This is a genomic window from Actinoplanes sp. HUAS TT8, assembly GCF_051380535.1.
Taxonomy (GTDB): domain Bacteria; phylum Actinomycetota; class Actinomycetes; order Mycobacteriales; family Micromonosporaceae; genus Actinoplanes.
On record NZ_CP195646.1, the window covers coordinates 11135172 to 11192544 of the forward strand.

46 protein-coding genes and 2 pseudogenes (2 of these 48 only partly in view) are annotated in these 57373 nt (G+C 71.0%); 26 read left to right on the forward strand and 22 right to left on the reverse strand.

From position 1 onward, the window contains the following. Both ACSHV8_RS49720 and ACSHV8_RS49725 read left to right on the forward strand, forming a co-directional pair. A protein-coding gene (locus ACSHV8_RS49720) for a fibronectin type III domain-containing protein (RefSeq protein WP_436527476.1) crosses the window boundary here: on the forward strand, positions 1 to 1702 show its 3' portion. 260 nt of this gene lie to the left of the window's left edge; only the last 1702 of its 1962 coding nucleotides appear in the window; the start codon falls outside the window, past its left edge; it ends in the stop codon at positions 1700 to 1702. A 78-nt stretch (positions 1703 to 1780) separates the two neighbouring features. Then, positions 1781 to 2914, forward strand: a complete 1134-nt coding sequence (locus ACSHV8_RS49725; RefSeq protein WP_436527477.1) for a WxL protein peptidoglycan domain-containing protein — start codon at positions 1781 to 1783, stop codon at positions 2912 to 2914. Positions 2915 to 3039: 125 nt separating this feature from the next. Here the strand turns inward: ACSHV8_RS49725 and ACSHV8_RS49730 are convergent, their stop codons facing one another. Together ACSHV8_RS49730 and ACSHV8_RS49735 are read right to left on the reverse strand one after the other, a co-directional pair. Further along, positions 3040 to 3981 (reverse strand): ABC transporter permease subunit, encoded by a 942-nt coding sequence (locus ACSHV8_RS49730; RefSeq protein ID WP_436527478.1) that lies wholly within the window; start codon positions 3979 to 3981, stop codon positions 3040 to 3042. A gap of 38 nt (positions 3982 to 4019) precedes the next feature. After that, positions 4020 to 4691, reverse strand: a pseudogene (locus tag ACSHV8_RS49735) (ABC transporter ATP-binding protein); the annotation flags it as partial. 113 nt (positions 4692 to 4804) lie between these two features. On the opposite strand from ACSHV8_RS49735, the gene ACSHV8_RS49740 reads away from it, so the two are divergent. Next, on the forward strand, positions 4805 to 5914 hold the full coding sequence (locus ACSHV8_RS49740) for a sensor histidine kinase (protein WP_436527479.1): 1110 nt from the start codon (positions 4805 to 4807) through the stop codon (positions 5912 to 5914). A gap of 253 nt (positions 5915 to 6167) precedes the next feature. After that, positions 6168 to 6836: a response regulator gene (locus tag ACSHV8_RS49745; RefSeq protein ID WP_436527480.1), complete on the forward strand. Its 669-nt coding sequence runs from the start codon at positions 6168 to 6170 to the stop codon at positions 6834 to 6836. Between the two features lie 234 nt (positions 6837 to 7070). Here the strand turns inward: ACSHV8_RS49745 and ACSHV8_RS49750 are convergent, their stop codons facing one another. From ACSHV8_RS49750 to ACSHV8_RS49760, 3 genes are all read right to left on the reverse strand, one after another. Further along, the gene (locus tag ACSHV8_RS49750; protein WP_436527481.1) at positions 7071 to 8279 is read right to left on the reverse strand and encodes a pyridoxal phosphate-dependent aminotransferase; all 1209 of its coding nucleotides are present in this window, start codon (positions 8277 to 8279) and stop codon (positions 7071 to 7073) included. A gap of 181 nt (positions 8280 to 8460) precedes the next feature. Continuing rightward, positions 8461 to 9990: a substrate-binding domain-containing protein gene (locus ACSHV8_RS49755; RefSeq protein WP_436527482.1), complete on the reverse strand. Its 1530-nt coding sequence runs from the start codon at positions 9988 to 9990 to the stop codon at positions 8461 to 8463. Between the two features lie 98 nt (positions 9991 to 10088). Further along, complete coding sequence (locus ACSHV8_RS49760; RefSeq protein ID WP_436527483.1) at positions 10089 to 10751, reverse strand: TetR/AcrR family transcriptional regulator; 663 nt, start codon at positions 10749 to 10751, stop codon at positions 10089 to 10091. A gap of 79 nt (positions 10752 to 10830) precedes the next feature. On the opposite strand from ACSHV8_RS49760, the gene ACSHV8_RS49765 reads away from it, so the two are divergent. Both ACSHV8_RS49765 and ACSHV8_RS49770 read left to right on the forward strand, forming a co-directional pair. Then, entirely contained in the window at positions 10831 to 12258 is a 1428-nt protein-coding gene (locus ACSHV8_RS49765) for an MFS transporter (RefSeq protein WP_436527484.1), read from the forward strand. Positions 12259 to 12335: 77 nt separating this feature from the next. Then, positions 12336 to 13409: pseudogene (locus ACSHV8_RS49770) on the forward strand (benzoate/H(+) symporter BenE family transporter); the annotation flags it as partial. 27 nt (positions 13410 to 13436) lie between these two features. On the opposite strand, the gene ACSHV8_RS49775 reads toward ACSHV8_RS49770, so the two are convergent. After that, positions 13437 to 14153, reverse strand: coding sequence for a nicotinamide mononucleotide transporter family protein (locus ACSHV8_RS49775; protein WP_436527485.1), 717 nt, complete (start codon positions 14151 to 14153; stop codon positions 13437 to 13439). A gap of 58 nt (positions 14154 to 14211) precedes the next feature. On the opposite strand from ACSHV8_RS49775, the gene ACSHV8_RS49780 reads away from it, so the two are divergent. The 5 genes from ACSHV8_RS49780 (at position 14212) to ACSHV8_RS49800 (ending at position 22829) form a co-directional block, all read left to right on the forward strand. Beyond that, positions 14212 to 15207, forward strand: a complete 996-nt coding sequence (locus ACSHV8_RS49780; protein ID WP_436527486.1) for a magnesium transporter CorA family protein — start codon at positions 14212 to 14214, stop codon at positions 15205 to 15207. Between the two features lie 33 nt (positions 15208 to 15240). Continuing rightward, entirely contained in the window at positions 15241 to 15885 is a 645-nt protein-coding gene (locus tag ACSHV8_RS49785; RefSeq protein WP_436527487.1) for an ABC transporter ATP-binding protein, read from the forward strand. 93 nt (positions 15886 to 15978) lie between these two features. Further along, on the forward strand, positions 15979 to 18972 hold the full coding sequence (locus tag ACSHV8_RS49790) for an FtsX-like permease family protein (protein WP_436527488.1): 2994 nt from the start codon (positions 15979 to 15981) through the stop codon (positions 18970 to 18972). After that, positions 18969 to 21899 (forward strand): FtsX-like permease family protein, encoded by a 2931-nt coding sequence (locus tag ACSHV8_RS49795; protein ID WP_436527489.1) that lies wholly within the window; start codon positions 18969 to 18971, stop codon positions 21897 to 21899. Before ACSHV8_RS49790 ends, ACSHV8_RS49795 begins: the two co-directional genes overlap by 4 nt. Before the next feature lie 111 nt (positions 21900 to 22010). Further along, the gene (locus ACSHV8_RS49800) at positions 22011 to 22829 is read left to right on the forward strand and encodes a DUF4142 domain-containing protein (RefSeq protein WP_436527490.1); all 819 of its coding nucleotides are present in this window, start codon (positions 22011 to 22013) and stop codon (positions 22827 to 22829) included. 329 nt (positions 22830 to 23158) lie between these two features. Here the strand turns inward: ACSHV8_RS49800 and ACSHV8_RS49805 are convergent, their stop codons facing one another. Beyond that, positions 23159 to 24001, reverse strand: coding sequence for an ABC transporter ATP-binding protein (locus tag ACSHV8_RS49805; RefSeq protein ID WP_436527491.1), 843 nt, complete (start codon positions 23999 to 24001; stop codon positions 23159 to 23161). Positions 24002 to 24067: 66 nt separating this feature from the next. On the opposite strand from ACSHV8_RS49805, the gene ACSHV8_RS49810 reads away from it, so the two are divergent. The 4 genes from ACSHV8_RS49810 (at position 24068) to ACSHV8_RS49825 (ending at position 29655) form a co-directional block, all read left to right on the forward strand. Next, entirely contained in the window at positions 24068 to 25006 is a 939-nt protein-coding gene (locus tag ACSHV8_RS49810; RefSeq protein ID WP_436527492.1) for a ribose-phosphate diphosphokinase, read from the forward strand. A 101-nt stretch (positions 25007 to 25107) separates the two neighbouring features. Then, complete coding sequence (locus tag ACSHV8_RS49815; protein ID WP_436527493.1) at positions 25108 to 27135, forward strand: hybrid sensor histidine kinase/response regulator; 2028 nt, start codon at positions 25108 to 25110, stop codon at positions 27133 to 27135. A gap of 203 nt (positions 27136 to 27338) precedes the next feature. After that, complete coding sequence (locus ACSHV8_RS49820; protein WP_436527494.1) at positions 27339 to 28946, forward strand: serine/threonine-protein kinase; 1608 nt, start codon at positions 27339 to 27341, stop codon at positions 28944 to 28946. Positions 28947 to 28992: 46 nt separating this feature from the next. Then, entirely contained in the window at positions 28993 to 29655 is a 663-nt protein-coding gene (locus tag ACSHV8_RS49825; protein WP_436527495.1) for a hypothetical protein, read from the forward strand. 53 nt (positions 29656 to 29708) lie between these two features. Here the strand turns inward: ACSHV8_RS49825 and ACSHV8_RS49830 are convergent, their stop codons facing one another. Together ACSHV8_RS49830 and ACSHV8_RS49835 are read right to left on the reverse strand one after the other, a co-directional pair. Next, complete coding sequence (locus ACSHV8_RS49830; protein ID WP_436527496.1) at positions 29709 to 30008, reverse strand: PLDc N-terminal domain-containing protein; 300 nt, start codon at positions 30006 to 30008, stop codon at positions 29709 to 29711. Positions 30009 to 30187: 179 nt separating this feature from the next. Further along, positions 30188 to 30973, reverse strand: a complete 786-nt coding sequence (locus tag ACSHV8_RS49835; RefSeq protein WP_436527497.1) for an SGNH/GDSL hydrolase family protein — start codon at positions 30971 to 30973, stop codon at positions 30188 to 30190. A gap of 242 nt (positions 30974 to 31215) precedes the next feature. Between ACSHV8_RS49835 and ACSHV8_RS49840 the strand changes: the two genes are divergently transcribed. Continuing rightward, positions 31216 to 31593, forward strand: coding sequence for a hypothetical protein (locus ACSHV8_RS49840; protein ID WP_436527498.1), 378 nt, complete (start codon positions 31216 to 31218; stop codon positions 31591 to 31593). 735 nt (positions 31594 to 32328) lie between these two features. Here the strand turns inward: ACSHV8_RS49840 and ACSHV8_RS49845 are convergent. Beyond that, positions 32329 to 33348, reverse strand: coding sequence for a LacI family DNA-binding transcriptional regulator (locus tag ACSHV8_RS49845; RefSeq protein WP_436527499.1), 1020 nt, complete (start codon positions 33346 to 33348; stop codon positions 32329 to 32331). Between the two features lie 137 nt (positions 33349 to 33485). Between ACSHV8_RS49845 and ACSHV8_RS49850 the strand changes: the two genes are divergently transcribed. The 6 genes from ACSHV8_RS49850 (at position 33486) to ACSHV8_RS49875 (ending at position 43254) form a co-directional block, all read left to right on the forward strand. Next, positions 33486 to 35468 carry a beta-galactosidase gene (locus tag ACSHV8_RS49850; protein ID WP_436527500.1) on the forward strand — a complete coding sequence of 661 codons (1983 nt, stop codon included), beginning with the start codon at positions 33486 to 33488 and terminating at the stop codon, positions 35466 to 35468. Further along, positions 35465 to 36334 carry a carbohydrate ABC transporter permease gene (locus tag ACSHV8_RS49855; protein WP_436527501.1) on the forward strand — a complete coding sequence of 290 codons (870 nt, stop codon included), beginning with the start codon at positions 35465 to 35467 and terminating at the stop codon, positions 36332 to 36334. Before ACSHV8_RS49850 ends, ACSHV8_RS49855 begins: the two co-directional genes overlap by 4 nt. Further along, positions 36331 to 37158 carry a carbohydrate ABC transporter permease gene (locus ACSHV8_RS49860; protein ID WP_436527502.1) on the forward strand — a complete coding sequence of 276 codons (828 nt, stop codon included), beginning with the start codon at positions 36331 to 36333 and terminating at the stop codon, positions 37156 to 37158. Before ACSHV8_RS49855 ends, ACSHV8_RS49860 begins: the two co-directional genes overlap by 4 nt. A gap of 91 nt (positions 37159 to 37249) precedes the next feature. After that, entirely contained in the window at positions 37250 to 38581 is a 1332-nt protein-coding gene (locus ACSHV8_RS49865) for an ABC transporter substrate-binding protein (RefSeq protein WP_436527503.1), read from the forward strand. Continuing rightward, positions 38578 to 40638 (forward strand): alpha-galactosidase, encoded by a 2061-nt coding sequence (locus ACSHV8_RS49870; RefSeq protein ID WP_436527504.1) that lies wholly within the window; start codon positions 38578 to 38580, stop codon positions 40636 to 40638. Before ACSHV8_RS49865 ends, ACSHV8_RS49870 begins: the two co-directional genes overlap by 4 nt. A 51-nt stretch (positions 40639 to 40689) precedes the next feature. Beyond that, positions 40690 to 43254, forward strand: coding sequence for a S8 family serine peptidase (locus ACSHV8_RS49875; RefSeq protein ID WP_436527505.1), 2565 nt, complete (start codon positions 40690 to 40692; stop codon positions 43252 to 43254). Position 43255: 1 nt separating this feature from the next. On the opposite strand, the gene ACSHV8_RS49880 is transcribed toward ACSHV8_RS49875, so the two are convergent. From ACSHV8_RS49880 to ACSHV8_RS49900, 5 genes are all read right to left on the reverse strand, one after another. Next, the gene (locus ACSHV8_RS49880) at positions 43256 to 43870 is read right to left on the reverse strand and encodes a suppressor of fused domain protein (RefSeq protein ID WP_436527506.1); all 615 of its coding nucleotides are present in this window, start codon (positions 43868 to 43870) and stop codon (positions 43256 to 43258) included. A gap of 92 nt (positions 43871 to 43962) precedes the next feature. Then, on the reverse strand, positions 43963 to 44214 hold the full coding sequence (locus tag ACSHV8_RS49885) for a DUF6510 family protein (RefSeq protein WP_436527507.1): 252 nt from the start codon (positions 44212 to 44214) through the stop codon (positions 43963 to 43965). Further along, complete coding sequence (locus ACSHV8_RS49890) at positions 44214 to 44894, reverse strand: ferredoxin reductase (protein WP_436527508.1); 681 nt, start codon at positions 44892 to 44894, stop codon at positions 44214 to 44216. The genes ACSHV8_RS49885 and ACSHV8_RS49890 overlap by 1 nt, the downstream gene beginning before the upstream one ends. 26 nt (positions 44895 to 44920) lie before the next feature. After that, on the reverse strand, positions 44921 to 45520 hold the full coding sequence (locus ACSHV8_RS49895) for a sulfite oxidase-like oxidoreductase (protein WP_436527509.1): 600 nt from the start codon (positions 45518 to 45520) through the stop codon (positions 44921 to 44923). A gap of 26 nt (positions 45521 to 45546) precedes the next feature. After that, positions 45547 to 47403, reverse strand: a complete 1857-nt coding sequence (locus ACSHV8_RS49900) for a S8 family peptidase (protein ID WP_436527510.1) — start codon at positions 47401 to 47403, stop codon at positions 45547 to 45549. A gap of 276 nt (positions 47404 to 47679) precedes the next feature. On the opposite strand from ACSHV8_RS49900, the gene ACSHV8_RS49905 reads away from it, so the two are divergent. From ACSHV8_RS49905 to ACSHV8_RS49920, 4 genes are all read left to right on the forward strand, one after another. Further along, complete coding sequence (locus ACSHV8_RS49905) at positions 47680 to 48114, forward strand: nitroreductase family deazaflavin-dependent oxidoreductase (protein ID WP_436527511.1); 435 nt, start codon at positions 47680 to 47682, stop codon at positions 48112 to 48114. A gap of 155 nt (positions 48115 to 48269) precedes the next feature. Next, positions 48270 to 49427 (forward strand): DUF5925 domain-containing protein, encoded by a 1158-nt coding sequence (locus ACSHV8_RS49910; protein WP_436527512.1) that lies wholly within the window; start codon positions 48270 to 48272, stop codon positions 49425 to 49427. A 69-nt stretch (positions 49428 to 49496) separates the two neighbouring features. After that, entirely contained in the window at positions 49497 to 49994 is a 498-nt protein-coding gene (locus ACSHV8_RS49915) for a SigE family RNA polymerase sigma factor (RefSeq protein WP_436527513.1), read from the forward strand. Between the two features lie 4 nt (positions 49995 to 49998). Further along, a complete protein-coding gene (locus ACSHV8_RS49920; protein WP_436527514.1) occupies positions 49999 to 51084 on the forward strand; it encodes a hypothetical protein in 1086 nt (361 codons plus the stop codon). A 136-nt stretch (positions 51085 to 51220) separates the two neighbouring features. On the opposite strand, the gene ACSHV8_RS49925 is transcribed toward ACSHV8_RS49920, so the two are convergent. The 7 genes from ACSHV8_RS49925 to ACSHV8_RS49955 all read right to left on the reverse strand — a co-directional run. Then, positions 51221 to 52720: a multicopper oxidase family protein gene (locus tag ACSHV8_RS49925; RefSeq protein WP_436527515.1), complete on the reverse strand. Its 1500-nt coding sequence runs from the start codon at positions 52718 to 52720 to the stop codon at positions 51221 to 51223. After that, positions 52720 to 53136: a DUF6220 domain-containing protein gene (locus tag ACSHV8_RS49930; protein WP_436527516.1), complete on the reverse strand. Its 417-nt coding sequence runs from the start codon at positions 53134 to 53136 to the stop codon at positions 52720 to 52722. The genes ACSHV8_RS49925 and ACSHV8_RS49930 overlap by 1 nt, the downstream gene beginning before the upstream one ends. 47 nt (positions 53137 to 53183) lie before the next feature. Beyond that, positions 53184 to 54431 (reverse strand): adenylosuccinate synthetase, encoded by a 1248-nt coding sequence (locus tag ACSHV8_RS49935; RefSeq protein WP_436527517.1) that lies wholly within the window; start codon positions 54429 to 54431, stop codon positions 53184 to 53186. Continuing rightward, positions 54431 to 55351: a hypothetical protein gene (locus ACSHV8_RS49940; RefSeq protein WP_436527518.1), complete on the reverse strand. Its 921-nt coding sequence runs from the start codon at positions 55349 to 55351 to the stop codon at positions 54431 to 54433. The genes ACSHV8_RS49935 and ACSHV8_RS49940 overlap by 1 nt, the downstream gene beginning before the upstream one ends. 13 nt (positions 55352 to 55364) lie before the next feature. Then, the gene (locus ACSHV8_RS49945) at positions 55365 to 56276 is read right to left on the reverse strand and encodes a molecular chaperone DnaJ (protein WP_436527519.1); all 912 of its coding nucleotides are present in this window, start codon (positions 56274 to 56276) and stop codon (positions 55365 to 55367) included. Then, the gene (locus ACSHV8_RS49950; RefSeq protein WP_436527520.1) at positions 56273 to 57022 is read right to left on the reverse strand and encodes an NUDIX hydrolase; all 750 of its coding nucleotides are present in this window, start codon (positions 57020 to 57022) and stop codon (positions 56273 to 56275) included. The genes ACSHV8_RS49945 and ACSHV8_RS49950 overlap by 4 nt, the downstream gene beginning before the upstream one ends. Positions 57023 to 57151: 129 nt before the next feature. After that, positions 57152 to 57373, reverse strand: the 3' portion of a protein-coding gene (locus ACSHV8_RS49955; protein ID WP_436527521.1) for a DUF1540 domain-containing protein. It continues 66 nt past the right edge of the window; 222 of the gene's 288 nt are visible here — the last part of the coding sequence; the start codon falls outside the window, past its right edge — the gene reads right to left on this strand; the stop codon is at positions 57152 to 57154.

The window sequence follows — 57373 nt, forward strand, 5'->3', positions numbered from 1 at the left end:
GTTCCCGGCGACCGCCGTGACCTTCGCCGCGACCGGCGCCGCGAACATCGCCACCAGCGGTGGGTACAACCGGCACGCGACCATCAGCGGTCTGCAGGAGAACACCGCGTACTCGTACCGGGTGGGCGCCGAGGGCGCCTGGTCGAACGCGTACCAGTTCAAGACGCAGGACTTCGAAGGCGACTACGACTTCCTGTTCTACGGCGACCCGCAGATCGGTGCCTCCGGCAACGTGGCGAAGGACCAGGCCGGCTGGGAGGACACGCTGGCCGTGTCGACCGCCGCCAACCCCAACGCCGAACTGCTGGTCTCCGGTGGCGACCAGGTCGAGACCGCGAACACCGAGTCGCAGTGGAACGCCTTCCTGGCCTCCGACAAGCTGCGCCAGTACCCGTGGGCCGCGACCATCGGTAACCACGACGTCGGTGGCAAGGCGTACGAGCAGCACCTGTACACGCCCAACACCGACCGGTCGACCGCCTACTACGCGGACAGCTCCGGCGCCACCACGTCGGGCGGCGACTACTGGTACATCTACAAGGACACGCTGTTCATCGACCTGAACAGCAACTCCTACGACAGCAACAAGGGTGGCGGCGACGCGGCCCACGTCGCCTACGTGACCGACGTGGTCAACAAGCACGGCGGCGACGCGAAGTGGACCGTGCTGGTCTACCACCACTCGATCTACTCGGCCGCGTCGCACGCCAAGGACGCGGACAACAAGGTGCGCCGGGTCGACTTCCCGACCGCCTTCTCCAAGCTCGGCGTCGACCTGGTTCTGCAGGGCCACGACCACGTGTACACCCGCAGCTACCTGATCAAGAACGGCCAGAAGGCGGACGCGGCTGAGCAGCCGGGTCAGTCCGAGGTCTTCGCCGGCCCCGGCGGTGTGCTGTACGTGACCGCGAACTCGGCCTCGGGTTCGAAGTACTACGACATCACCAACCCGGACAACACCGGCGTCGGCGGCGCGGGCAACGGCCCGGACCCGCTGAAGCCGGAGAACTACTGGTACAACTCCGTGCAGAACCAGGAGCACGTGCGGTCGTACATCAAGGTCGAGGTCCGCAACGACAAGCTGGTCGTGGCCGACGTCCGCAGCGGCACCTGCGCCGCCCCGAACGCGTCGGTCGAGCTCGGCACCTCGTGCTCGAACGGCTCGGACAAGGGTGTCGGCACCGTCGTCGACAAGGTCACGGTGCACCCGTACCACGGCGACAGCCAGGACATCCAGGTGAACGTCCCGACCCTCGCGCCGGGTGAGTTCGGCTGGACCATCGACGGCCAGAACGGCCTCGTCGACCTGGGCACCGCCACCGAGGACCAGGCCTACAACCTGTCCGCGACCGGCAAGATCAACCCGATCAAGGTGACGGACAGCCGTCGTACGCTCTCGCCGTGGTCGATCTCGGCCACCGTGGGCGACTTCAAGGACGCCGGCAAGACCATCGCCGCGTCGGCCCTGGGCTGGACCCCGTACCTGGTCGCCTCCGGCGCCGGTGCGAACCCCGGCCCGGCGGTCGCCAACGCCACCGAGCAGGGCAAGGGCCTGTCCGAGTCCAGCGTGCTGGGCTCGGCGGCGCAGGGCCACGGTCGTGGCTCGGCCACCCTCGGCGCCTCCCTGAACTTCAAGGTTCCGGACAGCGTCGACAAGGGCAGCTACCGCACCACCCTGACGATCACCGCGCTGAGCAGCTGATCGTTCGACCGGAAGTTGGAGCGGGCGCTGCTTTGCCAAGCGGTGCCCGCTCCGCCGTACCCCCTCAAGGATTTCGACATGCGTCTCAGTCTCGCCGGCCGGGCCCCCGCACTCCGGAAAGCCGCCACCGCGGTGATCGGCCTCCGCCCCGCCGCCGTGTCCACGGTGGTCGGGCTCAGCTTGGTGGCCGCCGTCGCGGTCGTCGGTTTCAGTGGCGCGCCCGCGCTGGCCGAGGGTGACGACGTCACCTGGGCGGTCCGGACCGCCTCCAACACCTACGGCAACGACCGGTCCAGCTACAGCTACTCGGTGAACCCCGGCGGGTCGGCCGAGGACGGGCTGGTCGTGTCCAACAAGGGGGCCACCCCGCTCAAGCTCGAGGTCTACGCCGCGGACGGCCTGACCACCTCGACCGGGCAACTCGACCTGCTCGCGCGGGACAAGAAGTCCAAGGGCGTCGGCGTCTGGGTCACCGCGGACACGCAGACCGTGACCGTGCCCGCCGGCAAGATCGTCGAAGTGCCGTTCAAGGTCACCGTGCCGGCGAACGCGACCCCCGGCGACTACGTCGGCGGCATCGTCACCTCGCTGACCGCACCCGACTCGAACGCCCAGGTCAACGTCGAGCGCCGCCTCGGCATCAAGATCAAGCTGCGGGTCGGCGGCGCGCTGGTACCGTCCCTCGCCGTCGAGGACCTGAAGGTCGACTGGTCCGGCGCGGCCTTCGCCCGCGGCGACGCTACGGTCACCTACACGATCCACAACACCGGCAACGCGGTCGAATCCGCGAAGCAGGCCGTGTCGCTCTCCGGCCCGTTCGGCTGGTTCCGCACCGACGCCGCCGCGATCGCCGCACCGCCGGAGCTGCTCCCGGGCGAGAGCTGGAAGGTATCGGTCCCCGTACACGGCGTGGCCCCGGCCGTCCTGCTCACCGCCACCGCCGAGCTGACCCCACTCGTCACCGACGACTCGGGCTCGACGACGGCCCTCGCATCGGTCACCGGAACTGCTCATGTCTGGGCCCTCCCCTGGACTCTGACCGTGCTGCTGATCGTCCTGATCGCCGCCCTGATCGCCCTGATCTGGCTGCGCCGCCGCACCCGCACCCGCCGCAAGGCCCGCGAGGAAGCCCGCATCGCGGAAGCCGTCGAATTGGCCCTCCGGGCAAAGGAGAACGCGGTAGACGTCACCGCGGTCCCCGAGGACGCCTAGAGAAAGCCCGCCCACTCGATCCCCGGTTCGCGCACTCGCGAGCCGGGCGTGCGAGCGCGGTCTCCGGCGCGCTCCGGCGGATGCCGGCGTCCTACTCCGGCGCGCCCCGGTGGGATGCCGGCGTCCTAGTCGGCGGAGGTGCGGATCCGCCACAGGCCCAGTGCCGTCAGGAGCAGGGCCAGCCCCAGATAGAGGGCGGACTCCAGCCACTGGAAGGTCCAATAGCGACTTGTCGGCTGGTAGTCGATGTCGACGTGCAGATTCAGCGCGCCCAGGCAGTCCGCGGCCTTGTCGAAGGAGCCCGCGACGCACCTGCCGTACGCGTCGGCCGGGACCGTTGCACCGTCGGCCGTGCGTAGCCGGCTGGTGCTGATCACCCAGGCGCCGGGCAGTTTCAGGCCGGAGATCTCCGGTTGCTGCCCGAGGAAGGTCAGGTTGCGCACCACCTCGGCGGTGACCGGTGCGGACATGTGCTCGGGGGTCATCAGGTGCGGGCGGATCAGGTTCGGCGTCAGCGCCTGAGTCACGACGAGGGCCAGCAGGGTGAGGGCCATGGCCGGGACCGTCCGCCGGATCAGCAGACCGACGACGATGCCCAGGACCAGGGCGAAGATTCCGTACGCGACGGGCGCCAGATTCCTCGTACCGAAGAAGATCGTGGAAAATCTGTCGCCGGTGAACCGATCGAGCGGACTGGCCGCCCAGGTCAGCAACGCGCTGGTGAGCGCGCCGGCGACAGCCGCGGCCAGGCCGGTGAGCAGTAGTTTGACGGTCAGCCAGCGCCGCCGGGTGACGCTTTGGTTCCAGACCAGCCGGTGTGTGCCGGCCTCCAACTCCCGGGCGACCAGCGGCGCACCCCAGAACAGCCCGATCAGCGCCGGCATCAGGAGCAGCACCGCGTCGAGCAGATAGACGCGACCCTGGAAGTGTTCCCGCAGCTCGGCGCCGGAATAGCCGCCGTCACGGATCTGCCGGCCGAGCACCACCAGACCGGCCGCCAGCAGGATAAGCGCGACCGCCGCGACGAGGGCCTGAACCCGGAACTGTCGCCAGCTCAGCCAGATCATCGAGTCGCCTCCTTGAGATGGGTGAGCACGAGCGACTCCAGCGAATGCGCGCCGGTGACCAGTGCGTCCACGTCGCCGGCGACCCGGACCCGGCCGCCGGCCAGCACGATCAGGTGGTCGCAAACTCGTTCGACGTCGCCGAGCAGGTGGGACGAGAGCACCGCGGACGCGCCCAGCTCGGCCACCGACTCCAGCAGGTCACGCAGGAACGCGTCGCGGGCGAGCGGGTCGAGAGCGGCCGCCGGCTCGTCGAAGATCAGCAGGTCGGGGCGCTTGGCGACGGCCAGGGTGAGCGCGAGCTGAGCGCGCTGACCGCCGGAGAGCCGCCCGGCCCGCTGCCCCGGACGCAGACCGGACCGCTCCACCCGGCGACGGGCGAGACCGGCGTCCCACCCGGGGTTGAGCCGGGCGCCGAGGCGCAGATGCTCCTCGACAGTAAGAGAGGTGTAGATCGGGGTGTCCTGGGCGACGAAGCCGACCCGGGCCAGGTGGGCGGCGGTCGCGCCGGGCCGGCCGCCGAGCACCTCCAGCGTGCCCGCGGTGGGCTCGATCAGGCCGCAGGCGAGCTGCAGCAGAGTGGATTTGCCGGCACCGTTCGGCCCGACCAGGCCGGTCACACGGCCGGCCGGCACGTCCAGATCACAGTCGGTCAGGGCAAGATGTTTGCCGTATCGCTTGGTGAGGCCGATGGCCTTGAGCACGGAGGACATGCCGACCATCGTGCTGATCCGGGCGTTCGCGCACACCCTTCCAAAGAAGGGGCGAGCAGTACTTTCGGCCGGTACGGCGGCCTGGCCGCCGACGTACCGTGTCCGCTGTGGAGATGCGGGAACGACTCATCCAGTTCGTGCTCGCCACCGCGCTGGTGTTCGCGGTGGCGCTGACCGCCGCGGCGATCGCGACCAGCTGGGGCGGGTGGTATTGGCTGTTCGGCGCGGCGATGGGGCTGTGCCTGGGCGCGATCGCGCTCGCGCGGCGGCGGGCCCCGATCGCGGCGGCGACTCTCGGTCTGGTGCTGGCGATGGCGTCGGCCCTGATCGCGCGTCTCGCCGGGTTGCCGCGGGAGCCCGGTCCGGCCGGGATCCTCGCGCTCGCGGTGCTGGTGGGGATGGTGGTGCGCCGCAGCTCGTACTCGAAGGCGGTCGCCGTCGTCGCCGGGGCGCTGACGGTCGTTCTGCTCGTCTTCCTGGCCGGTCAACCCGTGGGCGGCCAGGTGAACCTGGTGGCCGCGCTCAACGCCATCGGCTGGGCCGGGGCGATCGCGACCGGCCTCGCGCTGCGGCTGGCCGATCGAACCAAGAAGGAAACCGCTGAGAAGGTACGTCGTGACGTGCGCCTGGAGTTGGCCCGCGAGCTGCACGACGTGGCCGCTCATCACCTGACCGGGCTGATCGTGCAGGCACAGAGCGCGCGCATTCTGGCCAGGAAACGACCCGACGAGCTGGACGGATCGCTGGAAGCGGTGGAGAGCGCCGGGGCGGACGCGCTGGACGCGATGCGCCGGGTGGTCGGGCTTCTCCGCGACAGCGACGACGCGTTGGCCGCGCCGCCGGAGCAGGTGCGTGAGCTGGTCCGGCAGTTCGAGCGGCACGGTCCGACGGTGCGGCTCGACCTGCCGGCGGATCCAATGCCCTGGCCGCCGGAGGTGGCCGGCACGGTGCAGCGGGTCGTGCAGGAGTCACTGACCAACATCGCGCGGCACGCTCCACAAGCGAGCGAGGTCGCGGTCACGGTCCGGCGCGACGAGGAGGATGTGCATGTGCGGATCACGGACGACGGGCCGCAGGCGACACGGCCGGGCCGGCGCGGGGGATACGGTCTGGTGGGCATGCGCGAGCGGGTCGAGGCGTTGGGCGGCACCTTCCGGGCCGGTCCGCACGACGGCGCGGGGTGGGTGGTCGCCGCAACCCTCCCGGCAACGGTCGACGCATGACCAGCGGCTGTCGAGCGTGGCGCCGCTGAGTGAGGGTAGTGGCGGTGGCTGAGCGTGGTGCCGCCGAGTGAGGGTGGCGCCGCCTGGCGAGCGTGGTGGCGGTGGGTGAGCGTGGTGGCGGTGGGTGAGCGTGGAGTCGCCGGCGAGTGGGGTGCCGCTGAGTGAGCGTGATGCTGCCCGGCGAGGGCGGCGCCGGTGGGTGGGCGTGGTGCTGGTGGGTGGGGCGTGACGGTGGCCGTTTAGGGGGACCGACGTGACGATCAGGGTGTTGATCGCTGATGACCAGGAGATGGTTCGGAAAGGCCTTCGGGTGATCCTGGACGACGAGCCGGACATCGAGGTGGTCGCCGAGGCCGGGGACGGGCTGGAGGCGCTGACGCTGGCGCGGCGGCTCCGGCCGGACGTCTGCCTGATCGACATCCGGATGCCCAGGATGGACGGTGTCGAGGTGACTCGGGCGTTGGCCGGGCCCGGGGTGAAGGATCCGCTGCGGATCGTGGTGGTGACCACGTTCGGCGAGGACGAGTATGTCGACGGGGCGCTGCGGGCCGGGGCGACCGGGTTCCTGCTCAAGGGGGCCAGCAGACAGCTGCTGATCGAGGGTGTTCGGGCGGCGCACAACGGGGAGTCGCTGATCTCGCCGGCGGTGGCGGCGCGGCTGGTGCGCCAGTTGAATGCGACGCGGCCGGCGTCCGGGCCGATCCGGCACAGCCTCACCGATCGGGAGCTGGCGGTGGCCCGGGAGATCGCCCGCGCCCGGACCAACCCGGAGATCGCCGCCGTCCTGTTCATCACGCTCAGCACGGTGAAGGGGCACGTGGCGGCGATCCAGAGCAAGCTCGGGCTGCCCAATCGGGTGGCGATCACGAACTGGGTGCGGGACAACGGGCTCGCCGAGGAGGGCCACACCCGAGCGGGGTGAGGCTCGGGCCATCCGCCGGCGCGGCCACCCGGTCGGCGGGTGCGCGGTGAAACGCCGGTGGTGAGACGCCGGTGGCGGCGCGGCTGCCTGATGGGCACGCGGTGGCGGTGCGGTTTACCGGTTGGGGAGTGCAGTGCCCGGAGCGGCGGCGCCCACCCAGCGGGCGGCCGTTGGGCGGGCGCCGCCGGGCGGGCGGCCGCTGGGTGTGGTGCGGCGGCGGTTGGGTGGGTGGGGCTACTGGTGGTAGGTGGATAGGAAGGTGCGGATTCGGGAGACGGCGTCGTCGAGGACGTCGGTGGAGGCGAGGAAGACCAGGCGCAGGTGGTCCGGGGTGTCCAGGTTGAAGCCGCTGCCGTGGGAGATGAGCAGATGCTGCTGTTCCAGCAGGTCGATGACCAGGCGCTCGTCGTCGTGGATCTTGTGGACCTGGGGGTCGAGGCGGGCGAAGAGGTAGAGGGCGCCGGCCGGCTTGACGCAGTCGACGCCGGGGATGTCGACGAGGGACTGCCAGGCGTGGTCGCGCTGTTCCAGCAGGCGGCCGCCGGGGCGGGTCAGCTCCTCGATGCTCTGGTATCCGCCGAGCGCGGTCTGGATCGCGTGCTGGGCCGGCACGTTCGGGCAGACGCGCATGTTGGCCAGCAGTTGCAGCCCGTCCAGGTAATCCGAGTCCCCGCCGCTGCTGAATCCGCTGGTGGCGAGCCAGCCGGAGCGGAAACCGGCGGCGCGGTAGACCTTGGACAGGCCGCCCATGCTGACGACCGGAACGTCCGGGGCGAGGGCGGCGAGCGTGTGGTGCGTCGCTCCGTCGTACACAATCTTGTCGTAGATCTCGTCGGCGAAGATCAGCAAACCGTGTTTGCGGGCAAGCTCGATCATGCCGAGCAGGACCTCTTCGGAGTAGACCGCGCCGGTCGGGTTGTTCGGGTTGATCACGACGAGGGCGCGGGTGCGTTCGGTGATCCGGGACGCGATGTGTTCCAGGTCGGGCGCCCAGCCGGCGCTCTCGTCGCAGCGGTAATGCACCGCGCGTCCGCTGCAGAGGTTCACCGCGCCGGTCCAGAGCGGGTAGTCGGGGCTGGGGACGAGCACCTCGTCGCCGGTGTCGAGCAGCGCCTGCAGCACCATGACGATGAGTTCGGAGACGCCGTTGCCGAGGAGTACGTCGTCCGGCTGCACGCCGGTCACGCCCAGGTTCTGGTAGTGCTGGGCGACCGCGACCCGCGCGGAGTAGATGCCGCGCGCGTCGCTGTAGCCCTGGGCGGCCACGATGTTCTGCACCACGTCGGCCACGATGGGTTCGGGCGTGGCCAGCCCCCACGGCGCCGGGTTGCCCAGGTTCAGCTTGAGGATCCGGTGACCGGCGGCCTCCAGTTCTTGGGCCCGGCGCAGCACCGGGCCGCGGATGTCGTACCGGACACTTTTCAGCCGCTGCGCCTGCCGCATCGGACCTCCTCCAACGTCGGTGCGAAACCGAGGCACCGGCACGACCGACCCTCGGCACGATCCCGAGTCGCCGCCGCCACGGACGCCTCGGCACGATCCCGAGTCGCCGCCGCCACGGACATCTCGGCGTGAGCCTGAGTCGCCGCCGCCACCGACACCTCGGTGTACCCGAGGACCGATGCTAGATGGCCGTGAACGTCAGGACCGCCGAGTAAGTCCCCGGCAGTGTCGATGTCGGCGCGTTCAGGACCAGATGCGCACCGAGCCGAGCGGTCCCCACGTCCCCCGATCCGAGCGTCGCGGCCCGGTCCAGCGTCACCGGCGGCCCGGCCGTGACGTGCTGGGCCGGCCCGGCGTCGAGCACGGCCGGTGTCCAGGTCAGGCGTCCCGCCGGGATGCTGTGGGACGCCCCGTCGGTGAAGTCGGTGATCTGCCCGCTGACGTTCCATCCGGGGCTGCCGGCGCGGGTGTCGGCCACGGTCACGGTCCGGATGTCGCCGGAGGTGACGAGTGTCTCTCCGTCCGGCGAGAGGACCGGCGACGGAAGGACGACGTCCCCGGTCTCGACCGAGACGGTGAGGGTTCCCGGTTCCACGGTCGTCGTGATGATCTCGGTCGGGTCTGGCGCGGTCGGGTAGGGCGCGGTGTCCAGGATCGTGGTTCCGTCGGCCCGGAAGGTCGGGTTGGCGCAGCCCGTTACCTGCAGTACCGACGTGTCGGCCCCGGGCACCCGCCGCAGTTGTTCCATGGCGTCGGTCGTCAGGTTGAGCGGGATCGGCGCGTATCCCAGCAGATCCACCTGCTGTTGACCGGCGCAGATGGCGTACCCGGCGAAGCGGGTCACGCCGAGCCCGGCGTCGGCCGTGAACCGTGCCGTGGTCGCGGTCGGCACCACCAGGTAGTGATAGAACGGCACCGGGTAGGCCCGCGGGTCCGGGTTGGCGAAGGCCGGTGTCAGGTCGGGTGTCCGGCCGGCCCGGGTGAGCCCGATGGTGATGCTGGTCGCGGTCGGCCTGGTCCAGAAGCCGGCCACGTTGCGGATCTCGGCGACGGTGTTGCGGGTGCTCAGGGCGTAGGGGTGGGGGACGTAGGCGATCGACCCTTCGCTGTTCTCCACGAATCCGGCCGTGTTCAGCGCTCCGGCCAACCCGACGAAGTTCCCGCCGTTGACGGGGTAGAGCGCGGTCGCCCCGCACGACCCGCAGTATTCGGCCCACTGTGCGGGCCGGCGCGTGGCCAGCCAGGACGTGAAGGCCAGGGTGGTGCCGTTGGCGTCGGCGCGGACCACCGGGCGGACGGCGGTGCCGGGCAGCGTGACGCCGGGGTTGTCGGCGGCGATCGCCGGGTCGTTCCAGCGGGTGATCGTGCCGGTGAAGATCCCGGCCAGGACCGGTTCGGACAGGCGCAGATCGGTCACGCGCCGGCCGTCGGCGGTCAGCCGGTAGGCGAAGTCGACCGCGTCGCCGACCAGCGGGGCGTACGTGAAAGCCGAGGCCGGCGGTGTGTCGTACGGAAGGTCGGTCACGGCGAAGTCGACCAGGCCGTTCGCGAAGTGGTTCAGGCCGGCCGTCGACCCGACGCCGTCGTAGTTGATCACCATGCCGCCCGGCCGTTGTGCCGACCACCAGTCCACGGCGTTGGCGCTGCCGGTGTCCCCGGCGCCGGTGATTCTGGTGGACGTCCCGGCGAAGGCCGGCGTTCCGGTTGTCATGACTGTCACGGCGCACAGCAGTGCTGTCGCCGTTCTGGGAATCCCCCGCATGACGGTCCAGCCAAGCGGTCGCAGATGGAGGGCCGGGGCGGCCCGGGTTAACGAGAGACTGCCATCGTCTCGACCGCGGACATCAGCAGGTCGAGGCCGAACGCGTAGTACCGCTCCAGGTCGGGTGCCCGCTCGAACGTCTTGGCGAACTCGATCATCATCGGGAAGCGGTCGGCCGGCAGGCATTCCATCTGGACGCGTTTTTGCCGGCGCCACTCCTCGGCCTTTTCCGGCGGCACGGTCGCCGGGCAGCCGGGCTGGCCCGCGACCAGGCCCATCGCGCCGTTGAGCAGGTACATCGCGATCCAGTAGGACTCCTCGACGTCGAAGCCGGCGTCGGCCAGCAGCGCGAGGGTGTCGTTGGTGGCGCGGGTGAAGCTCGGTGTCTGCGTCTTGTCGGTGGAGTGCAGCAGCTCGGGCAGGCTCGGGTGCGCGCGCATGACGCCGACCACAGTTTCGACGATCGTGCGGAGCTGTTTCTGCCACGGATCGCCGGCTGTCCGGTCGGCCCGGACGTCGCTGAGCACGTGGTCGACGACGCCGAGCAGGAGCTCGTCCTTGTTCTTGAAATGCCAGTACAGCGCCATCGGGGTGACGCCCAGCTCCTTGGCCAGGCGACGGATGGTGATCGCGTCCGGGCCTTCCTCGTCGGCGAGGCGCAGGGCCCGCTCGGCGACGGCCGCCTTGGTGAGTCGTTCAGCTGGGGTCACTTGACAACCATACAACGTACAGGTCTCATGTACGAGGTACATGTACGTCGTACAAGTACGCTGTACACGAGGGGGAGCGATGGAGAAGAACCGTCGGTGGTGGGCGCTGGTCGCGGTGGCGCTCGGCACCTTCATGACGTACCTCGACAACAACGTCGTCAATGTGGCGCTGCCGAGCATCCAGCGCGAGCTGGGCCTGACCATTTCCGGACTGGAGTGGATCACCAGCGCGTACATCCTGGTCTTTGCCGGTCTTCTGCTGGCCGGTGGTCGTCTCGGCGACGTGGTCGGCCACCGGATGGTCTTCCTGTCCGGCCTGGGGATCTTCACGGTCGCGTCGGTCGCGGCCGGTCTGGCCGGCAGCCAGGAACTGCTGATCGGCGCCCGGGCCGCCCAGGGGATCGGCGCGGCGCTGCTGTCACCGGCCGCGCTCGCCCTGATCCAGGAGTTCTTCCCGGACCCGAAGGAGCGCGGCACCGCGATCGGCATCTGGGGTGCGGTCGGCGCGCTCGCCCTCGCGGTCGGCCCGCTGACCGGCGGCGTCCTGGCCGAGCACGTCTCCTGGGGCTGGATCTTCCTGATCAACCTGCCGATCGGCGTGGCCACGTTCGCGCTCTCGATGATCACCATGCCGCGCGGTCAGGCCACCCGGCAGGCCAACTTCTTCCGGAGGATGGACCCGATCGGCCTGATCACGTCCTCGGTCGCGCTGTTCGCTCTCACCTACGGCCTGATCGAGGGCGACGCCAAGGGCTGGACCTCCGGGCTGATCCTGGGATCGTTCGCGGTCGCGGCGGTGGCCGCCACCGCGTTCGTGGTCCAGCAGAGCCGTACCGAAGACTCGATGGTGAATCTGGCGTTCTTCCGGCTGCGGATGTTCACCGGCGGTCTGCTGGCCATGGGCCTGTGGGCCTTCGGGGTCTTCGGCATCTACTTCTACATGGCCATCTACCTGCAGAACGTGCTCGGCTTCTCGCCGACCGAGGCCGGTGCCGGCTTCGTCCCGCTCGCGCTGATCACCGCGGTCGGCGCCGTTCTGGCCCCGCGGTTCGAGGCCCGCTTCGGCGTCGCCCGGGTGACCGCTTTCGGTCTGCTGGTGATGGGCGCGTCGATCCTGGGCATCGCCCAGTACGGCGAGGGCACCCACTACCTCGACCTGCTGCCCTGGTTCGCCCTCTACGGCGTCGGCGGCGGCCTGCTCATCCCGCTGAGCAACGTGGTGCTGGGCGCCCTGCCGAGCGAGCGGGCCGGGATCGCCTCGGGCATGCTCAACGTCTCCCGCGAGGTGTTCGGCCTGCTCGGCGTGACCGTGCTGGGCGCCATCCTGAGCAACCGGGCCGGCGCGTCGACCGGCACCGAACTGCACCGCTACCTGGTCGGTTACCAGACCGCCCTGGTCGTCGCCTCGATCCTGATCCTGGTCGGCGTGCCGCTCAGCCTCTGGATGCTCCGCAAGGCGAAGCCGGTCGGGCCGGAGCCGGTGGTCCCTGTGCTTGAGATGGTCTGAGAGCCGCCTGTCGAGGGGTCGGCCGTCCGTGGTCGACTCCTCGGGTGACTACGGTGACGAAGACAAAAGTGACGTCGATGGTGAAACCGAGCGCAATCGTGGCGGGCCTCGTCGCCGTCCTGGTCTCGTTCTCCGGCCCGTTCGCGGTGGTGCTCACCGCCGCGTCGGCCGCGCACCTGACCGAGGCCCAGACCACCTCGTGGGTCTGGGCCATCGCCATCGGCAGCGGCCTCTCCGGTCTGGTGCTGAGCCTGGTCACGAAGCAGCCGGTGATCACCGCCTTCTCGACGCCGGGCGCGGCGCTGCTGGTCGGCTCGCTGAGCGCGTACAAGTACTCGGACGCCGTCGGCGCGTTCCTGTTCGCCGCGGTCGGCATGACGATTCTCGGCTTCTCCGGACTCTTCGGCCGGATCCTGGCCAAGGTCCCGCCGGGCATCATCGCGGCGATGCTGGCGGGCATCCTGCTCCCGTTCGCGCTCGACGCGTTCCGGCAGCTCCCGGGCGCCCCGGCGGTGGTTCTGACCGTGCTGATCGCGTACTTCATCGGTCGTCGATTCATGCCGAACTATGCCGTGCTGCTCGGGCTCGGCTCGGGGTCGCTGGTGGCGGCGCTGCAGCACGAGCTGCATCTCGGCGGGGTCTCGGCCAAGCTCACCCTTCCGCACCTGACCGTGCCCACGCTGAACTGGTCGGCGCTGGTCAGCGTCGGTCTGCCGCTGCTGATCGTGACGATGGCCGGGCAGAACGCGCCCGGTCTGGCCGTACTCCGGGTGAGCGGCTATCAGCCGGATGATCGACTGCTGCTCGGCGGCACCGGCATCGTCTCGGTGCTGCTGGCGCCGTTCGGCAGCCACGGCATCAACCTCGCCGCGATCACCGCGGCGATCTGCACGGGAGAACAAGCCCACCCCAACCCCAGATTTCGGTACGTCGCGGGAGTGGCCTGTGGTTTCTTCTACCTGGTCTGCGGTTTCCTCGGCACCGGCCTGGTCGGTTTCTTCACCGCGCTGCCGAAACCGCTGGTCGCCGCCGTCTGCGGGGTGGCCCTGCTCGGCGCGTTGCTCAACAGCCTGGCCGGCGCGCTCGACGACAAGCCGGCCCGCGAGGGCGCCCTGGTCACGCTGGCCGCGACCGCGTCCGGGATGACCGTGGCGCACGTCGGCTCGGCGTTCTGGGGCCTAATTGCCGGCGTGGGCGTGCACCTTGTCCTGCAGCGGCGGCAGCGGGCGGCGCGAGATGCGCAGCCAGACCACGAAACCCCAGATCACGAAGCCGGCGTAGACCGCGTAGAGCACCGCTGACGGGTAATAGCCGAAGTGCAGCAGCTCCGGGACGCCGACCAGGTCGACGGCGATCCAGCAGAGCCAGAACTCGACCCAGCCGCGGGCCATCGCGTACGTCGCCAGCATGGAACCCACGAAGATCCACGAGTCGGCCAGGTAGTACCACCAGGGCACCGGGAAACCGGCGCCGACCTGGCGGAACACGAAGAAGCAGCCGGCCACGGCGAGCAGCGCGGCCGGGATGAAGACCAGCCGCTGCCGATGGCCGGCCCAGTGCGGCACCACGGCGGCGCCCTGCCCGCGGCGGCGGTTGCGGCGCCACAGCCACCATCCGTACACGCTGGTGATCAGGAAGAACACCTGGCGGGCGGCCTGCCCGTACAGCGGGGTGCCCTGATCGTTGCCGACCGCCTGCCCGACGAAGACCGTGAACAGCAGGATGTTGCCGACGATCCCGACCGGCCAGGCCCAGGCGCTGCGGCGCAGCCCGAACAGCGCCGAGCCCAGACCGAAGGCGTTGCCGACGATCTCCCGCCAGTAGATCGCCTGATCGGCGGTCACCTGCCACTTCGCGGTGTAGAACGCGGTCAGCAGGTCATCGAGCCAAGTCACGACTCATCGTAGGCCGAGCGGAGTTTCCGCCCGGTTTCCGCCCGGGCATAGTGAGACGGTGACAACCGCGATCTCCTGTCCCGTTCAGATCCGCCTGTACTCGGAGGGCCGGGTGATGAACCAGGATTTCGCGTACGGGGATCTGGCCGCCGCTCTGCGTGACCACCCCGACGCCGTGGCCTGGCTGGATCTGCTCGAACCGTCGGCGCCGGACCTGGCCACCGTCGGCGCCGAGTACGGACTGCACCCGCTCGCGATCGAGGACGCCCTGGCCGACCACGAGCGGCCCAAGCTGGATCGCTACCCGGATCACCTGTTCGTCAACGTCTACGCGGTCTCGGTCCCGCACGCCGAGGAGAAACCGCACAAGGTGGAGATCAGCGCCTTCGTCACCAAGCGCGTGCTGATCACCGTGCACAAGGGCGCGGGCGACGTCGACAAGCTCACCCAACGCTGGGATCAAGATCCAGATCTGGCCGCCTCCGGCGGAATCAATTTCCTTCTGTACGGACTTTTCGACGTCGTCGTCGACAGCCAGTACGACGCCGCCCGCCGCATCGACGAGGCGATGGACAAGATCGAGGACGCCATGCTGGGTGAGGGCGGCGCGCCCCGCCCGGTGCGTATGCACGGTTTCGCCCTGCGCCGCACGCTGGCCCAGCTGCGCCGCGCCGTCGCCCCGATGGAGGACGTGGTCGCCGAGATCCTCCGGCCCGACGGTGACCTGGTCGACGACGACCTGCGGCCGTACTACCGCGACGTCGAGGACCACGCCGAACGCGCCCTGGAGTCGATCGAGCACTCGCTCACCCGGATCACCGAACTGCTCGACGCCGACCTGAACGAGCAGAGCAACATCCTCAACGACATCACCCGCAAACTCGCCGCGTGGGCCGCCATCATCGCCGTCCCGACCGCGCTGACCGGCTATTTCGGGCAGAACCTGCCCTATCCCGGCTACGCCCAGCCCTGGGGTTTCGCGATGAGCTCGGTGCTGATCGTCGTCATGGCGACCTCCCTGTACTTCTACCTCAAGAAGCGGGGCTGGCTGTAGTAACGTCCCCCATCGATCGGGGGTAGCGAATACATGGAACTGTCATCGGTTGATCTCGGATACACCAACGGCGACCCGGTGCTGCGCGGGGTGACCGTGACCGCCCGCCCCGGCGAGGTGCTGGCGGTCACCGGAACTTCCGGAGCCGGGAAGACGACACTGCTGAACGCCATGGCCGGGCTGCTCGCCCCACGCGCCGGCACGGTCACCGTGGACGGCTCGGTGCTCGGCGGCCGGGACGACGCGGTCGGCCGCGGCGTGGTGCTGATCCCGCAGGAGAACGGGCTGGCCGCGATCCTCACCGCGGCCGAGAACGTGTCCGTCGCGGTGATCGCCACCGGCGGCTCACCGGCCGACGCCCGCCGCCGGACAGCCGACGCGCTGGCCGCGGTCGGCCTGGCCGGCCAGGCCAACCAGCTGATCGAGGAGCTCTCCGGCGGCCAGCAGCAGCGCGCCGCGATCGCTCGCGGGCTGGCCCTGCGGGGCCGGGTGGTGCTGGCCGACGAGGTCACCAGCGAGCTCGACGCGGCCAACCGGCAGAAGGTCCTGGAGCTGCTGCGGGCCGAGGCCGACCGCGGCGCGACCGTCGTGCTGGCCACCCACGACCCGGAGGCGGCGGCCGCCTGCGACCGCGAGGTGCACCTGGCCGACGGCGTCGCCGGCTGGGCCCGGCCCTGAAATCCACCGGACGTTGTCCACAGGCCGAAACTTCCGGTCACCACGGAGCGCGATGAGGGCGTAACCTCCCCGATGACCCACGGGGGAGGATCGATGTTCGCGCTCGTACTCGGCGCGGTGCGCACCCGGACCGCACAGGTGCTCACCATCCTCGTGCTGGCCACCCTGGCCGCGGCCGTCGCGGTGGCCGGCCCGTGGTTCGCGTTCGCCGCGGCCGGCCGGTCCGCCGGGGCCGACCTGGCCGCCGCCGGCGCCTCGGAACGCTTGGTCACCGCCCAGCAGGCGGTCAGCACCAACGGCGATCCGGGCGCCGCGTCGGAGGAGTTCGCCGGCCGGGTGCGTGAGGCGCTGCGGCTGCCGGCGAGCGAGCCGACCTCCGGGCTGTTCACCTCGATGACCCTGCGACAGAGCACCGCCGGCACCTCGATCCGCCTGGCCTACCGGGAGGGGTTCTGCGACCACGTCCAGCTTGACGGCCCGTGTCCGGCCCAGCCCGGCGAGGGCGCGATCAGCGTGGAGACCGCCCGGCGGCTCGGTCTCACCCGCGGCTCGACCGTGGCGACGTCGTCGTCACTGGTCAGCGGCATCGTTTCGATCAGGGTGGTCGCGCTGTACACGCGGCTGGACCCGGACGGGCCCTACTGGGCGAGCGAGGTCTACCGCTCCGCCGCCGGTCTCGACCCGGTGTTCGTCCCGATCGCCCAGTTCCGGGCCAAACCCCTGTGGAACCCCATCAGCACGTACGAGATCGTTCTGCCGGACGATCTGATCCGCGACGACCGGGACCTGACAGCGAAGCTGACCGCCGCGGACAACCGGCTCGGCGCCGACGAGGTGCAACTGGACGTCAACTCACGGGACCTGCTGTCGACGATCGCCCGGGACCGGTCCACCGTGCTGCGTGGCGTGCTCACCACCGGCGTCCAGATCGTCGTCCTCACCTGGTTCGCGATCGGCCTGGCCGGGCGTTACACGTCCCGTGACCGCCGGGCCGACGCCGCGCTGCTCAAGCTGCGGGGAATCAGCCGGTGGGGCGCTCTGCGCCTGGCCTGGGGGCAGCACCTGGTGCCGCTGGTCGCCGGGTTGCTGCTCGGCGCCCCGGCCGGATACCTGCTGGCCCGGGCCCTGGCCGGCACGTCTTTCGGCGCCGGTGACCAGCGGGCGGCGCTGATCTGGTCGGCCGGTGGGGCCGGCGCCGTGCTGCTCGGCGGCCTGGCCGTCCTCGCCGCGGTGGAGGCGTCCCTGCTCGGTCGCCCGGTGGCGGTCCTGCTGCGCCCGGCGGCCCCGGGCGGCAGCCCGTGGTGGTCCGCGCTGGCTGACGCGCTGCTGCTGACGGTCGCCGCGGCCGCGCTCTTCCAGGCTCGCGCCGGTAGCCCGGTGATCGGCGTCGACGCGGCCGCCCCGGCCCTGGTCACGCTCGCGGTGGGTCTGCTGGCGGCTCGGCTGTTCGGCCGGGTGGCGTCCCGCACCGGCCGGGTGGCGCTGCGCTCCGGCCGGCTGCGCCTCGGTCTGAGCGCCCTGCAGATCTCCCGCTCGGCCGGCGCGGAACGCCTGTTCGCGCTGGTCGTGGTCGGGGTTGCGCTGTTCCTGTCGGCGTTCGGCGGCCAGCAGGCCGAGAGGGCGGAACGGGACGCCCGTAGCACGGCCGACCTCGGCGCGGTGCGGGTTCTCACGGTGCCCGGCACCAACCGCACCGCGCTGCTCGATGCGGTCCGCCGGGCCGATCCGGGCGGCCGTGAGGCGATGGCCGCGGTGATCAGCCTCGACAACCAGGTGCGGGTGCTCGAAGTGGACACCTCCCGGCTCGCCGCCGTGGCCGCCTGGCGCCCGGAATACGGCGCGGTCACCACCCTGCCGGACGCCACCGGCGCGGTGGCCGAGCCCGGCCTGCCGCCGATCACCGGGGACCGGCTCACCGTGAGTTACGAGCGGAGCGGCCCGGCCGCCGTCGCGCTGACCCTGACCCTGCGGCACGAGGCGACCGGGGCGCCGGTGACCGTGTCGTTCGGCGCGCTGCCGGCCGGCCGGGGTACCGCGACCGCACCGGTCCAGGGCTGCCGGTCGGCCCCCGGCTGCCGGATCGTCAACTGGTCGATGACCACCCCGCCGGACGCCGACGGGCGCACCCGGCCGCCACCCGAGGGCGCCGGGATCGCCGTGCGCGAGCTGCGCCAGGACGGGGCGCAACCGGTCGTGCTGGACGGCACGACACTCGCCGACATCGCCCGCTGGCGGCCCGGGACGGTCGGCTCGGCACTCGACATGGCCGCCGCCGACGGCGCGTTGCGGCTGGTCACCGACGCGAACACCGGCGGTCTGCCGCATGTCGGGGTCGACGTGTGGGCGGCCGGCACGCGCGGACCGGTCCCGGTGGTGCTGGCCGGCGCCCTGCCCGCGGATTGGCGGTATTCCGATGCGCTGCTCACGGCGTACGGGGAACCGGCACCGGTCCAGGTGACCGCGACCGTTGCGGCCCTGCCGGTGGTCGGGCGCAACGGAGTCATGACCGACCTGGGCGTCACCAGCCGCCTGGCCGGGGTGGCCGACGCGGGCGGGCAGTTCCAGGTCTGGCTTGCCCCCGGCGCCTCGCCCGGGATCGTCGCCCGGCTCACCGCCGCGGGTCTGACGGTCGGAACTGACACGACGGCGGCTCGGCGCGCGCACGGGCTCGGCGAGCAGGGACCGGCCGCGGTGGTCCGGTTCGCGCTGCTGGCCGGCGTGGCCGCGTTGCTGCTGGCCGCGGTGACCGTCGCCGTCGGGGTGGTCGCCGAGCGGCGATCACTCGGCGCCCAGCTGAACGCGCTGCGCCGCCAGGGCCTGCCGACCCCGGTCGCGGCGGCGGCCGGGGCCGCGGGGACCGCCGCCCTGGTCGTGACCGGGGTTCTGACCGGGGTGGTGGCCGCGAACCTGAGCGTTCTGGCGACCGGGAGCCCGGTGCCCGAGTTCACCGACGGCTGGCGAGTGCTGCCCGGCCAGGCGCCGCTGCCGCCGGGAACGGTGGCCCTGGCCACCGTCGCCGCACTGATCCTGCTCGGACTGGTGGGCTGGCTGTCGCTGCGCCCCCTGATCAGGGGGTTGCACCGATGATGGCGCTGGTGTTCGCGATGGTCTGGCACCGCCGGGGCCAGTCGATCACACTCGCTCTGCTGTCACTGCTGGCGGTGGCGTCCGCGGTGGCCGCCCCGGCGTACCTGGTGGCCGCCGAACGCGCGGTGGCGGCCGGCCAGATCGCGACCGCATCCACCGGCGAGCTGACCCTGACCGTCCGCGGTTCGCAGGACCCGTCGGCCGGCGGCTCCGACGGGGATTTCGCCGAGATCGGCGGCACGCTGATCGCGTTGCCCGGCTTCCGGTACATCTACTCGCAGGAGGTGCCGACCGTCGGGCTGGAAAAGACCGACAGGTATCCGTCGCGCCTGGTCTTCCGGCAGGATGCCTGCTCGCACCTGCAGATCGTCGCCGGGCGGTGCATGTTCGGCGAGGGCGACGTGCTGATCGGCGAGCAGACCGCGAAACGGCTCGGCCTGGCGCCGGGTGACGCGATCACCCTTGCGGCCGCGATCCCCGACAACTCGACCGGCCTTCCGCGGTATGTGGCCGCCGGCAAACCGAAGGCACTGGTCGTCGCCGGGACGTACCGCGTGCCACAACCCGGTGAGACGTACTGGGGGCGGCACGGCTACTTCGTCAGCGGCCCGGACGTCGGCTCCGGCGAGCCGCTCTTCACCATGGCGATGACGTTCCCGGCGATGGACCGCACCCGCACCACGCTGGCGATCGACGGCCTCGCCGGCCCCAGCACCCTGGACATCGACCGCATCACCCAGCTGCGCGCCGAGTTGAACAAGTTGAACCAGGCGGCCGGCGACCTCGACGCGACTCTGCAGATCGACACCGACATCCCGTACCTGCTCGACCGTATCGACCAGGGGCGTGCGTCCGCCCGGCTGCTGGTTCCGGTGCTGGCCGTACCGCTGGTTCTGCTGGCCTGCTTCAGCATCTATCTGACCGTGGGGTACGGCGCCCAGGGCCGGCAGAACGAACTGGCGGTGGTCGCGTTGCGGGGCGCCCGCTGGTGGTCCCGCTGGTGGCTGGCCACCGGGGAGAGCCTGATCGCGGTGCTGGCCGGGGCGATCGCCGGCTGCCTGGCCGGGCAGCTGCTGATCGACGTGGTGGCCGCGGTCCGCTTCCCCGGCGTCAGCCAGACGGCCGACTGGTCGTCACTGCGCTACGCGCCCGTCGCCGCCCTGATCGCGCTGCTGGCCGCGGTCGCCGCCCAGCGCCGCCAGCTCACCCGCCCGGTCGCCGGGCTGCTCCGGCGGATCCCCGCGCCGGGTACGGGCCGGGTCCCGTTCGGCGAGGCGGTGCTGCTGGCGCTGGCGCTGCTGGCCGCCGGTCAGCTCTATCTCTCGAAGGGCACGCTGACCGGGATCGGACTGTTCGCGCCCGCGTTCGTGCTGCTCGTACTGGCGTTGCTGCTGTCACGGGCGTTGTTGCCGGTGATCGGCCGGATCGCGGCCCGGGCCCTGCGTCGCGGGCGGCTCGGGCCGGCCCTGGCCGGCTTGCAGCTGACCCGCCGGCCCGGCGCCTCACGGTTGTTCGCGCTGCTGACGGCCGCGACCGCGGTGGCCGGGTACGCGGGGTGCGCGGTCGACACCGGGGTGCGTGACCGGGACGCCCAGGCCCGGCTCGGCGCCGGCGCGGAGCGGGTCCTGATGGTCGAGCCGGTCTCCGGACGCCAGCTGCTGGACGCGGTCCGGGCCGCCGACCCGCAGGGCACCTGGGCGATGGCGGTCACCCAGATCTCCAGCGGGGGGAACGAGCCGACCACCGGCCTGGCCGTGGACACCCGGGCCCTGCCCGCGGTGGCCATCTGGCCGGGGGACGGGCCCTCGGCCGGCCTGGTCGCGGAACGGATCCGGCCGGCCGATGTGGAGCCGACCATGGTCACGGGGCCGGAAATCGCTGTCGACGTCACCAGCGGCAGCGACAAGCTGCAGCTCGCGATGTCGGTCTCGTCGGCCTCCGGCGAAGCCCTCGTCGACTTCGGGCGGATGCGGGTGGGCCGGGCGACGTACCGGCAGTCGGCGACCGTCTGCGCCACCGGCTGCCGGATCAACAGCGTCCAGGTCGGCGGGAGCAGCCGCGACCAGGTCAAGGCTCATCTGGTGATCCACTCGTTGGGCGATCGGTGGGCGGTGTCTCAGCGAGGCCGGCTGACCGTCCGGCCGGACGGCATCGCGCTCGACGTCGACGTGTCGCCGGCCTACGCCGAAGTCGCCCGGCTGCATCCGTCCGGGGTGCCGGCTCCGCTGCCCGTGGCGCACACCGGAACGGCCCCCGAGTTGATCCGGGGACTGGCCGACGACGCGGTCCCGGTGGCCCCGGCCGTCGCGTTGCCGGTGGTGCCGAGCCTGGGCCGGCAGGCCTGGATGATGGATCTCGGCTACGCCGGGCTGCTGGCGTCGAGCACCCGGCGCGCGTCGTCGACCCAGGTCTGGCTGAACCGGTCGGCCCCGGCCGACGCGGTGGACCGGCTCACCGCGCAGGGCCTCTCGGTCGTCGACGACACCGGGAAGGCCGCTGTCCAGGAACGTCTGGAGCGGCAGGGCCCGGCCCTGTCGCTCGGCTTCTACCTGCTCGCGGCCGGGCTGGCGACGCTGCTCGGGGTGGGGGCGCTGGTCCTGACCGTGGCCGTGGACCGGGGCCGCCGCACCGAGGATCTGGTGGCCATGCGGGTGCAGGGGCTGCGGCGGGGGACGGCCGGGCAGGCGACCTTCTGGACGTACCCGGTGCTGGTCACGGCCGCGGTGCTGGCCGGGATGCTGGTGGCGCTGGCCGGGTGGTGGCTGACCGGGTGGGCGCTGCCGCTGGCCGGGATCAAGCCACCGGACCTGCCGCTGCCGGGGTGGCCACGGGCCGGGGTGCTGCTGTGGTGGGCGGTCGCGGTGCTGGTTCCGTACCTGGTGGCGGCCGTGCTCGGCGGCCGCGACCTGCGTCGCCGGGTGGGCTGAGAGGGGTCTATCACGTACGAAAAAATCGCACCAGGGCCGAAAGACCCTGGCGACATTGATCCACCGGCGCTCCTGATCCGTTCTCGTGCATGAACAAGCTGTGCGGGAGCTGTGGAGGAGGTTCGTGTGGTCGCCGTCGAACTGGGATCGCGCCTACGCCATCTGACCGGGGTCGCTGTAGCCGTCGTGGCGCTGGTGCTTATGCAACCGCGTGCGGCGCTGGCGGCCGACGACCCGGGCGTGCCGGTACCGCCGAACCAGCTGATCACCGACACCGGTGAGGGCGAGGTCTCGGCGGCCGACCGGGACTTCGCGACCAAGGTGCGGCTGGCCGGGCTGTGGGAGATGCCGGCCGGGCAGATGGCCCAGGAGAAGTCCGACGACCCGCGGATCCAGCAGATCGGCAAGGACATCGCGGCCCAGCACACCGTGCTGGACCAGCTGGTCCGGGCCGCGGCCAAGAAGCTCGACATCGACCTGCCGAACAAGCCGAACGCCGACCAGCAGGGCTGGCTGGGCGAGATGCGGGCGGCCCAGGGCAAGGAGTTCGACCAGATCTTCGTGGACCGGCTGCGGGCCGCGCACGGCAAGATCTTCCCGGCGATCGCGACGATCCGGGCCAGCACCCGCAACGACACGATCCGGAAGCTGGCTCAGCGGACCAACCAGTTCGTGGCCACGCACCTGACGCTGCTGGAGAGCAGCAACCTGGTCGACTTCAACGAGCTGCCGACCGCGCCGCCGCCGACCACGGCGCCGGCCAAGACCGACACGGTGCTCTCGGCCAACCAGTCGGCGGTCAGCGATCAGTCGTCCAAGGTGACCACGCCGGTGGTGGCGGTCGTGGTGGTCGCGGCGTTCGGCGTCGCCTTCCTGATCACCCGCAAGATGTGGCCCAAGCAGCCCCGCCGCCGTCGCCGCTACTACTGACCAGCTGGCCCTGAGGGCTGCAAAAACCCGCCGGAAGGACCGTCAGCACCAGCTGGTGCTGACCAGCTGGCCCTGAGGGCTGCAAAAACCCGCCGGAAGGACCGTCAGCGCCAGCTGGTGCTGACCGGCTGGCCCTGAGGGCTGCAAAAACCCGCCGGAAGGACCGTCAGCGCCAGCTGATGCTGACCGGCTGGCCCTGAGGGCTGTGAAAACCGTCCAGGAGGACCGTGAGCGCCAGCTGGCAACCCGCAGCTGGCGCTCGCTGCTGTCGGGGGCCGTCGGACGGGAGCCGTTGGACGGGGGCTGGCGACGGGAGTTGGCGGGCGGGGTCAGGTGACGGGTTCGGTGCCGCCGGGGACCAGGGTGACCTCGCCGTCGATGTGCTGGACGGTGAACAGGGTTCCCGGCGGGTAGGAGCCGAGGACCTCCGGCGGCAACTGGACGGTCCCGTCGCCGGCGACCACGGCGAAGTCCTGCCCGTCGCGCCCCTCGGCGCCGACCCGCCCGTCCCGGATGGTGACGGCCCGGCCGAGGCGCGCGCCGACCTCGTTGTCGTGGGTGACCACCACGATCGTGGTCTCCCGTTCCCGGTTCACCGTTTCGAGTGCATCAAGAACCTCGTCCCGCCCGGCGGTGTCCAGCCGGCTGGTCGGCTCATCGACCAGGAGTAGTCCGGGCCCGGTGGCGATGCCGACCGCGAGGGCGGCCCGCTGCCGGCCGCCGGGGGTCAGGTCGGCCAGCTTGCGACGGCCCTGACCAGGCAATCCGACCAGATCGAGGATGCGGTCGGGATCGTCCAGCTTGATGCCCCGGGTGTGCGCGGCCCGGCGCTGGGCGAGCCAGATGTTGCGGTGCAGGGTCGCGTACGGAAGCAGGTTCCGCGCCGCGCCCTGCAGCACCACGCCGATCTCGGTGCCGCGCAGCCGGGAGATCTCGCCGTCGGCCAGCTTCCCCAGGTCGTATGTACCCACGTTGATCCGGCCGGCCGACGGGCGCATCAGCCCGGCCAGCAGCGCGATGAGGGTGGACTTGCCGGAGCCGGAGGGCCCGACCAGGGCGATCGTCTCGCCCGGGGCGATGGAGAGATCGACTCCGGCCAGGGCCACCACGTCCCCGGCCTCGGCGCGGTAGATGTGCACCACCCGCCGGCACGCGACCGCCAGTCCGTTCATGAGAGCACGCTAACGTCGGAGGAGGTGTCCTGACGACCCCGTACGCCCGCCTCTTAGCATGTGGCCGTGCGTGACATCGCCGTTTTCACCGGATCCGCCCATCCCGAACTGGCCGCGGAGATCTGCGAGCACCTCGGTGTGCCACTCCTGCCGACCCGGATCTCCCGGTTCGCCAACGACTGCATCGAGGTGCAACTGGAGGGGAACTGCCGGGAACGGGACGTGTTCCTGATCCAGCCCCTGGTCCCTCCGACCCAGGAGCATCTCGCCGAGCTGCTCTTCATGCTCGACGCCGCCCGTGGCGCGTCGGCCGGCCGGATCACCGTGGTCCTGCCGCACTACGCCTACGCCCGCTCCGACAAGAAGGATGCCCCGCGCATCTCGATCGGTGGCCGCCTGGTCGCCGACCTGCTCACCACCGCCGGCGCCAATCGGGTGCTGGCCATGACCCTGCATTCCCCGCAGGTGCACGGCTTCTTCAGCATCCCGGTGGATCACCTGCACGCGCTGCGCGAGCTGGCCCACCACTTCCGCGGTTACGACCTGAGCAACACGGTGGTGGTCTCGCCCGACCTGGGCAACGCCAAGGAGGCGGCGGCCTTCGCCCGGCTGCTCGGCATCGAGGTGGCGGCCGGCGCCAAGCAGCGTTTCGCCGACGACAAGGTGGTGATCAACTCGATCATCGGTGAGGTCGGCGACCGGGACGTGATCGTGCTGGACGACGAGATCGCCAAGGGCAGCACGGTCTTCGAGCTGCTGGCCCGGCTGCGCGAGCGGAACGTCCGCAGCGTGCGGGTGGCCTGCACGCACGGCCTGCTCACCAACGACGCGGTGCAGCGCCTGGCCGCGGAGAAGGAGATCGAGGAGATCGTCTGCACCAACACGGTGCCGATCCCGCCGTCCAAGCGGCACGAGAAGCTGACCGTGATCTCGGTGGCGTCGGCGCTGGCCGAGGCGATGCGGCGTATACACAACGGCGAGTCGGTGAGCGCCCTCTTCCAGTAAGAACCGCCCGGAATCCGGTCCGGTCGTGAACATCCGGGCCGGATTCCGCCGAACACCCCTCACGCACGTCCCATGACACGAAAAATGTGCACATGGGTGTCATGGCTTACCCCCTCCGGTACGCGCTCGCCGATCTCGCCCTCGCGCTCAGTCGCGCCGCGGCGGATCCGGCCGAGGTGCGATCCACAGCGGCCCGCGCCGCCGCCGACATGATCGGCGACGGCGCCGGGGTGCAGTTGCTCCGCGACGACGGCCCGTACGAACAGATCGCGTACCACCATCTGGAGGACGCGCGCTCCGCTCCGCTGGCCCGGGCCCTGGACCGCGCCGGTCACGCACCCGACGACGAGTACTCGACCACGCTCGCCGCCAGTCGCCGCCCGATAGTGCTGGCCGGGGACTCGGCGGCAGCGTTGGCCCCGCCCGAGCACGGGATCACGGCCGCGGTGCTGAGCCCGGTGATCGTGGACAACACGTACGCGGGCTATTTGATTTTGACCCGGCACACACCGGACGCCTTCTATTCGACCCCCGAGGTCGAACTGGCCCGGGACATCGCCGGTGAGCTGTCGCTGGCGGTGGCCGGCTCCCGGGCCCAGGAACGGCTGCGGGCGGCCGAGGAGCGCTACCGCCGGGTGCTGGAGACGATCCCGGAAGGCGTGCTGCAGCTGGACCCGGACGGCGTGGCGACCTACGCCAACGAGCCGATCGGTGTGGTCCTGGGGATGCCCCGCAGCGAGCTGATCGGGGTGTCGCTGCGCGGTTTCCTGGACAACCAGGGGCAGAAGGAGCTGGACCGGCGGATCACCGAGTGCCGGCAGGGCCGGTCCACGGTCGGCGCCACCCGCCTGATGCGGGCCGACGGCTCGCGGCGCAGCGTGCGGATGAGCATGATGCCGGTCCGGGACGACAACGGCGAGTTCGGCGGCGTGCTCTGCATGATCACCGACACCACCGACCACATCGACGCCCGTGGCCTCAAACGGCAGCTCGACCACCTGCGCCGGCTGGACAGCCTGGGCCAGCTCATCGGCGGCCTGTCGCACGACTTCAACAACCTGATGACCGTGGTCGCCGGCTCGGCCGACATGATCCTGTCGCAGACCGACGAGGACTCGTCGCCGCACCAGCTGGCCAAGGACATCATGGAGGCGGTGTCGACCGGGCGCACGCTCACGCACCAGCTGCTGGCGTTCGGCCGCAGCGAGGGGAACCGGCCCGAGGTCATCCCGATCCCGGATCTGCTCACCGACGTGCAGTCGCTGTTCTCCCGGACCCTGGGCGAGCGCATCGGCCTGGACCTGACCTTCGGCCCGGACGTCTGGCCGGTCAAGGCCGAACGCGGCCCGCTCGAACAGGCCCTGGTCAACCTGGCCGCCAACGCCCGCGACGCGATGCTGCACGGCGGCATGGTCCGGGTCGCGGCGACCAACGAGGTGGTCGAGCCGGGTCAGCTCGCCGAGGGTGCGCCCAACGGCAAGCTGGTGCACCTGGTCGTCACCGACACCGGGGTCGGCATGGAGGAGGAGATCCGCAAGCGCGCGCTGGAGCCGTTCTTCACGACCCGGCCCACCGCGGCCGGCCTGGGCCTGGCCACCACCGCCGGGATCGTGCAGAACCTGGGCGGGCACATCGAGCTGGAGTCGCGTCCGCGGATCGGCACCACGGTGCACATCTACCTGCCGGCCGCCGAGGAGCAGAAGCAGCCGGCCGGGGAGCGCAAGGACAAGTCGGCGGTGATCGGCCGGGTGCTGATCGTCGAGGACCAGCCGGACGTGGCCCAGCTCGTGCAGCGGCTGATCGCGCCGGCCGGCTACGAGATCGCGGTGGCCACCGACGCGCTGACCGCGGTCACCCAGGTGGCCTCGGGCGCCCGGCCCGACCTGCTGATCACCGATGTGGTGATGCCGACCATGACCGGCCCGGAGCTGGCCGGGGCGCTGCGCACGCACCAGCCCGACCTGCCGGTGCTGTACATGTCCGGATACACCGCGGCGTCGCTCGGGCCGCAGCTGCACCTGGACGAGAACAGCATGCTGCTGGAGAAGCCGTTCACCCGGTCGACGCTGCTGGGCGCGATCCGGTCGCTGTGCGGTCCGCAGCCGGCCCCGTCGGGTCCGAACGTCTGAACGACGCCGGCGCTTGATCGTGACGGTCCGGGAGTCAGTCCTCCCGGACCGTGCGAATCTGAGCGCTGGGACTTGCCAGTTCGTACGGACAAATCGCAATATCTCGGGGCATTGCCGTCAGGCGGAAGGATCCCCGAGTAATGCAGGATTCCACGGACAGTGAGCCCCTAGCCGGACGGAGTGTCGGTAATTCCTACCGCCTGGTGAAACCGATCGGCCAGGGCGCGACCGGCACGGTCTGGGAGGGCGTCGATGCCTCCGGGCAGCCGGTGGCGGTCAAGCTGCTGCACGAGAGCCTGCTGCGCCAGCCGCGGCTGGTCACCCGGTTCGTGCAGGAGCGGACCATCCTGCTGATGCTGCGGCACCGCAACGTCGTGCGGGTCCGCGACCTGTTCAGCGTGGGGGAGACCCTCGGCCTGGTGATGGACCTGGTGGCCGGCGGCAGCCTGCGCGACCACCTGGAACGCGTGCGGACCGTGGCCCCGGCCGAGGCGGCCCGGCTCGCCGCGCAGGTCGCCGACGCGCTGGCCGAGGCCCACGAGCTGGGCATCATCCACCGGGACCTGAAACCGGACAACATCCTGGTGCTGGAACGCGAGGGGAAGCTGGACACCCGGCTGACCGATTTCGGCATCGCCCGGATCCTCAACGTGCCGAGCATGACCACCCCCAACGCGGTGGTCGGGACGCCGCACTACATGGCGCCGGAGGCGTTCCACGGGGTCACTCCGAGCTCGGCCACCGACGTGTACGCGCTGGGCGTTCTCCTCTACGAGCTGGTCTCCGGGCAGCCGCCGTACATGAGCGACTCGGTGCCCGAACTCATGCGCATGCACGCCGAGGGCCGCCCCGAACGCCGCCCCGGCATCCCCGACGAACTGTGGAAACTGATCAGGTCGTGCCTGTCGGCCAAGCCCCGGCAGCGGCCGGCCGCGCCCGCGCTCGTCCGCGACCTGCGGCTGCTGGCCCGCAAACTGTCCGGGCTGGCCGCGCTGCCCCCGCCGTCGGCTCCCAGCCTGCCCCCGGTGGACCCCGACGACATGGCCGTCGACCCGCCCGAGCTGCGCGAAGCCGTACAGGTGCCGAGCTCGCCGAGCCGCCACGCGGTGCCGCCGGTCCGCCGTCCGCGCAACAACGCTCCGAGCTACCGCTGGGCCCGGTCCAACGCGACGGTCGCCGTCCTGGCCGGGATCCTGCTGGCCACCGGGGTCACCACCTCGGTCTGGCGTCTCGCCCCGGACCAGCGCGCCGCCCCGCCGCCGCACGGTGTCGTGCTCTCCGGCCCTCCGCTGCGGGCCGCCGCCTCGGCCGCCGCTTCCCGGGCCGCGAGGAAGCCGTCCCCCACGGCCAAACCGCGGCCCAAGGCCGCTTCCCCGACCAAAAAGCCGATTAAGGTACGGACGAAGCACGCCGTCGAGACACGCTCCCCGCAACCCGAGGGGGACGTGCGGGGCCCGTGGCAGTGCGCGCCCGGCCTGATGATCGACCTGGCCACCCGCAGCCCGCTCGCGCCGAAACCGTGCCACTCGATCGGCCGCGACGTCCGGTACCAGGCGTCGCTGACCGCCCCGGCCGGCGGGCGCGGGCGCATCGAGGTGACCCTGCGCGACGCCGACACCGGGCGCACCGTGGCCGGTCCGACCACGTGCGACGGGCTCACGTTCACGCCGGGGGCGATGACCAAGGCGTGCGGTCCGGCCGGCGTCCGGCCCCGGCGGGGACGCAACTACACGGTCGTGATGGCGTTCCGCTACGAGCGCGACGGCCACACCGCGACCAGTGTCGCGAGGGGTCGAGTCTTCACCTGGTGACGTAGCCCACTAAGATCCATCGATACGCCGGGAGGGGGCTTCCGTCATGAGCTTTGATCTGTACGTCTGGCACGAGCCGGAGGCGATCACGCCCGGGCTCGCCGAGAGCAAACTGCGCCGCTGGCGGGATGAGGAACCCGGTGTGTTCCGGGCCCATCCCGGGGTGCTCGCGCTGCACACGGACCTGCTCGGCCGCTTCCCGCCGGACTCCGGCGTCTGGAGCGTCGCGCCGGATCCGTCCGATACCGTCCTCGCCCTGAGCGTCGCCTGGTCCCGTGCCGGCGAGGTGGGCGCGGCCGTCGTGGGCCTGGCCCGGGAACACGGCCTGGTCTGCTACGAGCCGCAGTCCCACCTGTTGAACCCGAACGCGGCCGGGAACATCCCCGGGTTCACGCTCACCTCGGCCGCCGGGCCTGACGTGCCCGATCCGACCGAGAAGCGGATCGAGCAGCGGGTCCGGCGGCTGGGGCCGGACAACCACTTCCTCATCCTGGAACGCTCCGACGGGTGGTTCGTGCAGGTCGGCTACGGTCCGGCGGCCGGCACCGACCCCGGGCGGTACGCGTTGGAGTACCGGGAGGGCAACCCGGACCGGCACTACCGGACCGAGACGACCGACCTGAGCGAGGCCGCCCGTCTGCTGACCGAATTCCTGGCCGGTGCCGACACGTACAAACGCCGTCACATCTGGCATCCGCTCTTCACGTAGAAATGTCGAAGCGCCCGCTTCCGGTGGGAAACGGGCGCTTCGGGCAGGTCACGTCATCGGTTGCGGATCTTCTCGGCCAGCATCCGCAGGAACTCCGGGTCGTCATCCGGCCCGATCGGCGCCGCCGGCACCACCGCCCACCCCGGAACCGCCGGTCGGCCCGCGCCCGGGGCCGCGCGACCGGCCCGGAACCAGGCGATCGCCCCGGCCAGCGGGCAGACGATCACCAGTACCAGCCAGGCACCCCGCGGGAAGTGCTGCACACGATCCCGCTCGGTGGCGAGGCAGTCGATCACCGCGACCACGGTCAGCGCGACGGTGACGAGAAAGAGCAGCGTGTTCACTCGGGCCATGCCCAGGGATCCTGCCCAGTGCGGGCAGCCACCACGTTCCCCGTCGGTTGCGACCGGGTTGCGCCCTCCGGGGCGGGGCTGACGCCGTACGCGCAAATGCGTTTTTTGATCTTCTGGTTTTTGATCTTCTGTCTTTGGATCGGGCGGCGGGTCGCGCGGACCCGCCGCCCGGCCGTCGGTCAGGAGACGGCGCTGGTCAGAGCGGGCAGATAGCCGAGGGTGTAGCCGTTGGTGTTCGGGTGGTAGGAGTTCTGCGGGGGGATGATCGTCAATCCGTTGAGGTACGGCTTGGACGCGCACACGCCGTGCCCCGCGAAGTTGTCCCGGACGTCGGCGTAGGTGAAGCCGGCCGCCGCCGCCCGCGCCTTGATCATGTCGTCGAGGACCTGGGCGCCGCTGTTCAGGGCCTTGCGCTTGGTCGTGTTCATCTCGCAGATCGACGCCGAGGTGTCGAAGATGTTCGGATAGGAGAGCACGACGACCTTCGCGCCCGGGGCCTTCGCCCGGATCGCGTTGTAGGTCGCGTCGAGCTTGCCCGGGAGCGTGTTCGCGACATACGCCTTACCGGCGTTCACCTTCGCCGTGCACGTGGCATCGCTGCTGGTCAGGCACGTGATCACGGTCGGCGCGAAGCCGGCGTCGTTACCGCCGATGGTGATGCTGACCAGGTCGGCGCCGCTGGCCATGGCCGGCACCTGGGTCTTGAGGACGTCGTCGGTGACCGCGCCGCTGCAGGCCAGGAACTGGAACGTGGCCGGACCGTTCTTGGCCGCCCACTGCGCCGCGTAGCTGTAGTTGCTGCGCAGGCAGCTGCCGGATTGTCCGGGCGCGCCGACCCCGGACGAGTAGGAGTCGCCGAGGGCGACGTAGTCGACGCCGGCCGCCTGAGCGGGGGATGCGGCGGCGACAGTGAGCGCGAGGACGGACGAGGTGACGAGACAGGCGAGGACGGTAGCCCTACTCATCGGTGGCCTCCGATATCCATATGCGGATCTCTGGGGCCGAAGCGCTTCGGTTACCGCACAGTAAGTCAGGGTGGTGGGAAATGGAATCCGGTGATTTTCCTGTTACAAGGGAGTAACATGCATCGATGTGACCTGGGGTTATGGCCCTGGGTGATGTTACATGGGCGCTTTGTGACGGGTTCTCAACCGCTGTCGAGCGGGTCTTCAGCGTGTCTCCAGAAAAGCGCGTTACGTTCGGGCGCATGGAAGAGAACCGGGCTCGCCGCGTCGTCGAGCGGTTGCGCGGGCGCAACGTCTTCGCCCATCTGAAACTCCCCCACGCCGGCCTCACGCAGTACGGGATTCGCGTCGTCCTGCCCGACGGGCGCGAGGCCATCTGGGACAACGACGGGACCGCCGGGCTCGAAGCGCAGGTCATGCGCGACGGGATCCTGGTCGGATTCGTGCCGTCGATCCCGGGCTCGGAACAGTTCACCGACGAGCAGATCATCGACGCGGTGGCCGCGGCGGACTACGACCAGCCGATCGGCCGGTCCGCCCCGACGTCCAACCGTCGCCCGACCCCGCCACCCCCACCGCCCAGTCTCGCCCAGCGCCTCCGCACCACCTTCGGCGCCTGACTCCCGCCCGCCCCGCCGCCCGCCGGCCGGCCGGCCACAGGCTCGGCCGCGCGCCGTGGCCCGCCCAGCTGGTGCTGAGGGTCGTCTCCGAGCGCCGACGCAGTCCTGAGCACCAGCCCGCCCGCGACCCCCGCCGGGCGCAGGCTCGGCCCCGCGCCGCACGCCGGCCGGCTGGTGCTGAGGGCTGCATCCGAGGGTGCGAGACAGCCCTGAGTGCCAGCCGGGCCGCGGCCTTCGCTGGGTGCGGGGTTGGCTGCGCGGCGCGTGCTGGTCGGCTGGTGCTGAGGGCTGCATCCGAGGGTGCGAGACAGCACTGAGTGCCAGCCGGGGTGGCGCGGCTGGTGCTGAGGGCTGTTTTCGAGGGGTTGGGGCAGCCCTGAGTGCCAGCCGGGCCGCGGCCTTCGCTGGGTGCGGGGTTGGCTGCGCGGCGCGTGCTGGTCGGCTGGTGCCGAGGGTTGTCTTCGAGGGGTTGGGGCAGCCTTCAACACCAGCCGGTGCCCGCGCGAGCTGAGCGGCTGGTCGTGGGGATGTCTTGGAAGAGCTGGGGCGGCCCGCATCGCCAGCCCCCAGCAGTGCGGCTGGTGGTGAGAGGTGCCTCGCGGCGCCGGACCGTGCGAGCGGGGCGGACCGTGCGAGTCGGGCGGACCGTGCGAGTCGGGCGGCTTGGGAGAGTCGGGGGCTTGGGGGAGTCGGGGGGCTCGGGGAGTTGGGGGTGGGTCAGGGAGCTGGGGGTGGTCAGGCGGAGTCGCGCCAGATTACCGGGGTGGGGAGCAGCTGGCCGAGAGTTTCGATCTGTTCGCCGCGGAGTTGGCGGAGGATCAGCTGGGCGGCCACGGCTCCTATTTCTTTCGCCGGCTGGTGCACCGTGGACAGCTGGGGCTGGGTCCGCACCGCCCACGTACTGTCGTCGAAGCCGACGATTCCCACCTCGCGGGGCACGTTGCGGCCGGCTTCGCGGAGCGCTTCGAGGGCGCCGGCGGCGATGGCATCGGAGGCGGCGAAGACGCCGTCGATGTGCGGGTCGCGTTCCAGGAGCAGCCGCATGCCCTTGACGCCGGAGCCGTAGTCGTAGTGCGGAACTTCCGCGACCAGTTCGGGGTCGAACAGGGGACCGAGGGCGGTGCGGAAGCCGGCCAGGCGGTCGATGCCGGAGTCCCGGTCCATGGCGGCGGCGATCATGCCGATGCGGCGGCGGCCGGTGGCGACCAGGCGGGCCGTGACGTCGCGGGCGGATCCGGCGTTGTCGATGCCGACGTACGGAATCGTGCCGTCCAGGTCGGGTGGGTGGCCGACGAAGGCGGCGGGCAGCCGCAGGTCGCCGATGACCTGGATGATCGGGTCGTGGGCGCGGGCCGACACGACGATCGCGCCGTCGACGAAGCCGCCGCTCAGGTAGCGGGCGACGCGTTCCATGTCGCGGCCGGACTCGACGACCAGGCTGACCATCTGGTGGTCGGCCAGGGAGAGGGCCGCGTTGGCGCCGAGCATGATCGCGCCGATGTTCGGGTCGTCGAGGAAGAGTGAGTGCGGCTCCAGGGCGACGAACGCGACCGCTTCTGATCGGCGCATCTTGAGGGCGCGGGCGGCCGTGTTGGGAACGTAACCGACCTCGGTGATCGCGGCTTCGATGGCGGCGCGGGCCTCGGCGGAGACGTAGCCGCCGTTGAGGACGCGACTGACGGTGCCCCGGGACACGCCCGCGGCGGCCGCGATGTCGTGCACCGTGGCGCGTTTCGGGGGCTTGGGCTGGGACATGCGCTTCACGATAGCCCGGCCGACGCTATTGACCTCGCGCCAACCCAGTCCTACTGTGTGCACGTTCACACATCCGTAACGCCCATTTAGGCGCAGCGAAATGTGTGCACGTGCACACACTCGTGACCAGGAGTTTTATGAACAGCATCATTCTGGGTTGCGACTACAACCCGGAGCAGTGGACGCCCGACGTCTGGCGTGAGGACGTCGCGTTGATGCGGGCGGCCGGCGTCGACCTGGTCGCGGTCAACATCTTCGGGTGGTCCAACCTCGAGCCGGCCGACGGGCGGTTCTCGTTCGACGATCTCGACGAGGTCATCGAGCTGCTGCACGCCAACGGCATCAAGCTCAACCTGGGCACGGGTACGTCGTCCCCGCCGCCGTGGCTGACCACCAGGCATCCCGAGATGCTCCCGGTCGCCGCCGACGGCACCACCCGCTTCCCCGGCGGCCGGCAGGCCTGGTGCCCGAGCTCCCCGATCTTCCGGGACCGGGCGTACGAGCTGGTCCGCCGCGTCGCCGAGCGCTACGGCGACCACCCGGCGCTCGCCCTCTGGCACGTCTCCAACGAGCTGGGCTGCCACAATGCGCTCTGCTACTGCGAGACCAGCGCCGAGGCGTTCCGTTCCTGGCTGCGTCGCCGGTACGGCAAGATCGAGACCCTGAACGAGGCCTGGGGCACCTCCTTCTGGAGTCAGCGCTACGGCGACTGGGCCGAGATCCAGCCGCCGCGGGCCGCGCTGTCGATCCGCAACCCGGCGCAGATCGTCGATTTCCACCGGTTCAGCTCGGACGAGCTGCTGGACTACTACCGGGGTGAGACCGCGATCCTGCGGGCCCACTCGTCGGCCCCGGTCACCACGAACTTCATGGTCACCGCGCACATCCGCAACCTGGACTACTGGTCCTGGGCCGGCGAGATGGACGTGATCGCCAACGACCACTACCTGGACCACCGGCTCGGCGACCCGGTCGCGGAGCTGTCCTTCGCGGCCGACCTGACCCGGGGTCTGGCCGGTGGGAAGCCGTGGATCCTGATGGAGCAGGCGGCCGGTGCGGTCAACTGGCAGCCGTACAACCTGACCAAGGCGCCGGGCGAGATGCTGCGCAACACGCTGACGCATGTGGCCCGCGGCGCCGACTCGATCTGCTTCTTCCAGTGGCGGGCGTCGGCGCAGGGGGCCGAGAAGTTCCACTCGGCGCTGCTGCCGCACGCCGGCACCGACACCGTGGCCTGGCGTGAGGTGCTGCGTCTGTCGGCCGCGCTGGACGCGATCGGCGAGGTGGCCGGTACGACCGTGGACGCCGACGTCGCGCTGGTCTTCAGCTGGGAGTCGTGGTGGTCGGCCGAGGGGGAGGCCCGTCCGTCGCAGGCGGTGAACTACCTCGACCAGGTGCACGCGACGCACCGGGCGCTGCGCGGGCTGGGCGTGACCTGTGACGTCGTCCCGCCCGGGGCCGACCTGTCGAAGTACAAGCTGGTCGTGGTCCCGTGCCTCTACATGGTCGGGGACGCGGCGGCGGAGCGGATCACCGAGTACGTCGCCGACGGCGGCCACCTGCTGGTCACGTTCTTCAGCGGGATCGTCGACGAGCGGGACCGGATCCGGCTGGGCGGTTACCCGGGCGCGTTCCGGGACGTGCTGGGCGTCCGCACCGAGGAGTTCGCCCCGCTCAAGCCGGGTCACGAGGTGCACCTGACGAACGGCGCGACCGGGTCGCTCTGGACCGAGCGGCTGCGCACGACGTCGGCGGCGACGATCGCGAGCTATCTCGACGGCCCGCTCCCGGGGACCCCGGCGATCACGCGTAACGAGTTCGGTGACGGCGTCGCGTGGTACCTGGCGACCGCCCTCGATGACACTGCCATGCAGGAATTCGTGCGAAATGTCGTACCAAATCAGGAAGTTGATCTTAAAAAGGTCGACGAAAAAACGGACGTCGAAGTCGTGCGCCGCAGCGGAGACGACCGCAGCTACCTCTTCGTCGTGAACCACGGCGCGAATCCCGTCGAGTACCCGGCGACGGGCCACAACCTCATCACCAATGAACCGGTCGGCCCAACGCTGTGCGTCGAGGGCGGCGGAGTCGCAGTAGTCAGGGAGGAGGCACGAGCATGACCAGGAAAAAGCCGATAACCGCGATCCTCTTCTTCGTTCTTCCGTTCGGGCTGCTGTTCATCGCGTTCTATCTCGCGCCGATCGGGTACGCGATCAAGCAGTCCCTCTACAAGGTCACCCGCACCGGCACGTTCGGGCCGGCGCACGAGGTCTTCGGCGGCTTCGAGCAGTACCAGCGTGTGTTCCAGAACGGGCCGTTCTGGGAGTCGATCGGCCGGGTGCTGCTGTTCGGCGTGGTGCAGGTCCCGGTGATGCTCGGGCTGGCGCTGCTGCTGGCCCTGCTGCTCGACTCCGGGCTGGTCAAGGGGCGGGCGTTCTTCCGGCTGGCGTTCTTCGTGCCGTACGCGGTCCCGGGTGTGGTCGCCGCGATCATGTGGGGCTTCCTCTACTCACCGAACCTGTCGCCGTTCACCGCGGTCACCAAGACCTGGGACCTGCTCTCCGCGGATCTCGTGCTCTGGGCCATGGCCAACGTCGTGACCTGGGTGTACGTCGGCTACAACATGCTGATCATCTACTCCGCCCTGCTGGCGATCCCGCAGGAGGTGTACGAGGCGGCCAAGCTCGACGGCGCCGGCCCGTTCCGCACCGCCTGGTCCATCAAGATCCCCCTGGTCATGCCCGCGATCGTGCTGACCACGGTCTTCTCGATCATCGGAACGCTGCAGCTGCTGGCCGAGCCGCAGGTGTTCCGCACGTTCAGCTCGGCGGTGTCCAGCACGTACACCCCGAACCTGACCGTCTACAGCACCTCGTCGATCCCGAACTTCAACCTGGCCGCCGCGTTCTCGGTGGTCCTGGCCCTGGCGACGTGCATCCTGTCGTTCGCCTTCCTCAAGGTCACCCAGCGGGGAGGCGACAAGTGAAGTCCAAATCCGCCGCCATGGCGATCATGGGGATCTGCACGTTCTACTTCCTGGTCCCGATCTGGTGGCTGTTCGTCGGGGCGAGCAAGTCCCGCTCGGACTTCTCGAACACCACCCCGCTCTGGTTCGCCCACTTCAACCTGGGGCAGAACCTGAGCGAGCTGTTCCACTACCGCGACGGCGTGTTCCTGCGCTGGATGCTGAACAGCATCCTCTACACCGGCGGGGCCGCGCTGCTCGGCACGATCCTGGCCGCGATGTGCGGATACGCCCTGGCCAAGTACAACTTTCCCGGCCGGGAGGCGATCTTCAACGTCGTCCTCGGCGGGGTCCTGGTGCCGGCCACCGCGCTGGCCCTCCCGCTCTTCCTGATCTTCTCGCAGCTGAACGCGACCAACACCTTCTGGTCGGTGTTCCTGCCCAGCCTGGTCAACCCGTTCGGGGTGTACCTGGCCCGGATCTACGCCACCGCGAGTGTTCCGGACGAACTGCTGGAGGCCGCCCGGCTCGACGGCTCGGGCGAGGTGCGCACCTTCTTCACCGTCTCCACCAAGTTGATGTTCCCCGCCCTGGTGACCATCTTCCTCTTCCACTTCGTCGCGGTCTGGAACAACTTCCTGCTGCCGCTGATCATGCTCGGCAACGAGCGGCTGTTCCCCGTGACGCTCGGCCTCTACTCCTGGAACACCCAGGTCAACCAGCTTCCCGAGCTGCGGATGCTGGTGCTCACCGGCGCTCTGGTCTCGATCGTCCCGCTGGTCGTGGCGTTCCTGCTGCTCCAGCGCTTCTGGCGCAGTGGCCTCGGCTCCGGCGCCGTCAAGTAACTCACCGTCCGGCGCTGGAACGTCATGTCGCATCAGCGCCGGAAAAATCCGAAAAATCCCCTCCCATAAAAACCTAGAGATAGGTCCTCCCATGAAACTGAAAGCCATCCTCGGCCTCGCGCTGACCACCTCGCTGGCCCTGACCGCCTGCTCCTCCGGCGGTGACGACGACACCTCGGCCACCGCCCCCGGCGCCGCGAGCTGCGCCCCGTCGAGCGGCCCGGTCACCCTCAACTTCACCTCCTGGATCCCGGGGATCGAGGACGTCGTCAAGGTCTGGAACGCCAAGAACCCGAACATCCAGGTCAAGGTCCAGACCGGCCCGAACGGCAACGGCGGCACCTACCAGAACTTCTTCAACCAGCTCAAGGCCGGCAACGCCCCCGACCTGGGCCAGATCGAGTACGACGCGCTGCCCAGCTTCCGCGTCCAGGACGGCCTGACCAACCTGGCCGGCTGCAAGCCGGTGACCGACGCCAAGGACCAGTTCATCGACTGGACCTGGAACCAGGTGTCGTTCGGTGAGAAGGACGCCGTCTACGGCGTGCCGCAGGACTCCGGCCCGATGGCGCTGTTCTACCGCAAGGACCTGTTCGAGAAGGCCGGCATCCCGGTGCCGACCACCTGGGAGGAGTACGCGGCCGACGCCGTCAAGGTGAAGGCGGCCGGCGGTTACATCACCAACTTCTCGCAGAGCGACATCAACCAGTTCGCCGGTCTGGCCTGGCAGGCCGGTGGCCACTGGTTCAGCAACGACGGCAGCAAGTGGACCGTGAACTTCCAGGACGAGGCGACCACCAAGGTGGCCGACTACTGGCAGGACCTGATCGCCAAGAAGCTGGTCTCGGCGGTGCCGCCGTGGACCACCGAGTGGGACAGCGCCTACAACAAGGGCCAGGCCTGGACCTGGGTCTCCGCGGTCTGGGGGGCCAACTCGATCTCCTCCGGCGCGCCGGACACCTCGGGCAAGTGGGCGGTCGCCCCGATGCCGCAGTGGACCGCCGGGGGCAAGACCGCCGGTAACTGGGGCGGCTCGTCGACCGCGGTCTTCAAGGGCTCCAAGCACCCGTACGAGGCGTCGCAGTTCGCGATCTGGCTGAACACCTCCGAGGAGGCGCTTACGCTGCTCAACGAGAAGGCCAACCTCTACCCGGCCACCAAGACCGGTGGTTCGCTGGCCGCGCTGAGCAAGGGCGTCGACTTCTACGGCGGCCAGAAGATCTACGACGTCTTCGCCGAGGCCGCCACCGAGGTCACCCCCGACTTCACCTGGGGACCGACGATGACCTCGACCTACGCCACCGCGTCGGACGGCTTCAAGGCCGCCGTCTCGGGCAGCGGCACGCTCTCGGACGCGCTGAAGAAGGCCCAGACGTCGACGATCGACAATCTCAAGTCGCAGAGCATCCCGGTCGCCGAGTGACCCTGTATCACCTTCGCGCCGCGGGCGTCAGCTTCGTGCTGGACGCCCGCGGTGTCGTTCTGCACTGGGGTCCGGATCTCGGGGAACTGCCGGATTCCTTCGCCGGGACCCAGGTTCCGGCGATCTCGCCGAGCTCGGTCGACGTACCGCTGCAATTGCCTTTGCTCGCGGGTCTGCGCGACGGATGGAGTGGTCGTCCGGCCCTGGCGGGCCATCACGACGGAAAACCCGCCGGAACGCTGCGGGCCGCCGGGGTCGAGCTTTCGGAAAACACGATTACGGTACGGACGGAAAGCGCCGACAGAAGCATTTCCGCGTCCACCGAGATCGAGCTGACGGCGCAGGGGGTCCTCCGGATCCGGCACGTGCTCACCAATCACGATCCGCGCGTTCTCGAACTGTCCGCCCTGGACGTGCTGCTGCCGATTCCGTACGAGGCTCAGGAGCTGCTCGACTTCAGCGGCCTGTGGGCGCACGAGCGCCGGCCTCAGCGCTCGCCCCTGAGGCAGGGCGTGTGGAGCCGGGAGAGCCGGCACGGCCGGCCCGGGCACGACGACGCGTTCCTGCTCATGACCGGTGAGCCCGGCTTCGGTTTCCGCAGCGGCCGGATCTGGGCGCTGCACCTGGCCTGGAGTGGCGACAAGCGGATCTGGGCGGAACGTTCCGCGCTCGGCCGGTCGGTGATCGGCGCCGGTGAGCTGCTCGCGCCGGGCGAGATCCGGCTCGCGCCCGGCGAGTCCTACGCGACCCCGTGGGCGATCGCGGTCTTCTCCGATTCCGGGATCGACGGCCTCTCCGACCGTCTGCACCCGTGGATCCGGCAGCAGAAAGCTTTCACGAAACCACGCCCGGTCGTGCTGAACACGTGGGAGGCGGTCTATTTCGACCAGTCCCTCGACCGGCTCACCGATCTGGTCGACGCGGCCGCCGAGGTCGGCGTCGAACGATTCGTGCTCGACGACGGATGGTTCACCGGACGCCGCGACGACCGCCGGGCACTGGGCGACTGGTATGTCGATCCGGACGTCTGGCCGGACGGCCTGCACCCGCTGATCGCCCGCGTGCACGCGGCCGGAATGGATTTCGGGCTCTGGGTCGAACCGGAGATGATCAGCCCCGACTCGGCCCTGGCCCGTGCGCATCCGGACTGGATTCTCGGCCCGGATCCGGCGTTGACGTGGCGATTCCAGCGCGTGCTCGACCTGGCGAATCCCGATGCCTACGAATACGTTCTCGGGCGGCTCACCGATCTGCTCGGCGAATACCCGATCGCGTTCCTCAAATGGGACCACAACCGGGACCTGCTCGAACCCGGCGCGGCCCATCGGCAGACCACCGCGCTCTACCGGCTGCTGGGTGCGCTGCGGTCGGCGTTCCCGGACGTGGAGATCGAGAGCTGCGCGTCCGGCGGGGCCCGGATCGACCTGGGGATCCTGCCGCTCGTCGACCGGTTCTGGACATCGGACACCAACGATCCGCTGGACCGGCAGCACATCCAGCGCTGGACGAGCGTGCTGGTACCGCCGGAGATGCTCGGCGGGCACCTGGGCGCGGGGACGGCGCACGTCACCGGCCGTACCTCCGCATTGGGTCTTCGATTGGCGACGGCCCTGTTCGGGCACGCGGGCATCGAGTGGGACGTCTCCCGGGCCGGCCCGGAGGACCGCGCGCTGATCGCCCGATGGGCCGACGAGTATCGGCGCCGGCGTCCGCTTCTGCACACGGGCCGGGTGGTTCGCGCGGACACGCCCGACCCGGCGGTGCTGCTGCACGGCGTCGTCGCCCAGGACCGCTCGTCGGCGCTGTTCGCCCTGGTCACGCTCGATGCTCCGGCCGCCGCGCTCCCGCCGCCGATCCGGTTCCCGGGTCTCGACGCTGAAGCCACCTATCGCGTGACGGCCTGGGGCGACCCGCCGCGGGTGGTCCAGGACGCCCCGCCGCCGTGGCCGGCCGACGGGGTCGAACTGACCGGCCGGATCCTCGCCGAGGTCGGCCTCCCGGCCCCGCTGCTGGTTCCCGAACAGGCCGCCCTGTTCACGCTGGTGCGCATCGGTTGACACCGTCGGTGACGATGACACTCCACTGTGGTCACCGGGGGAGGCATCGGCATGGTTCGGCGATGGATCACCTTTACGCTGGCAGGACTGCTCGTCACCACCGCGCTCGGCGCGCCGGCCTCGGCCGCCGGGCGCGGTGATCGATACCTGGTGCGGCTGAAGGCCGGGAGCACGTCGCCGAGTTCGGTCGGCGGCCCGGTCCACCGCCGGTTCGGCGCCGCCTGGCCCGGTTTCAGCGCCGACCTCACCCCGGCCGCGGCGGCCCGCCTGCGGCGCAACCCGGCGATCGCCTCGGTCGAGCCGGTCCGCCGGGTCCGGATCAGCGACACCCAGACCGGCGCCGGCTGGGGCCTGGACCGGGCCGACCAGCGCGCCCTGCCCCTGGACGGCAGGTACACCTGGACCGGCGGCGGCGCCGGCGTGACCGTCTACGTGGTCGACACCGGGGTGATGGCGAGCCACACCGAGTTCCAGGGCCGGGCCAGTGTGCCGATCAGCACGGTGGACGACCCGTTCGGCACGACCGACTGCAACGGGCACGGCACGCACGTGGCCGGCACCGTCGCCGGGGCCACCTACGGCGTCGCCAAGAAGGCGAAGATCGTCGGCGTCCGGGTCCTCGACTGCATGGGCGAGGGCACCGACGAGGGTGTGATCGCCGGGCTCGACTGGGTGATCGCCAACCACGTCAGCGGACCGGCCGTGGTCAACCTGAGCCTCGGCGGCGACCCGTCACCAGCCCTCGAACAGGCCGTCAACGCGACGATCGCCGACGGCATCACCGTGGTCGCCGCGGCCGGCAACGACAGCGGCGACGCCTGCGGGCACAGCCCGGCCCGGGTGCCGGCCGCCGTGACCGTGGGCGCGACCAGCCGCGACGACACGCTCGCGTCGTTCTCCAACCGGGGACCGTGCGTGGACCTGCTGGCGCCCGGCGACGGCATCCTGTCGGCCACCACCTGGTCGGACACGGCGAGCACGACGATGTCCGGCACCTCGATGGCGACCCCGCACGTCTCCGGCGCCGCCGCCCTGATGCTCGGGCGCGAACCGGCCCTCACCCCGGCCGCGGTCGCGGCCCGCCTGAGCTCGTCGGCGACCCCCGGCGCGGTCCGCGGGGTGCCCGGCGACACGCCGAACCTGCTGGTCAGCACGCTCACGACGGTGCTGCCGCTGGCCACCCCGGCCACTCGGCGACTGCCCGACCCGCTGGTGAGCCAGGCCTACGCGGCGACCCTGTCGGCCACGGGCGGGGTCGGGCCGTACACGTGGGCGGTCACCGGCGGGACCCTGCCGGCCGGGCTGACGCTGAGCGCGGCCGGCCGGATCAGCGGGACGCCGAGCGCCGCGACGGCCGCGACCCCGGTCACCGTCCGGGTCGGCGACAGCGGCGGGCGCACCGCGACCTCGGTGGTCACCCTGGCCGTCCGCACCCCCGCGCTGCCCGCCGTCGGCGAGTTCCTGCCGGTGCTGCGCGCGACCGGGGGCGGCCAGCCGTCGGGCGACGCGGGTGCGGTGTCGTTGAGCGCCGACGGGCGGTACGCGGCGTTCGTATCCGCGGCCGACGGCGTGTTCATCACCGACCTGGCCACCGCGACCACCACGCCGGTCGGCCCGGGCTGGGAACCGGACATTTCGGCCGACGGTCGCTGGATCGCCTTCACCTCGTCGGCGCGGCTCACGGCCGAGGACGTCAACGACACGTCCGACGTCTACCTGGCCGACCGGACCACCGGTGCGCTCAAACTGATCAGCCGCCCGGCCGGGAAGCCCGCCGCCGGATACAGCGAGTCGCCGTCGGTCAGCGCGGACGGCACCCGGGTCGCCTACGTGTCCTCCGCGCCCGCGCTGTGGGGCGGCACCGAACCGGCCATCACCGACCAGGTGCTGGTCGCCACGGTCGCCACCGGCGCCCAGACGGTGGCCAGCGTGACCACGGCCGGCCGGCGCGCCGACTCGTCCAGCAGCGGCCCGGTGCTCTCCGGCGACGGGCGGTACGTCGCCTTCACCTCGTCCGCGAGCGCCCTGAGCAGCGCCACCCCGGCGAACAACTACGCGGCCCACGCGTACCGGCGGGACCTGACCGCGGGCACCACCCGGATGGTGTCGGCCCGCGCCGACGGGACCGCGGACACCTGGGGCGAACTGCTCGACATGTCCGCCGACGGCCGGTACGTGCTGCTCACGTCGATGGACCAGCTGGCCGGGGACGTCGGGGCGATCTACACCCAGGCGTACTGGCGGGACCTGACCGCGGGGACCACCCGGGTCGCCTCGCGGGACCCGGGCGCCGCGTTCACCGCCGACCGGGTCACCGGCGGGCGCATCTCCGGGGACGGCACCCAGGTCGTCATCGCCGTCCAGCACAGCAACCCGCTCGACCCGTCGGCCGACGCGGCCGGTCTGCTCGCGGTCACCCCGTCCACGGGCGCGTCCGTCCGGGTCGGCCCGTGGCGCGCGTCGCTGCCGCTGGACTACACCGGCACCCGCCGGGTCACCGACAACGCCGTCCTGTCCGGCACCGGCGCCTACCTGGCCCTGGCCACCACCGACGCCTCCTCGATCCCGGGCTACGTCGCCGGCCCCCTGACCCCGGAGGTCACCCGCCTGCGCTGACTCAGGAGGGGCGTTCCGCGAGGATGTCGACCCGCTGAAGGAGGGTCTGGACGAAGTCGAGCGGGGGGAGGGCCCGGCCCAGGTCGCGCTCCTGGTCGGTGATCGGGATGACGTTGAGGATGCGGACCGGGCCCTCGACCGTGCGGATGTAGTCGCGGGCGTTCTCGGTCAGCGGGCCGGAGAGGAAGACCGCGTGGCAGCCGGGGAACGTCGGGAACTCCTGGCCCAGGCCGATCAGGTGACCCCAGTCGAGCTGGGTGCCGGCCCGGAACGGGTGGACCGCGAGGTTGGCCAGCTGACGGGCGATCTCGTTCTCGGCCCGCTCGGTCAGGGCTCCGCGCCGGGAGAACTGCAGCTCGGCCCGCCCGCTGCCGCCCGGGCCGGACAGCTCCAGCCGCCCGCTGGCACCCGGGCCGGGGGTGGACGGCATCGGGCGGCCGGCCATACCGATCGTGGTGAACGAGGTGAGGCCGATCCGGGCGGTCGGGCGGTAGATCAGCACGTCGATCCGGGGGAGCGGGCCGGCCGGGTCCTCGAAGAGGAAGCCGCCGTCCTCCTCACCCCAGTGCTTCTGATGTGCGAGAAAAACGTCCCTCAATACCGCCGGTGCCGCCACAGCCGTCGACTCTATGCGATCTTGCTGTGGGCCGCGGGGCGTGACCTGCGGACGTGACCTTCACCGCCGTACGCCGCAATCGTCTTTGATCGTCAGACGGGCATCTCCAGGCGAGCCGTTCCGGTCAGGGTGAGGAAGACACGGGTCGGGGTGCGGACCAGGCTGAGCACGACGTCGCCGCAGTTCGGGCAGCGGGCGACCGCGCCCGGGACCGGGGTCCAGACGCGGAGCGTGGCGATCGCGTCCGCGTGCCGGCAACCGGCGCAGGTGAAGCGGGCGGCCGTCATCTCCACCGCGAAGACCTCGGCCAGGTCACCGGCCAGGGCGTTCCCGTCGATCTCCATCACTTGCCCCCGAAACGCTCGGTGCGGATCTTCTTGGGGTCGTGGCCGAGGGCGACGAGGATGTCGGCGACCGTCTCGACGAACCCGGTGGGGCCGCAGACGAACACGTCGGGCGCGAAGTCGGGCGGCCAGCCGTGGCTGTTGACCGTGGCCACGTCGATCCGTTTCGGCTGCTCCTGGCCCTTACGGGTGTAGACGAAGTGCACGTCCAGACCCGGATCGTCGCGGACGCGGCGCCTCAGCTCGTCGGCGTAGCACGCGTCCTCGGGCGTGCGCACCGAGTAGATGACCCGGAAGAGCTGACGGGCCCGCAGGCGGCCGCGCTCGCGGATCATCGACATCAGCGGCACGATGCCGGAGCCGCCGGCGATCAGCACGACCGGGGCCGGCTGGGCCGACCGCCAGACGAACCAGCCGCCGATCGGGCCGCGCAACTCGATCTTGTCGCCGACCTCGACGACGTCGGTCAGGTACGGCGAGACCTCGCCGTCGGCCAGCCGCTGCACGGTGATCTCGACCGGGCCGTCACCGGGCCAGTCGGACGCGATCGAGTAGCTGCGCTGGGCCGAATACCCGTCCTCGGCGGTGAGCCGCAGGTCGAGGTGCTGGCCGGGCAGGTGCCCGGACCAGTCGGGGACGTCCAGGACGAGCGTGCGGGCCGACGGGGTTTCCTGGCGCACGGCCGTGACCGTCGCCGCCTGCCAGGTCAGTCGCCCTGGTAGCGCTGTTCGAGCCACGGGTCTCCGTACATGTGGTAGCCGGCCGCTTCCCAGAAGCCGGGCTCGTCCTCGTGCATCATCTCCAGGCCGTTGACCCACTTGGCCGACTTCCAGAAGTACAGATGCGGGATCAGCAGGCGGGCCGGGCCGCCGTGCTCGGGGTCGAGGGGCTCGCCGTCGAACTCGTAGGCGATCCAGGCCTTGCCGTCCAGCAGGTCCTCGAGCGGGATGTTCGTCGTGTAGCCGCCCTTGCTGTGCGCCATCACGTAGTCGGCCGCGGTCTCCACGTCCTCGAAGAGCGTGTCCAGCGAGACGCCCTTCCACGTGGTGCCCAGCTTGGACCACTTGGTGACGCAGTGGATGTCCTTGGTGAACTCCTCGGACGGCAGAGCGGTGAACTCGGCCCAGTTCCACGCGTGTTTCTGGCCGGCCTCGGTGGTGATGGTGAAACTCCACCGGTCCAACGGGATGCGCGGCGTCGGACCGGCGGAGAGCACCGGGAAGTCGTGTGTCAGGTACTGGCCGGGCGGCAACTCGGGCGCGGAGTCACGCCGCCGCCCGCCGAAGCCCCGGGAGATGATGCCCATGGGCTATGAGTAAACCTCATACCGGGTCAGGCTTTCACCGTCTTGCTCGTGACACCGGCCACCTTGCTCGTCGATCCGAGCACCACCCGGTAGGCGCCGCCGCTGACCAGACCGGTCACCGTCCGGCTGCTCGTCGCCGGGTAGGTCTTCACGGTGGCCCAGCGGTTGACCAGGTACCGCTGCACGGTGAGCTTCTGCCCGGCCACGCCGGTCACCTTCACGGTCAGCGTCTTCTTCGCCGTCCTGCTCAAAGAGACAACTGCCTTCACGGTGTACGTCGTGGTGGCCGACGCCGCGGTGTTCGTGCTCGTGGCGGCGACGGAGAGGCGGGCCCGGAACGAGGCGGTGGCCGCCCGGGACAGCGTGTACGTGCCGGCCGAACTCGTCTTCACCGCGCTGCAGGACCAGGCGCCGCCGGCGACCGAGACGCAGAGCGTCGCCGGTTTGCCGGCCCACGAGGTGACCTTGAACGTGGTGCTGGTCTTCGTGCCGTAGGCGACCGAGCGGCTGGTCACGCTGGTGGAGACGGTGGGGTGGACGACGACCGGGGTGCTGGTGGCGCTGGGCGTGGGGGTCGGGCTCACCGTCGCGGTCGGGCTCGTGGTCGGGGCGGTCGACGGGGTGGAGGCGACTTCGGCGAGGGCCGCGGCGGCGTCGATCCGCCCGTACCCGTAGTCGTTGTCCCGCCCGGTCGGGCCCAGGTCGACCGCGGTGCTCTCCAGCGCCGACTCGACCTGGTCCGGGGTGAGGCCCGGGTGGGCCGCGAGCAGCAGCGCGGCCGTCCCGGCCACGTGCGGCGAGGCCATCGAGGTGCCGTTCATCGTGGCGTAGCCGGTCCCGCTCGCCGCCAGCGCCGTCGGATAGGTGCTCAGGATGCCGCTGCCGGGCGCGGCGACATCGACATAACTGCCGGCGTTCGAGTACGACGCGACGGCGTCCCCGGAATCGGTGGCGGCCACCGCGATCACGCCCGCGTCCGCGCCCGGATAGCTGACCGGGCTGCCCTTGGCCCGCTCGTTGCCGGCCGCGGCGACGACGACCACGCCCTTGCTCCGGGCGTAGGTGATCGCGACGCTGACCGCGCTGGACTGCCCGGAGCTGCCGAGCGACATGTTGATCACGTTGGCGCCGTGGTCGGTGGCCCAGACGATGCCCTGCGCGGTGTCCGACATGTCGCCCGAACCGTCCTTGCCCAGGGCCCGGACCGGAAGGATCTTGACGTTCGGGGCGATCGACGACACGCCGATCCCGTTACCGGTCAGCGCGGCGATCGTGCCGGCCACGTGGGTGCCGTGCCCCTGCGGGTCGGCATTGCCGCCGACCGTGTCGGTGGTCGTGTCGTAGCCGGTCAGCACCTGCCCGGCCAGATCCGGGTGGGACGCGTCCACGCCCGTGTCGATCACCGCGACGGTCACGCCGGCACCGGTCGAGGTCGTCCACGCCGCGGGCACGTTCATCTTGCTCAGATCCCACTGCCTGCTCCGGTACGGATCCGAGCCGCTCGGCGCCTCCAGGGCGTGCACGACGCCGTCGACCTCCACACCCAGCGCGTTGTCGGCCCGCTGGGCCTGCTCCACGAGCCGGGTCGCGGTCGCCCGGTCCCGGGCCTCGTGCACGGTGATCACCGGACGGCCGTCGGCGTCCAGGGCGGTCCCGACCACCCGGGCCGGTTTGGCCGCGGAAACCTCGGCGGGCAGGATCTCGGCCGGATCGGCGGCCAGGGTGGGCGCGGCCATGGCGTACAGGCCCGGACCGGCGGCCAGCGCGTACGTCTCCGGCCGCAACCCGGTCGAGCCGGCGGGCAGCGCGAGCGCGCCCAGCCCGGCGATCACCGCCGCCGTCGAGGCCATCGCGAACGCCCTACCGCGCAGAGACACCGTCATCCCGTCCCACTTCCTCGTCGACCGCCTTGAGGACAAGGTCCGTGTGATGAAGTGCGATCCCGTCAGCCGCAGGGTGCGGTTCGGGAGCCGTTGATCGGTAGGTCCTGGGTCGTGGATCGCGCGGGGCTGCGGCGTGGCCCAGGCGGCGCCTGACGGCAGCCGGAGGAAGGCCACATACAAACCCGGTATGCGACCTTCCTCCGGCCGACGCCAGCCACCACCTGGACCTCGCCTCGCTCCCACGCGATCCACGACCCAGGACCTAGACTCGGACCCATGCCGCTGACCGGTGAATACGAGCCCAGCACCTCCAGCTGGGCGCGCGAGCAGGCCGAGACGTACGAAGCGACCGACGGCGTCGAGGGCAACGACATCCAGGGGATGTCGATCGTCCTGGTGACCTCCGTCGGGGCGAGGAGCGGAAAATTGCGGAAGACCCCGCTGATGCGGGTCGAGCACGAGGGTGAATACCTCGCGGTCGGCTCCCTCGGCGGTGCCCCGAAGAATCCGGTGTGGGTCTACAACCTGCGCAAGAACCCGCACGTCGAGTTGCAGGACCGCGCGGAGCGGTACGACTACACGGCCCGGGAGCTCTCCGGCGCCGAGCGGGAGGTCTGGTGGGCGAGGGCGGTCGAGGCGTTCCCGAACTACGCGGTGTACCAGACCAAGACCGAACGGCAGATCCCGGTCTTCCTGCTGACGAGACTCTGACGACGTACGCCGAAAATGCGGGCGGCCGAGACACGGATCGCCTGCCCAGCCCCCGGACGGAACCCATCGGCACCCGGGACGCAACCCACCCGGTGGGCGCGGATGGCGCGGAAAAAGAGGATGCCACCAGGCCAGTTGGCCGCGATCATGGGATTATGCGGACCCCCCACCAGCCCCTCGACCGCGCCAACGGCACGGCGGTCCCGGCCGCCCGCACGCCCGTTTCCGTCAACCCGCCCGCGGCGACCATGCCGATGTCCGGTTCCGTCGACGACGGCGACCGCCTGGTGGATCTCGTCGATCTCATCGCTCTCGACCCGTTCGTCACCGGGCGGGAGCCCTTCGGCCGCACCACCTGGCTGGAGAACCTGCGCGCCGACGCGCCGCTGACGATCCCGGACGCACGTGTCGTGCGGGACGCGGTGGAGGACGACGGCCACGGCCGGCTCAGCGTCGGCGACGGCTGGACCCTGCACGTCATGCGCTGGAAGCAGAGCCGCCGGGCCCGGGTCACGGTCACCGCCGTCAGCGGCGAACTGGCCGAGACGATCCTCACCACGGTCACCGCCGACGCGGTCGAGGAACCGGCCCCGGCCGACGACAGCGTGCCGGTCGGCTTCTGGCACTACGGTCCGCACGGTCCGCGCCGCACCCAGCGGGAGATCGGCGCGGCACCGTGGGACGTGATCAAGCGCAACTACGCCCGCCCGGTCGGTGACACCCTCGAGAAGCTGATGGCGATCGACGGGACGAGCGTCACCGGCCGCCTTCTGCTGCTGCACGGCGAGCCGGGCACCGGCAAGACCACCGCGCTGCGGGCCCTGGCCCAGCAGTGGCGCACCTGGTGCCAGGTGGACTGTGTGCTCGACCCGGAACGGTTGTTCGGCGACCCCGCCTACCTGATGAGCGTGGCCCTGGGCAGCGGCGACGAGGACGAGCCGAAGTGGCGTCTGCTCATGCTCGAGGACTGCGACGAACTGATCAGCGGGGACGCCAAGGCCAGCGCCGGCCAGTCGCTGTCCCGCCTGCTCAACCTGACCGACGGGCTGCTCGGGCAGGGGCGCAACGCGCTGATCGCGATCACCACCAACGAGGACCTGTCCTCGCTGCACCCGGCCGTGGTCCGGCCCGGGCGGTGCCTGGCCAGCATCGAGGTGGGCCGGTTGCCGTACCAGGAGGCGGTCGGCTGGCTGGGCACGTCCAAGGGGGTCGGGCCGGACGGCGCGACCCTGGCCGAGCTCTACGCCCTGAAGACCGGCGCCGAACCGGTCACCGTCCCGAAGCAGGCCCCGCCGACCGGAATGTATTTGTAGAACCGTGCAACCCCGGGGCCGTCCACCCACGACAGAAAGGGTGGACGGAACCACTGACGGGGGAACGGGATGCGTTCTGATCACGAGAAGGAGTACGCCGACTATGTCGCCGGGAGATTGTCCCGGCTGCATCGGGCGGCGTATCTCCTGTGCGCGGATCCGCACCAGGCGGACGACATCGTCCAGGCGACGGTGACCTCGCTCTACCTGAACTGGAGACGGGCGGTCCGGGCCGACGACCTGGACGCGTACGTTCACCGCATCCTGGTGCGGCGGTATCTCGACGAGCGCCGGCGGCGCTGGTCGCGGGTGCTGCTCGGCGACCGGATACCCGACCGTCCCGCGCCGGCCGCGGCCGACGTGGAGGAACGGGACGCCCTGATGACCGCCCTCCGCTCGCTGCCACGGGGGCAGCGAGCCGTGGTGGTGCTGCGCTTCTTCAGCGACCTCTCGGTCGAGGCGACTGCGGAGGCGCTGGGCTGCTCGGTGGGGAACGTCAAGAGCCAGTGCGCGCGTGGCCTGGCCGCGTTGCGCACCGCGCTCGGCACCTTCCAGGAAGCGAGGTAACGGCGTGGAACAGGAACAGACGTTGCGGGACCTGCTGGAGGAGATTCCGGCCCCGCCGAGCACGGTCACGATCGACTGGGTGCTGCCCGCGGGGCGGCGGGCCCGGCGCCGGCGGCGAGCGGTGTGGGCCGCCGGGACGAGTGTCGCCCTGACCCTCGGCGCCCTGGTGGCGACACCCGCACTGCTCAGAGGATCCGCGGCGCCCGTCCTGCCGGCCACGCCGTCACTCCCGCCGGCCCGGCCCCCGGCCGACTGTCACGACGTGAAACTGGCCCAGACCGGGATGAGCGGGCTGGACCCGGTGGCCGTCGACCCGTCCGGGCGGTACATCGTCGGCAACAGCACCGTCGGCGGCCGATCCCGGCCCGTGCTCTGGACCGACGGCCGGCCCAAGGGCCTGGGGTATCGGAACGATTCCACCCGGGCGACCGACGTGAACTCGGCCGGCACCGTCGTCGGGGTCTCCGGCGATGAGATCGTCCAGATCCCGCCCGGTGACGCCGGTGCCCTGAAGGTGTTCGACGCCGGGGCGCCGACCTCCGACCCGGTGATCAACGCGGCCGGTGACGTGCTGTTCAGCGTCACCCCGGCCGTCGACCGGACCATCGCCATGATCTGGCGGGCGGGGGAGCCCGAGGCCCATCCGCTGCCGCTGCCGACCGGTGCCCTGGCCGAGGACCTGGCCGACGACGGCACGATCGTGGGCGCGGTGGACAAGGTCGCCTACATCTGGGCCGCCGGCGGCCCCGGGCGAGCGCTGCCGACACCGGCCGGGGCCAAGACCGTGGCCCACGCGGTCCGCGGCGACTGGGTGGTCGGCAGCATCGCACTCCCGGGCCGGGCGACCACGACGGCGCTGTGGAATCTGTCGACCGGGGCGCTGACCGAGATCCCGGGGGAGTTCCACTCGGGCATCGCGGTCAACACCTCCGGCTGGTTCGTCGACAACTGGCACGACCTCGACACGGGAACCACCGACGGCGCCGACGCGGCCCCGGCCGGTGACCCGCACGCCGAGATGGCCGACCTGTCCGACACCGGCCTGGTGGTGGGCACCCTGCCGGACGGCCCCCACGCCTGGCAGTGCTGACCGCCGACCTCCGGCGTCGCCGCCGCCGGGAGTGCTGACCGTCGACCTCCGGTGTCTCCGCGGGAGTGCTGACCGTCAGTCTCCGGTGTCGCTGCCGGAGGGCTCCCGGCCGATCGCCGCGAGACCGGGCTCGGTGTCACTCGGGGGTGTTGCCGGTGGGGCCGCCGACCTGGAAGGAGCTGCGGACTCCGGCGTAGGAGAGGTGGACGACCAGACCTTCCGGGACGTGCTCCAGGTTGTGGCAGTGGTCGGCCCAGATGCCCGGGTTGTCGGCGACGAAGGCGATCACGTAGGTGGCGCCGTCGCCGACGTCCAGGGAGTCGGTCCACCACGGGCTGCCGGTGGCCGGGACGCCGTCGCGGCTCAGGACCACGACGTGGTGGCCGTGCAGGTGCATCGGGTGGACCTCGCCGCTGCCGTTGTGCAGGGTCATCCGGACGACGTCGCCCGTCTTGACCATGAACATCGGGACGTCCGGGAAGAGGTGGCCGTTCACGGTCCACCACATGCCGGGGCGGCCGTCGAGGAACCCGAAGCGGCGGCCGATGTCGTACCGGAAATTGCGGTTGGCCTTGTCAGGGTCGAAACCGAGAGGAGCGCTTTTCCCGTACGAGAGGAAGTCGACCGTGCCGGTCGGGAGCGGGCCGGGGTTCGTGCCGGTGGCCGCGACCGCCGCGCCGCCGCCCACGTCGACCCGGGCCGGGGCGTCGAGCTGCAGGTCGACGCGGCCGCCGGCGGTGAGCAGGACGGCCTGGTCCGTGATCGCGGGCGGCTCGTTGACGTCGTGGCCGTCGATCGCGGTGACGCGGAAGGTGGTTCCGCTGACCCAGATCCGGATCGGGCCGGCGTCGGTGTTGATCAGCCGCAGGTGGTCGGCGGTGAGCGCGGAGACCCCGGGCGTGCCGTTGATCGTCCGCTTCCCCTGGTAGGTGTGCACCATCGCCACCTGATCCACGGCGTCGCCCGGGCCTTTCGCCGCAGAAGTCGCCGGAGCCGCAATAGTTGCGGAAGTCGCAGAAGTTGCGGAAGTCACCGGAGCCGCGGAGGTTACGGGATCGGTTGGCGGCTCGGCGGCGGGTGCCGGGCGGGGGGTGACGATCAGGGCGCCGAACAGACCGTTCTTGACCTGCTCGTGGGAGACCTGGTGGGAGTGGTACCAGTACGTGCCCGCGTCCCGCACCATGAACCGGTACACGAAGCTCTGCCCCGCGATCACCGCGTCCTGGGTGATCCCGGCGACCCCGTCCTCCCCGTTCGGCACGTCCACGCCGTGCCAGTGCAGGGTCACCCCGTCCGGCACGGACTCGTTGACCAGCGTCACCTGCACGAGTTGTCCCTGCTCGGCCCGGATCTCGGGCCCGGGCGTGGCGCCGTTCAGCGTGTACCGGCCGCCCTCCTTGCGGGCGGTGAGCGTCACCGCCACGTCGGGTGGGCCGCTCGGCCCTTTGAGGTCGGCGACCGACATCCCCGCGGTGTGATCGTGCGAGACGACGGTGCCGCCGCCGTAGTCCGGGTAGCCCGTCGCCGCCATGTCGTAGGTGCCCGGCACCAGGCTGTCGTACCAGAAGTAGCCGACCGGCCCGAGCACGGCCAGGGCCGCCACCACGGCGATGGCGGCCCGGATCGAGGTGCGCATCAGGCGACGGCGACCGGCGCGGCCGGGGTCTTGGCCTTCTGCCCGGCCATCTGGGCCAGCCCGGCGACCGCGAGCGCGTTGAGCCCGTGCAGCGCTCCCAGTCCGGGCACGGCGTAGCTGGCGAACGCGAGGGCGATCTGCAGGACGACCGCGCCGAACGTGAGCGCGGCCCATTTCACCCCGCCCGGGATCCGGGCGAAGAACGAGACCACGAGCAGCGCGACGGCCAGCAACGGGATGACGATCGCGCCGACGGTGCTGTGCAGGTTGTGACCCCAGTTGCGGGTGTTGTTGTCGAAGACGCCGCCGTTGTCGACGTCGTTGAGCACCAGGAACCAGGCGGCGGCGATCGCGGCCAACTGGACGACGACGCCGAGTGTGATCAGACCGGACAGGACGCGATAAGCGGAACGCATCGGGCTCTCCCCCTTCAAAACCGATGCTCTCAGCGTTCTCTCAACGGTCAGACCAGGCAATACGACGACAGTCGTATCCCCGGCGGGCGTTGTACTCCCACCGGGACCGCATGGGGGACAAAACGCTTGTCGGTGCTGCGCGGGCCGTACGACTCCAGGGTTACGGGTGCGCCCAGGAGTGCGCCGATCTCGCCCGCCCAGTCGGCGGGCCGGTGCAGCTCGGCGGGCCGGGCCCGGGTCAGCCACGCGGTCAGGCGCTCCTGGTGTTCCAGGTCGCGGTGCGGGCCGGGGACGATGCGGTCGTGGATCTCGCCGTCGACCCGATACGACGTACAGATGCGCAATTGTTTGTTGATCTTGGGGGTGTCGAGGTGGGTGACGGCGAGCTCGTCGATGCCGCCGGCCACCTCGACGGCGTAGCGGTGGGCGACCGCGTCGAAGTGCCCGGTCCGGAACGCGCCCTGCCACTCGCCGTGCCCGTTGTGGTGTTCGGGCAGGTCGAGGAGGGGGTTCTCGGTGACGAAGGGACCGGCGCCGTGCCGGGTGGTGTACGTCCGGACCACGCCGAGCCGCCGGAACGACGGGCACAGCTCGGCCACGTTGTCGAACGTCGTGGTGGACCAGGTGGTGTGCGGGTGCCAGCCACGCCACTCGTCGAGCAGGACACCCTGGGCGCCCTCGAAGACGCACGGGCCCTCGGACAGCAGCCGCATCGTGTGGCTCTCGTGGACGATCCGGACGGCCCGGCCGAATGCGGTGAACGCGTCCACCACGTCGTCGATCGGCGCGTCGGCGAAGCCGTAGGCCTCCTGGACCTTCTCCAGGCGGCGCCGCAGTCGTGCGGGGGAGAGCACGTCGGCGACCCGCGGGGCGTCGGGGTTGCTCATCGCGTACGCCATCGTCTCGCCGATGCCCATGCCGCAGGAACCGTGCCGGTTCGAGCGTTCCTTGCGCCGGTTCGCGGCGCGATGCCACGGCGTGGCGAGCAGTGCGTCACCGTCGATCGTGAGCAGGTCGTACGGGTTCCCGAGGGCGGCCGCCTCGGCCGAGAGGGCCAGCGGGTCGACGACCATGAACCGGGTCAGGTGGGTCGGCACCCCGCGCAGCGTTCCGGCGCCGAACTGGCTGAACGTGTGGTGCCGGCCGTCGGCCGCGATCACGTTGTGCGCGGCCTGCGCTCCCCCGTTGAAGCGCAGGACCGCTCGTACCTTTTGTTCCCCGCAGAGGGCGTCCACCACCGTGCCTTTTCCGGCGTCGCCGTAACCCAGGTCGACGACCGCGGTGTGTTCGGGCATCACAGCCTCCTGATCTGCGGTGTCCGATCCGCGAACGGGGCCAGCGCGCCGGCGACCGAGCCGGTGGCGGCCGAACCGTAGGAGGCGAGGTCGTCCAGGCCCTCGTCCAGGTCGACGGTGTCCTCGCCGAGCCCGACGGTGAGCGCGATCGTCTCGCAGACCGCGTTCAGGTCGTCGAGCTCCAGCACGTTCTGCCCGAGCAGGTCGCGCCAGGCGTCCAGCACCTCGCGGTCCCCGCCGTAGCCGGACGCGCTGGGCAGGATGAAGAACACCTCGAACCTGCGCTTGAGTTCGGCCACGATCGACTCGACCGGGATCGCCTCGCGCAGGTCGTCGCCGATGACCTGCTTGACCTCCTTGGGCTTGACCTTCCGGTACGGCAGCTCGTCGCCGATCAGGAACAGGTAGCCCTTCTTCTGCCGCTGGACCATCGAGTCGGTCACCACGTGCCGGGCCAGGAAGTACATGGCGAGCTCGTACGACTCCCGTTTCTGCCCGCCCCCGCCGCCCTCCAGGACGATCCGGGACAGGTCCTCGTCCATCCGGTTGTCGGACTCGAACTGGCCGACCTGCAGCGGCACCCGGTCGCAGGTGGCGTCGCCGATCGCCCCGAACATGATCTGCGGGTCGGTCGCGTACCCCTTGCGGGTCAGCAGGCCGAGCAGCTGCGGCAGTTTCGTCTGCAGCACCCGCGGCACGTTGCCCATCGAGCCGGTGACGTCGAACATCACCACGATCGGGGTGCTCGCCGGGTGCTCGTCGTTGTCCCGGGACTCGCGCATGAAGACGCCCTGCGGGTCGAGCTCCGGGTGCGCCTTCCGGGCGCCGCTGTCGCTGTAGGCGAAGGCGCTCTGCCCGGTGGCGGCCCGGAAGTTCTCGGCGGCGGTGTAGACATCGGTGGACCAGCGTCCGCTTCCCATGATGGTCTCCTGATCAGTTTCGGTAGCGCGGGGGGATGAGTTCGTCGAGCTCGGCCAGGAGCAGCCACGCGTTCTGCGGGCGCATCCGAGGCGCGTCGTACAGGCAGCCGTCGGCGAACCGCCGCAGAGGAAGCGGCATGTCCGGCCCGAACAGGCGCTTCATCAGGCCGGCGGCCAGATGGAGGTCGGTGGCGGCGGTGACCCGGCGCGCCTCGGGAATCTCCGGCGGGTACTCCAACTCCCGCCTGGCGATGAGCGCTTTCGGTCGTGCGCCGATCGGGGCGGAGTAGCACCAGTCGACCAGGACCAGCCCGCGGACCCGCGGGTCGATCAACACGTGCTCCTCGAACACCGCCGCGTGCACGATGCCGGCGCGGTGCGCCCAGCCCAGGCCGGCCAGCAGCCGCCGCCAGATCCAGACCAGATCGGCCGCCTCCAGGTCCGCCGATTCGGCCAGGTTGCGGAAACCTCGCTGTCGTTTCACCACATTCGCCGTACGGCTGTGGTAGTCGAACGTGTCCTTGAGCTCCGGCGCGTAGGCGCGGTAGCTCGGGTCGCCGTGCGTCCACAGCCGGCGCAGCGCGGTCGCCTCGGTGCGCATCAGATCGTTGTTGGCCCGGTTCCGGACCACCTTGACCAGCGCGTTGCCATCCTCGAAGAGGTCGGCCAGGTCACCCTTGAGGGCGGGCTCGCGGTCCGCCCGGTCGGCTCGCTTGTGGTAGAGCGCGTTCAGCTTGGCGAACGCCTCGTTGGCGGGCGCCCGGCGGGCCGCGTCGGCGGTGTCCGGGTGCACGATCTTGGCGAGTTTCCGGTACGCGTTCCGCTCGATGCCGACCCCGGTCTCGTCGAGCAGGTCGGCGAAGGTGCGGGCCGCCGCGATCCGGGCGGCCGCCTCCTCGAACGTCGTGGCGAATCCCGTGTTCATCGGACTCTGTCCTCCCGTGTCGGCCTCAGCAGCGCCGGGTGCAGCAGCCGCGCGTCCCCGGCCCGGTAGAGCCGCGCCTTCGGCCCGCCGCGCTCGCCGCCGCGCGACGCGGTCTCGCCGGTGCTCTCCACGAACCCCGGCACCGACAGCACCTTGCGATGGAAGTTCCCGGCGTGCAGTTCCTCGCCCCACACCGCGGCGTAGACCTGGCGCAGCTCGGAGATGGTGAAGTCGTCGCCGACGAAAGCGGTGGCCAGCGGCGTGTACTCCAACTTGTCGCGGGCGCGCTCCAGGCCGTCGGCCAGGATCAGGTCGTGATCGAAGGCGAGATCCTTCGCCTCGTCGACCGGGACCCAGTAGGCCCGGGCGGCGTCGCTCCCGGCGACCGGCTCCGGCAGGTGGGGCGCGAAGGCCAGATAGGCGACCGAGACGATGCGCATCCGAGGATCACGACCAGGATTTCCGTACGTCTTGAGCTGCTCGAAATGGACTCGCTCGTCGATGTCGGCCGCGGTCAGGCCGGTCTCCTCGGCCAGCTCGCGCAGCGCCGCGGTGTCGAGCGTCTCCTCGCGGACGAAGCCGCCGGGAAGCGCCCGCCGGCCGGCGAACGGCTGCTCACCGCGCTCGACGAGCAGGACGCAGAGCGCGCCGTCCCGGATCGTCAGCGCCACGACGTCGACGGTCACGGCGACGGCGGGGTAGTCCCGGGGGTCGTATCCGTCCAGGAAGCTCGCCTCGTCGGTCATCGTCGCCGTCCTTCTCACTGTGAGTTTTACTCGATGTGAGATGAACCTAGCGCGCTCGATCGGCCCCTGTCAACGCCGGGCACCAAAAGAGCCCGCCACCAGGGCGGGCTCTTCGTTGATCGGGTGGATTTACTTCTCGTACGTCAGGCAGTCCGCCCGGTCCGAGGAGGCGCCCACGGTGATCGCCGGGGCTCGGCACTCCAGATCGTTGTTGTATTTGCAGTCGGCCCGCTTGCAGGCACCCACCTGCGCGGTCGCCACACCCATCCCGCCACTGAGGCCGGACCCGATGAACGTGTCACACTCCGCGTTCATGTCCCCGATCGTGATCGCGAACGCGGTGCATCCGTC

What these genes read in the sequence shown, in the direction of transcription:
- ACSHV8_RS49855 (WP_436527501.1), top strand. Translation starts at nt 35,465, where the DNA reads ATGACCAGGAAAAAGCCGATAACCGCGATCCTCTTCTTCGTTCTTCCG.
- ACSHV8_RS49895 (WP_436527509.1), bottom strand. Translation starts at nt 45,520, where the DNA reads ATGGGCATCATCTCCCGGGGCTTCGGCGGGCGGCGGCGTGACTCCGCG.
- ACSHV8_RS49850 (WP_436527500.1), top strand. Translation starts at nt 33,486, where the DNA reads ATGAACAGCATCATTCTGGGTTGCGACTACAACCCGGAGCAGTGGACG.
- ACSHV8_RS49795 (WP_436527489.1), top strand. Translation starts at nt 18,969, where the DNA reads ATGATGGCGCTGGTGTTCGCGATGGTCTGGCACCGCCGGGGCCAGTCG.
- ACSHV8_RS49865 (WP_436527503.1), top strand. Translation starts at nt 37,250, where the DNA reads ATGAAACTGAAAGCCATCCTCGGCCTCGCGCTGACCACCTCGCTGGCC.
- ACSHV8_RS49740 (WP_436527479.1), top strand. Translation starts at nt 4,805, where the DNA reads ATGCGGGAACGACTCATCCAGTTCGTGCTCGCCACCGCGCTGGTGTTC.
- ACSHV8_RS49875 (WP_436527505.1), top strand. Translation starts at nt 40,690, where the DNA reads ATGGTTCGGCGATGGATCACCTTTACGCTGGCAGGACTGCTCGTCACC.
- ACSHV8_RS49845 (WP_436527499.1), bottom strand. Translation starts at nt 33,348, where the DNA reads ATGTCCCAGCCCAAGCCCCCGAAACGCGCCACGGTGCACGACATCGCG.
- ACSHV8_RS49755 (WP_436527482.1), bottom strand. Translation starts at nt 9,990, where the DNA reads ATGACAACCGGAACGCCGGCCTTCGCCGGGACGTCCACCAGAATCACC.
- ACSHV8_RS49915 (WP_436527513.1), top strand. Translation starts at nt 49,497, where the DNA reads ATGCGTTCTGATCACGAGAAGGAGTACGCCGACTATGTCGCCGGGAGA.
- ACSHV8_RS49805 (WP_436527491.1), bottom strand. Translation starts at nt 24,001, where the DNA reads ATGAACGGACTGGCGGTCGCGTGCCGGCGGGTGGTGCACATCTACCGC.
- ACSHV8_RS49885 (WP_436527507.1), bottom strand. Translation starts at nt 44,214, where the DNA reads ATGGAGATCGACGGGAACGCCCTGGCCGGTGACCTGGCCGAGGTCTTC.
- ACSHV8_RS49725 (WP_436527477.1), top strand. Translation starts at nt 1,781, where the DNA reads ATGCGTCTCAGTCTCGCCGGCCGGGCCCCCGCACTCCGGAAAGCCGCC.
- ACSHV8_RS49825 (WP_436527495.1), top strand. Translation starts at nt 28,993, where the DNA reads ATGAGCTTTGATCTGTACGTCTGGCACGAGCCGGAGGCGATCACGCCC.
- ACSHV8_RS49930 (WP_436527516.1), bottom strand. Translation starts at nt 53,136, where the DNA reads ATGCGTTCCGCTTATCGCGTCCTGTCCGGTCTGATCACACTCGGCGTC.
- ACSHV8_RS49830 (WP_436527496.1), bottom strand. Translation starts at nt 30,008, where the DNA reads ATGGCCCGAGTGAACACGCTGCTCTTTCTCGTCACCGTCGCGCTGACC.
- ACSHV8_RS49945 (WP_436527519.1), bottom strand. Translation starts at nt 56,276, where the DNA reads ATGAACACGGGATTCGCCACGACGTTCGAGGAGGCGGCCGCCCGGATC.
- ACSHV8_RS49840 (WP_436527498.1), top strand. Translation starts at nt 31,216, where the DNA reads ATGGAAGAGAACCGGGCTCGCCGCGTCGTCGAGCGGTTGCGCGGGCGC.
- ACSHV8_RS49765 (WP_436527484.1), top strand. Translation starts at nt 10,831, where the DNA reads ATGGAGAAGAACCGTCGGTGGTGGGCGCTGGTCGCGGTGGCGCTCGGC.
- ACSHV8_RS49790 (WP_436527488.1), top strand. Translation starts at nt 15,979, where the DNA reads ATGTTCGCGCTCGTACTCGGCGCGGTGCGCACCCGGACCGCACAGGTG.
- ACSHV8_RS49835 (WP_436527497.1), bottom strand. Translation starts at nt 30,973, where the DNA reads ATGAGTAGGGCTACCGTCCTCGCCTGTCTCGTCACCTCGTCCGTCCTC.
- ACSHV8_RS49730 (WP_436527478.1), bottom strand. Translation starts at nt 3,981, where the DNA reads ATGATCTGGCTGAGCTGGCGACAGTTCCGGGTTCAGGCCCTCGTCGCG.
- ACSHV8_RS49935 (WP_436527517.1), bottom strand. Translation starts at nt 54,431, where the DNA reads ATGCCCGAACACACCGCGGTCGTCGACCTGGGTTACGGCGACGCCGGA.
- ACSHV8_RS49750 (WP_436527481.1), bottom strand. Translation starts at nt 8,279, where the DNA reads ATGCGGCAGGCGCAGCGGCTGAAAAGTGTCCGGTACGACATCCGCGGC.
- ACSHV8_RS49940 (WP_436527518.1), bottom strand. Translation starts at nt 55,351, where the DNA reads ATGGGAAGCGGACGCTGGTCCACCGATGTCTACACCGCCGCCGAGAAC.
- ACSHV8_RS49905 (WP_436527511.1), top strand. Translation starts at nt 47,680, where the DNA reads ATGCCGCTGACCGGTGAATACGAGCCCAGCACCTCCAGCTGGGCGCGC.
- ACSHV8_RS49910 (WP_436527512.1), top strand. Translation starts at nt 48,270, where the DNA reads ATGCGGACCCCCCACCAGCCCCTCGACCGCGCCAACGGCACGGCGGTC.
- ACSHV8_RS49785 (WP_436527487.1), top strand. Translation starts at nt 15,241, where the DNA reads ATGGAACTGTCATCGGTTGATCTCGGATACACCAACGGCGACCCGGTG.
- ACSHV8_RS49925 (WP_436527515.1), bottom strand. Translation starts at nt 52,720, where the DNA reads ATGCGCACCTCGATCCGGGCCGCCATCGCCGTGGTGGCGGCCCTGGCC.
- ACSHV8_RS49950 (WP_436527520.1), bottom strand. Translation starts at nt 57,022, where the DNA reads ATGACCGACGAGGCGAGCTTCCTGGACGGATACGACCCCCGGGACTAC.
- ACSHV8_RS49815 (WP_436527493.1), top strand. Translation starts at nt 25,108, where the DNA reads ATGGCTTACCCCCTCCGGTACGCGCTCGCCGATCTCGCCCTCGCGCTC.
- ACSHV8_RS49900 (WP_436527510.1), bottom strand. Translation starts at nt 47,403, where the DNA reads ATGACGGTGTCTCTGCGCGGTAGGGCGTTCGCGATGGCCTCGACGGCG.